This is a genomic window from Pseudarthrobacter sp. PvP090, from assembly GCF_040547365.1.
Classification (GTDB): Bacteria; Actinomycetota; Actinomycetes; order Actinomycetales; family Micrococcaceae; genus Arthrobacter.
The window spans coordinates 168,291-213,939 of the sequence record NZ_JBEPPO010000008.1 but is presented as its reverse complement, the minus strand read 5'-3'; the positions used below and the strand labels follow the sequence as shown (position 1 = coordinate 213,939).

Genomic DNA, 45,649 nt, shown 5'->3' with positions numbered 1-45,649 from the left:
GGTCAACTAAGCACCGGTCGACTAAGCACAGAGTATTCCAGCGGCAGCGCGGCGGGGGGGGGGGGGCCCCCCCCCCCCCCCCCCCCCCGGGGGGGCCCCCCCCCCCCCCCCCGGGGGGGCCCCCCCCCCCCGGGGGGGCGCCCCCCCCCCCCCGCCGTCGTTATTGCCTCAGGGAGGCGGTGGGACCTAGATGTTGAAGCCCAGCGCGCGCATCTGGTCGCGGCCGTCCTCGGTGATCCGTTCCGGACCCCACGGCGGCATCCATACCCAGTTGAGGCGCCATTCGTCGACGACCCCGTCCAGGGCCTTGCCGACCTGCTCCTCGATGACATCGGTGAGCGGGCAGGCGGCCGTGGTGAGCGTCATGTCGATGAGCAGGGCGCCGTCGTCGTCCGAGTACTTCAGGCCGTACAGCAGTCCCAGGTCAACGATGTTCACGCCCAGTTCAGGGTCGATCACGTCCTTGAGTGCTTCCTCGACATCCTCGAGGCCCGTGCGGGCCACATTGAGTTCGGTCATTGCCAAGTCCTAACTAGGCCTGTGCTGCGGCGGACGCGGCAGCGATGGTGGCTGCTCCGGCGCCGGTGGCGTAGCGGTCGTAGCCTTCTTCTTCCAGGCGGTCGGCGAGCTCCGGGCCGCCCTCTTCCACAACCTGGCCGTCAACGAACACGTGCACGAAGTCCGGCTTGATGTAGCGCAGGATCCGGGTGTAGTGCGTGATGAGCAGGGTGCCCATGTTGCCTTCCGAGTGGGCGCGGTTGACGCCCTCGGAGACAACCTTGAGCGCGTCGACGTCCAGGCCGGAGTCGGTCTCGTCCAGGATGGCGAACTTCGGCTTGAACAGCTCGAGCTGGAGGATCTCGACGCGCTTCTTCTCGCCGCCGGAGAAGCCCTCGTTGACGTTGCGCTGGGTGAAGTCGGCGTCGATGCGCAGCTGTGCCATGGCGGCCTTGACGTCCTTGGTCCAGGTCCGCAGCTTGGGTGCTTCGCCGTCGATGGCCGTCTTGGCGGTGCGCAGGAAGTTCGTCATGCTGACGCCGGGAACCTCGACGGGGTACTGCATGGCCAGGAACAGCCCGGCGCGGGCGCGCTCGTCGACGCTCATCGCGAGGACGTCTTCGCCGTCCAGCGTGATGGTGCCGGCGGTGACGTTGTAGCGCGGGTGCCCGGCGATGGTGGACGCCAGGGTGGACTTGCCGGAACCGTTCGGGCCCATGATGGCGTGGGTCTCGCCGGTCCGGATGGTCAGGCTGACGCCCTTCAGGATTTCCTTCGTGCCCTGCTCGGTGTCAATGCTGACGTGCAGGTCCTTGATTTCAAGAGTAGACATGTGCCTTGTTCTCCTCTGCACCGTGCCCTCCGGCACTGTGCGGTTTCTTGTCGATAAGTTCTGTTGTGCGGGTTTGCCGGCTGCGGGCAGCTAGCTGAAGGTCGGGGCCTCGGCGCCGTTCAGGACATTGGTGAAGTCCACGTAGACCTCGTCATCCAGGACGGTTACGGCAAAGACGGGAACCGGATCATAGGCCGGCAGCTGGAGCGGCTCGCCGCTGCGCAGATCGAACTGGGAGCCGTGGCCCCAGCACTCGATCTTGCAGCCTTCAACCTCACCTTCGGAGAGGGAGATGTCCGCGTGCGAGCAGGTGTCACCGATGGCGTGGATCTCGCCCATCGAGTCCTTCACGATCGCGACAGGGTAGTCGTCGACCAGGATCCGCAGCGCCTGCTTGAGGTGGATCTCACTGGCGTTGCAGACGAGCTCGCCTCTTGGCTGTTCAGTCATTGATGGGTTCCTGTGCTTCCGTGCTGGCTAGTGATTCGTGGCCGCGAGTTCGCGTTCGACGGCGTCCGTGAGGCGCTCCTCGATGGCGGGAACCTTGATCTGCTGGATGATCTCGTTCAGGAAGCCGCGGACCACCAGACGGCGGGCCACCTCTTCCGGAATGCCGCGGGCCATCAGGTAGAACAGGTGCTGGTCATCGAACCGTCCGGTGGCGCTGGCGTGGCCGGCGCCGGCGATCAGGCCGGTCTCGATTTCCAGGTTCGGCACGGAGTCGGCGCGGGCGCCGTCGGTGAGGACCAGGTTGCGGTTGGCCTCATAGGTGTCGGTGCCTTCTGCTTCCTTGCGGATCAGGACGTCACCCACCCAGACGGTGTGCGCGTTGCGGCCCTGCAGGGCGCCCTTGTACAGGACGTTGGACTTGCAGTTCGCGACGGCGTGGTCCACGAAGAGGCGCTGCTCCAGGTGCTGGCCGGCGTCGGCGAAGTACAGGCCGAACAGTTCCACTTCGGCGCCCGGGGCGGTGAAGCGGGCCGACGGGGTGACGCGCACGAGGTCGCCGCCGAGGCTGACGACGATGTGCTTGAACTTGGCGTCGCGGCCGAGCTTCGCCTGCTGGGAGGAGGCGTGCACGGCGTCGTCGTTCCATTCCTGGAGCGAGATGACGGTGAGCTGCGCGCCGTCCTCGACGAGGATTTCGATGTTTTCCGACACGACGGCGGTGCCCTGGTGGTCCAGGACCACGACGGACTTGGAGAACTTCTCCGCCACAATCACCACGTGCTGGGCGGAGGCCTCGGTGCCCTGGCCGGTCAGCAGGACGCTGACCTCGCCGTCGACCTGGACCTCGGCCGGGACCGTGATGACGGTGGCTTCGGTGAAGTTCTCCCAGGCGTTCGCGGAGACACGGTCCTCGGGAATCGCTGCGGAGCCGATCCGGCGGTCGTCGCGGCCGACGGTCTCAACGGTGACGCTGTCCGGGGCGGTGACGCTCACGGACGGCGCGGTCCCGTTCAGGACCTCGGTGTGCAGGCCGCGGAGGCGCTTGAGCGGGGTGAAGCGCCAGTCCTCCTCCATGCCGGTCAGCGGCTTGAAGTCCGCCAGCTTGTACGAGGTCAGGCGTCCGGCGCGTGAGCTGTCCGGAACGCCGACGCCGCCGCCGTGCGAGTGCCGCTTGACGGCTTCGCCCGCGAGCGGGGACTTGGACTCCGCGGCGTTCAGCGGTGACAGGCTTTCGCCTTCCTCGGTGAAACCGTTGATGAACGGCTTGGCTGAGGGCGCGCCAATGCGGGCCTTTTCAGTAGTGATGTCAGTCATTAACCGACCGATCCTTCCATCTGCAGTTCAATCAGGCGGTTCAGCTCAAGGGCGTATTCCATCGGCAGCTCACGGGCAATGGGCTCGATGAAGCCGCGGACGATCATCGCCATGGCCTCGTCTTCGCGCATGCCGCGGGACATCAGGTAGAACAGCTGCTCTTCGCTGACCCGCGAGACCGTGGCCTCGTGCCCCATCGTGACGTCATCCTCGCGGATGTCGATGTACGGGTACGTGTCCGAACGGCTGATGGTGTCCACCAGGAGCGCGTCACAGCGGACCGTGTTGGCCGAGTGCTTGGCGCCCTCGCGGACCTGGACCAGACCGCGGTACGCGGCGCGGCCGCCGCCGCGGGCCACGGACTTGGAGACAATCGAGCTCTTGGTGTTCGGCGCGATGTGGACCATCTTGGAGCCGGTGTCCTGGTGCTGGCCTTCGCCCGCGAACGCGATGGACAGGGTCTCGCCCTTGGCGCCCTCGCCGACGAGGTACACGGCCGGGTACTTCATGGTGACCTTGGAGCCGATGTTGCCATCGATCCACTCCATCGTGGCGCCCTCTTCGCAGATGGCGCGCTTGGTGACCAGGTTGTACACGTTCGTGGACCAGTTCTGGATGGTCGTGTAACGGACGCGGGCGCCCTTCTTCACGATGATTTCCACCACGGCGGAGTGCAGCGAATCCGAGGTGTAGATCGGCGCGGTGCAGCCTTCGATGTAGTGGACGTAGGAGTCCTCGTCCGCGATGATCAGCGTGCGCTCGAACTGGCCCATGTTTTCCGTGTTGATGCGGAAGTAGGCCTGCAGGGGGATGTCCACGTGGACGCCCTTGGGCACGTACACGAAGGAACCGCCGGACCAGACAGCCGTGTTCAGCGAAGCGAACTTGTTGTCGCCCACCGGGATGATGGTGCCGAAGTACTCCTGGAAGATCTCCGGGTGCTCGCGCAGCGCGGTGTCCGTGTCCAGGAAGATGACGCCCTGCTGTTCCAGGTCCTCACGGATCTGGTGGTAGACAACCTCGGACTCGTACTGCGCGGCGACACCGGAGACGAGGCGGCTGCGCTCGGCTTCCGGGATGCCCAGCTTCTCGTACGTGTTCCGGATGTCCTCTGGGAGGTCTTCCCAGGTTGCGGCCTGCTTTTCCGTGGACCGCACGAAGTACTTGATGTTGTCGAAGTCGATGCCGGAGAGGTCTGCACCCCAGGTCGGCATGGGCTTGCGGTCGAAGTACTTCAGACCCTTGAGGCGCAGGTCCAGCATCCACTCCGGCTCGCTCTTCTTGGCCGAAATGTCGCGGACGACGTCCTCGTTGATGCCGCGGCGGGCGTTGGCTCCGACGTCGTTCTTGTCGGACCAGCCGTACTCATAGGTTCCGATTCCGTGGAGCTCGGGATTCTTTTCCAGAATCTCCGAAATCACAGTGGATTCAGCAACCTTCTTCTCTGATAGTTGGTCCGTCATCACGGCCTTTCTTGCAGATGGTTGGATACTTCGTCCAGGCTGCCCGGGGTGGTGGCGGGGCTGTGCGCCCCCCTGGCCGCCGGACGGCCTGTAGGTATGTGGGTGGTGCAGACGTGCCCGCCGCGTGCCAGCGTGGAGAGCCGGCGGACGTCGACGCCGACCAGCCGGGAGAACACGTCGGTCTCGACGTCGCAGAACACCGGGAACTGCGCGGCCAGCTGCTGGATGGGGCAGTGTCCCTGGCAGAGCTGGACGCTGGAGAGCGCCGCCGGCAGGGGCGCCTTGGCCTCGATCGACGTCGTGGAGGCCACGAACCCGTCGCGGCTCAGCGCCTCGGACAGCGCCTGGGCCCGGGCGGTGATGTCCGGACCGGCGGCGTCGATTTCCGGGGCGTACCGGCGTTCCATCTCGCCGAAGCGTTCGACGGCGAACTGCCGCACGGCGTCGGGCCCGGCCATTTCGCCGAGGCGCTGCAGTGCCAGGGTGGCGATGTCCAGGTAGTCGTTGCCGAGCGTGGACTGGCCCTGGGAGCTGAGGACATAACGGCGGGCGGGGCGCCCTGCGCCGGCGCCGGCACGGGCTGCCCGCTTGACCTCAATTACGCCGTCGCGGGAGAGGTGGTCCAGATGCCGCCGGACGGCGGCGGGTGTGAACCCGAGCAGTTCGCCGAGTTCGGCGGCGCTGATGGGGCCGTGTTCCAGGACGGCGTTCAGCACGCGGTCACGGGTGCGCTCTTCGGCGTCGACCGCCGGGAAGGCGGTGGCCGCCTGGGCTGCCACTGACCCCGCCGCCAAGGATCCCGCTGTCCCGGCCGGGGCTGCCGACGCCGTGCGCAGGCGGCCGCGCACGGTAGGCGCGACAGACGTGGAGGGGCTCATGGAATACACAACACAATCATGTCGTAATTTAGTCCCCCAGGCCAGTAAGGCATGGCTATCCTCCGGCCACCGCCGTCCGGTACCCGACGTACTACATCCCGTAGAATGCTGTGGTGCGATCCCCCGAATCCCCCGTCCTGTCCATCAGCGGGCTAGTCAAGGATGTTGGGCCGCTGCCCACCCTCGACGGCAAAATGCTGCGCGTGGTCAGCGGCCTTTCCCTCGTCGCCGAACGCGGACAGGTCACGGCACTCCTCGGTGCCAACGGCGCGGGCAAGACCACCACCATCGAGTGCGCCCAGGGCCTGCAGAAACGCACCCACGGCAGCATCAGCCTCCTCGGTGAGGACCCGGACACCGCGGGGGCCCGACTGCGCGCCCGCGTCGGCGTGATGCTGCAGGACGGCGGGCTGCCGCCGTCGGCGCGTCCCATTCCCCTGCTTAAGCATATTGCCGGGATGTACCAGGACCCGTGGCCGGTGGGTGAGCTCATCGACCGCCTGGGCATCGACACCTTCAGCCGGACGTCCGTGCGGCGGCTCTCCGGCGGGCAGAAGCAGCGGCTCGCGCTCGCGGCCGCGCTCGTGGGCAACCCCGAGGTGCTCTTCCTCGACGAGCCGAGTGCCGGCCTGGACCCGCAGTCGCGCCAGCTCGTGTTCGAACTCATCTCCGAACTCCGCAACCGCGGGATGGGGATCATCCTGACCACCCACCTCATGGACGACGCCCAGCGCCTCGCCGATTACGTCTACATCATCGACGCCGGCCGCAACGTCGCCGAGGGGACGGTCGCGCAGCTCCTGCAGCACCCCCTCCCGCCGGAGGCCGGGGAGCAGCACATCCGCACCCTATTGTTCGAGACCGAGCCCGGGCTGGATTTCACCGGCGTGCTGCCCGACGGCGTCGACGTCACCGAGGCGCGGGCCGGCAGCTACGCCGCCACCGGCGCGCTGACCGCCGCGGACCTCGCCACGATCACGGCGTGGTGGGCCGCGCGGGGAATCATGCCCCGCTCGCTGAGCCTAGAGGCCCGCAGCCTTGAGGACGTCTTCCTCGACATCTCCGGAAGGGAGATCCGATGACCCGCCACAGTGCCGCACTGGGCGGCGCGCCGACGGCCAGCGCCGCCCCGGCCCGCCCCCTCGGCAGCGCACCGGCCCCGCTGCTGCGGCGCATCGCGCAGCAGGGCAGGTACGAAACGATCACGATGCTCCGGAACGGCGAACAGCTGATCCTGGCGGTCGTGCTGCCGCTGCTGGCCATGGTGGGCCTGACGGTCACGCCCCTGCTGGACGGGTTCGGCGCGAGCCGGATCAACGTTGCCGTGCCGGGGATCCTCGCGCTCTGCGCCATGTCCACGGCGTTCACCGGCCAGGGCATCTCCACCGGGTTTGACCGCCGCTACGGGGTCCTGCGGTTCCTCTCCACCACCCCCCTCGGGCGCACCGGGCTGATCGCCGGCAAGGTCCTCGCGGTCCTCGCCGTGCTGGCGCTGCAGGTGCTCGTGGTTACTGCCGTGGCCCTGCCGCTGGGCTGGCAGCCGGATCCGCTGGGCTGGGCTCCGGGGCTGGCGCTGCTGGTGCTCGGCGCGGCGGCCTTCACGGCGCTGGGCCTGCTCGTCGCCGGGACGGTCCGGCCGGAGGCGACCCTCGCGATCACCAACCTGCTGTGGATCCTGCTGGGTGCCCTCGGCGGGATCGTGATCCCGGCCGAGCGGCTGCCCGCGCTGCTGCAGTCGATCGTGCAGTTCCTCCCCTCCGGCGCCTTGGGACAGGCCATGAGGGAAGCTTTCCTGTCGGGCACGGTCAGCCCTGTCCCGGTACTTGTCCTGCTGCTCTGGACGGCGATCGCCGGCGGCGCAGCCACCCGTTGGTTCAAATGGAATTGAGAAAACTGTGAGCACGGCCTCCCGCCCTCCCCGGACCGCGTCCCGGAACATCGCCTGGCTGCCCGTCACCGTCAACACGACGGTGAAGCGGCTGGCGGTCCTGTCCCTGATCGGCCAGACGGTGCTGATCGTGACCGGCGGCGCGGTCCGCCTCACCGCCTCGGGCCTGGGCTGCCCCACCTGGCCGCGCTGTACGGACGCTTCGCTCGTGAACACCCCGGAAATGGGCATCCACGGCATCATCGAATTCGGCAACCGGCTCCTGACCTTCGCGCTGGCCGCCGTCGCCGTCGCCATGCTGGTGTACCTGTGGAACCTCCGCAAGGAACGCCGGGACCTCTTCCTGCTGGCCCTCGGCCTGCTCGCCAGCATTCCGGCGCAGGCCGTCATCGGCGGCATCACGGTGCTGACCCAGCTGAACCCGTGGGTCGTTGGCCTGCACTTCCTGGTCTCGATGGCCCTCGTGGTCGTCGCGACCCTGCTGGTCAACCGCGCCTACGGGCGGACGGGGAAATTCCGGGTGGCTGAACTGCCCGCCCTGCCGGGCGTCGCGCGTCCGCTCATGACCGCCGTCGCGCTGTTCTCCGCCGTGGCCGTCTGCCTGGGCGTTGTGGTCACCGGCGCCGGCCCGCACGCGGGTGACGCCGACGCCCCGCGCAACAACCTGGACTGGGACCTGTTCTCCCACATCCACGCGGTGCCGGCATACCTGGTGACCGCCGGGGTGCTGTTCGCGCTCTACCTCGTCATCCGCGACCGGATCCCGGGCCCGTTCCGCACCGCCGTCGTGATGCTCCTGGGCGTCACCGTGCTGCAGGCCGTCATCGGCTTCACGCAGTACTACAACGGCATCCCGGCGCTCCTGGTCGCGGCGCACATGCTCGGCGCCGCCCTGCTGATGAGCGCGGCCACCAACGCCGCCGACCTGGCCCGCAGCAGCCCGGTCAAGTAAGCCCGCCGCAACAACCGGTCGGATCAACCCGCCGCGCACGAAACAACGCGGGGTCACCTACCGCCCATCCGGACGCCCGGAATGGGCCGTAGGTGACCCCGCGTTGTGGTTGCGGAGGGGCGGGAGCTACCCGCCCATGATGGGGGAACCGACGAACGGGTCGACGGCGAGGGCGATGAAGAGCAGGGTCAGGTAGCTGATCGAGCCGTGGAAGACCTTCATGGCGCCCTTGTTGGACACGTCACCGGCCTGCGCCCGGTTGTACAGGGCGTGCGATTCGTAGAGGAACCAGGCACCGGCGAGTACCGCGGTGGCGGTGTACACCCAGCCGGCACCGCCGGCCGGGACCAGCAGCAGCGAGCACGCCACCATGGCCCACGCGTACAGCACCACCTGCACCGAGACGACCTTGGCCCCGGCGATCGCACCGAGCATCGGCACGTTGGCGTTGCGGTAGTCCTCGCCGTAGCGCATGGACAGCGGCCAGTAGTGCGGCGGCGTCCACAGGAAGATGACCATAAAGAGCACGACGGCGGGCCACTCGACCGTGTTGGTTACGGCGGCCCAGGCAATCAGCACCGGGAAGCAGCCGGCCGCCCCGCCCCAGACGATGTTCTGGGCCGTGCGGCGCTTGAGGATCATCGTGTAAATGACCACATAAAAGACGATCGCACCCAGCCCGAGCCAGGCGGCAAGCGGATTGGCGCCGAACCAGAGGATCGCGATCGCCGCCGCGCCGAGGAGCCAGGAGAAGACCAGCGCCTCGCGCGGGGTCACCTCGCCCGTGACGAGCGGCCGGTTCTCGGTGCGGTGCATGAGCTTGTCGATGTCGCGGTCGATGTAGCAGTTAAAGGCGCCGGCGCTGCCGGCGGCAAAGGCGCCGCCCACCAGGGTCGCCACGATCAGGCCAATCGAGGGGAAGCCGCGCTCCGCGTAGATCATGGTCGGCAGGGTGCTGACCAGCAGGAGCTCGATGACGCGGGGTTTCGTGAGCGCAAGATAGGCCTTGGCTTTGCGGGCGAAGCCGACTCTTCCGCGGATGGGCGAAGCGTTCAGCGGCGTTTCTGTTGTGCTCACGGTGGCAGTCACTCTGTTCTGTCTGGCTGTTCAGTCCGGCTGGTTCCGCAACGCGGGTTGCATATCGGAGGGGTCCTCGCGCAGCGCTCAGGCGTGTCCCCGCCCCCGTTGGTAGCCACGAACCATCATACCGTGCAGGCACAGCGTGACGGGTCCCGGGAACACCGCCGCGGAGACCCCGTGATTCGAACAGATTAACGCGGGCTCACAGCCGCCGCGGCCGCCGGTGATTCATATAAGCGACAAATCCGGTCCAATTGGTGAGATATACAGCACCCGGGCAGTGGAATAGGGCTAAGCTGTCTGCAGATCAGCGCGCACAGGAACGGCCAAAAGGCCTTAGCTATTGCCTCACGTACCTGCCTGCAGTTTTCCGCAGGCGTGCACCGGCACACGCCGCTGAATGATAGATCAACGTTTCGATGGTGAACGGCTGGTACGTACCGCAGCGGGCACCGAACTGTGCCCCGGACGGGACTGACCATACCACCCGCCATCAGCACAGAGAGGGGCCCGGTTTTCGTGCCACATTTGGAAGAGCAAGAACTGTCTTGGACCAGCTTGGACCAGCGCGCCGTGGACACCATTCGTGTCCTCGCCGCCGACGCGGTGGAGAAGGTCGGCAACGGCCACCCCGGCACCGCGATGAGCCTGGCTCCGGCCGCCTACCTTCTCTTCCAGAAGCTGATGCGGCACGACCCGAAGAACCCCGACTGGCTGGGACGCGACCGTTTCGTCCTCTCCCCCGGCCACACCTCCCTGACGCTGTACATCCAGCTCTTCCTTTCGGGCTACGGCCTGGAACTGAAGGACCTTGAGGCGCTGCGCACCTGGGGTTCGCTGACCCCGGGCCACCCGGAGTACAAGCACACCGCCGGCGTCGAGATCACCACCGGCCCGCTGGGCCAGGGCCTCGCCTCCGCCGTGGGCTTCGCCTACTCCCAGCGCCGCCAACGCGGGCTGTTCGACGCCGACGCCGCCCCGGGCACCAGCCCGTTCGACCACACCGTCTGGGTCATCGCCTCCGACGGCGACCTCCAGGAAGGTGTGACCTCCGAGGCCTCCTCGCTCGCCGGGCACCAGGAGCTCGGCAACCTCGTCGTGATTTACGACGAGAACCACATCTCCATCGAGGACGACACCGACATCGCCTTCACCGAGGATGTCCTGAAACGCTACGAGGCCTACGGCTGGCACACCCAGCGCGTGGACTGGACCCGGACCGGGGAATACAAGGAGGACGTGCAGGAACTGCACGCCGCGCTCCTCGCCGCCAAGGCCGAGACGGGCAAGCCGTCCATCATCTCGCTGCGCACCATCATCGGCTACCCGGCCCCCAAGAAGCAGAACACCGGCAAGATCCACGGCTCCGCCCTCGGCGCCGAGGAAGTCGCCGCACTGAAGAAGGTCCTCGGCTTCGACCCGGAACGCACTTTCCAGGTCGACGACGACGTCCTGGCCCACGCCCGTGAAGCCGTGGACCGCGGCGCAGCCGCCCGCAGCGAATGGCAGGCATCCTTTGAGGCCTGGCAGTCCGGCAACGCCGAGGCAGCCGCGCTGCTCGAACGCGTCGAGGCCCGCAAGCTTCCCGCCGAGCTCGATTCCGCACTCCCGGTCTTCGAAGCAGGCAAGGACGTCTCGACCCGCGCCGCGTCCGGCAAGGTCCTGAACGCGATCGGCCCCGTCATGCCGGAGCTGTGGGGCGGCTCTGCCGACCTCGCCGAATCCAACAACACCACGATCGAGGGCTCGCCGTCGTTCATCCCGGCCTCCCGCTCCACGGACGCCTGGAAGGGCAACCCCTACGGACGAGTGCTGCACTTCGGCATCCGCGAGCACGCCGCCGCGTCGATCGTGAACGGCATCAGCCTGCACGGCCGCACCCGCGCGTTCTCCGGCACGTTCCTGATCTTCAGCGACTACCAGCGCCCCGCGATCCGCCTCGGCGCCCTCATGGGGGTCCCGTCGCTGTATGTCTGGACGCACGACTCGATCGGCCTCGGCGAAGACGGACCGACCCACCAGCCGGTGGAACAGCTCGCCTCGCTCCGGGCCATCCCGGGCCTGGACGTCGTCCGGCCCGGCGACGCGAACGAGGTCGCAGCCGCCTGGAAGGTCATGCTCGAGAACCACGAGAACCCTGCCGGCATCGTGCTGACCCGCCAGAACATTCCCACCTATGCCCGCGGAACGTCCGACGCCGAGGGTGACACCTTCGGTTCCACCGCCGGCGTCGCCAAGGGCGGCTATGTCCTGGCGGAGGCCTCGGCCAACGGCCAGACCGCCGCAGCGCAGGTCATCCTGATCGGCACCGGCTCGGAAGTCCAGCTGGCCGTTCATGCCCGTGAAGCGCTCCAGGCCGAGGGCATCCCCACCCGCGTGGTGTCGATGCCGTGCGTGGAGTGGTTCAACAAGCAGGACGCCGCCTACCGCGAAGCGGTGCTCCCGGCTGCAGTCAAGGCACGCGTATCCGTCGAAGCCGGGCTCGCCCTGGGCTGGAAGGAATTCGTCGGCGACGCCGGCCGTTCCATCAGCCTCGAGCACTTCGGCGCCTCGGCGGACTACAAGCGCCTGTTCCAGGAATTTGGCATCACCGCGGAGGCCGTTGCCGCCGCAGCCAAGGAATCCCTCGCGGGCCTCCCGGCCTGACCCCAACTTCACGCATTCCGGGCCGCCGCCCCACCTGACGGCGGCGGCCCCAGACTTCAGGAGTTACACATGAGCACCACCCCCACCCAGCAGCTGTCCGACGCCGGCGTCTCCATCTGGCTTGATGACCTCTCCCGCGGCCGCCTCAACACCGGCACGCTGCGCAAGCTGATCGAAGAGAAGAACGTCGTCGGTGTCACCACCAACCCGTCGATTTTCCACGCGGCCATCACCACCGGCCACGACTACGACGACATCATCGCCGCCAAGGCCGCCGCCGGCGCCGGCGTCGAGGAGACCGTCTTCGCGATCACCACGTCCGACGTCGCCGACGCCTGCGACCTCTTCGCCCCGGTGGCCGCAGCCACGAAGGGCGTCGACGGCCGCGTCTCGATCGAGGTTGACCCCCGCCTCGCCTGGGACACCGCCGGCACCATCACCGAGGCCAAGGAACTCTTCGCCCAGGTCAACAAGGACAACGTCCTGATCAAGATCCCGGCGACCCTCGAGGGCCTGGAAGCCATCACGGCCACGCTCGGCGCCGGCATCAGCGTCAACGTCACGCTGATCTTCTCGCTGGAGCGCTACCGCGCCGTCATCAACGCGTTCCAGTCCGGCCTGGAGCAGGCCAAGGACAACGGCCACGACCTCTCCAAAATCCACTCGGTCGCGTCCTTCTTCGTCTCCCGCGTCGACGCCGAAATCGACAAGCGCCTCGACGCCGTCGGCACCGACGAGGCCCGCGCCCTCAAGGGCAAAGCCGGCCTGGCCAACGCCCGCCTGGCCTACCAGGTCTACGAGGAGCTCTTCTCCACCGAGCGCTGGGCCCTGCTGGCCGACGCCGGAGCCCTCCCGCAGCGCCCGCTGTGGGCATCCACCGGCGTCAAGGACCCGGCCTACCCGGACACTCTGTACGTCACGGAACTCGTCGCTCCCGGCGTCGTGAACACCATGCCGGAAAAGACCCTCGACGCCACGTTCGACCACGGCACTGTCACGGGCAACACGATCAGCCGCGGCTACGATGACGCCAACGCCACCCTGAACGCCCTGGACGCCCTCGGCATCTCCTACAACGAGGTCGTCGCGGTGCTCGAGTCCGAAGGCCTCGACAAGTTCGTGGCAAGCTGGAAGGAACTGCTGGCCGACGTCGAGGGCGCCCTCGCCGCTGCAGGGAAGGGCGCATAGTCCCCATGACTACTCTCAGCTACGACGCCACGGGCGCCGCCCGCCTGGCCCACGAACAGCACCTGCCCGCCCTGCTGGAAGACAAAGTCGCCACCCGGATCTTCGCCAAGGACCCCACCCTGTGGGGTCCCGACGCCGAAGCCGAGGCGTCCGTCCGGCTCGGCTGGGTCGAGGCGGCCACCGTCTCCCAGCACCTGGTGGCGGACATCCTGGCCCTCCGTGACGCCCTGCGCGCCGAAGGCGTCAGCCGGATTGTCCTCTGCGGCATGGGCGGATCCTCGCTGGCCCCCGAGGTCATCGCCGGAACCGCCGGCGTCGAGCTGACCGTGCTGGACAGCACCGATCCGGAACAGGTCGCCGCCGCACTTGCGGACCGGCTGGCCGAAACCGCGATTGTGGTGTCCTCCAAGTCCGGCTCCACCCTGGAGACGGATTCGCAGCGCCGGATCTTTGAGCACGCCTTCACCGAGGCCGGGCTCGACGCGAAGAGCCGGATCATCATCGTCACCGATCCGGGCTCGCCACTGGACAAGGCCTCCCGCGAGGCCGGCTACCGCGCCGTGTTCAACGCGGACCCCACCGTCGGCGGCCGCTACTCGGCGCTCACCGCGTTCGGGATGGTTCCGTGCGGACTGGCCGGCGTGGACATCCAGGCCTTCCTGGACGAGGCGGAGGAGGCCGCCGAGGTCCTCAACGAGGACGGCGAGGAGAACATCGGCCTCGCCCTCGGTGCGGCGCTGGGCGGCACCAACCCGCTGCGCGACAAGATCGTCATCGCCGAGGACGGTTCCGGGATCAAGGGCTTCGCGGACTGGGCTGAACAGCTCATCGCCGAATCCACGGGCAAGCTCGGCACCGGCGTGCTGCCGGTCGTCGCCGGGCCGTCCTCCCCGGAGGCCACCCTCGGCGCCCCCGACGTCCTGGTGGTCCGCCTCGTCGCCGCGGACGCCGACGTCGAACTGGGCGAGAACGAGGTCGCGATCGCCGGCGGCCTGCCCACCCAGATGATGACCTGGGAGTTCGCCACCGCCGTGGCCGGGCGGCTCCTCGGGATCAACCCCTATGACCAGCCCGACGTCGAGGCCGCCAAGGTGGCCGCCCGCGGCTTGCTGGACGCCCAGCCGGAACCGACACCGGCCAACTTCACCGACGGCGCCATTGAGGTCCGCGGCGGGGACTGGCTCGGCGGCGCAAGTACCGCGGCCGAAGCGGTCAGAGCCCTGCTCGGCGAGCTGGGCCCGGACAACTACCTGAGTGTCCAGGCCTACTTTGACCGGCTCGCCTACGCGCCCCTTGAGGGGGTCCGGGACCAGCTGGCAGCCGCCAGCGGCCGGCCCGTGACCTTCGGCTGGGGTCCGCGGTTCCTGCACTCCACCGGGCAGTTCCACAAGGGCGGCCCCGCGATCGGCGTCTTCCTGCAGGTGACGGCCGCGTCCGCCACTGACCTGGCCATCCCGGACCGTCCGTTCACCTTCGGCGAGCTGATTTCCGCGCAGGCCGCCGGCGATGCGCAGGTACTGTCCGAACACGGCCGCCCGGTCCTCCGCCTGCACCTCACGGACCGCGCCGCCGGTGTCCGCCAGCTGCAGGACCTCGTCTCCACGCTGGCCGGCCAGGCAGTCCCCTCCTCCGAAAGCTAAGGCACCCAAGCAACCATGCCAGACAAACACAACGGCGGCAGCAGATCCGCGACCCGTTCGGGAAGGCCTGCCGGCAACCCGCTCCGCGACCCGCGGGACCGCCGCCTGAACCGTATTGCCGGACCGTCGTCGCTGGTTCTGTTCGGGGTCACGGGGGACCTCGCGCGCAAGAAACTCATGCCGGCCGTCTACGACCTGGCCAACCGCGGACTCCTTCCGCCCAGCTTCGCCCTGGTGGGCTTCGCCCGGCGGAACTGGGAGAACGAGGACTTCGCGGCCGAGGTGAAGGACGCGGTGAAGGCCTATGCCCGCACCCCGTTCGACGAAACGGTGTGGACCCAGCTCTCCAAGGGCATCCGGTTCGTGCAGGGCGAGTTCGACGACGACGATGCCTTCAAGCGGCTCAGTGAAACCATCGATGAACTCGATGAGCAGCGGGGAACGCGCGGCAACCACGCGTTTTACCTCTCCATCCCGCCAAACGCCTTCGAGCTGGTCTGCCGGCAGCTGTCCAAGCACGGACTGGCCCAGGCCGAGGGTGACAAGTGGCGGCGCGTTGTGATCGAGAAGCCGTTCGGCCACGACCTTGAGTCGGCCCGCCAGCTCAACGACATCGTGGAGTCGGTCTTCCCGCCGGACGCGGTGTTCCGGATCGACCACTACCTGGGCAAGGAGACGGTGCAGAACATCCTGGCGCTGCGCTTCGCCAACCAGCTCTTCGAGCCGCTCTGGAACGCGAACTATGTGGACCACGTCCAGATCACCATGGCCGAGGACATCGGCACCGGCGGCCGGGCAGGCTACTACGACGGCGTCGGCGCGGCACGCGACGTCATCCAGAACCACCTGCTCCAGCTCCTGGCGCTGACCGCGATGGAGGAACCGATTTCCTTCAACGCCGACGACCTCCGCGCGGAGAAGGAAAAGGTCCTCGCCGCCGTCCGGCTCCCCGATGACCTCTCCACCCACTCGGCGCGCGGGCAGTTTACCGGCGGCTGGCAGGGCGGCGAGAAGGTCGTGGGATACCTGGAAGAGGACGGCATCCCAGCCGACTCCAAAACCGAGACGTTCGCCGCGATCCGGGTCGACATCAACACCCGCCGCTGGTCCGGGGTGCCGTTCTACCTGCGCGCCGGGAAGCGGCTGGGCCGCCGGGTGACCGAGATCGCCGTCGTGCTCAAACGCGCCCCCAACCTGCTCTTCACCGACCACGGCGAGGATGATTTCGGCCAGAATGCCGTCGTCATCCGGGTCCAGCCCGACGAGGGCGCCACCATCCGCTTCGGGTCCAAGGTCCCGGGCACGCAGATGGAGGTCCGCGACGTCACCATGGACTTCGGCTACGGCCACTCCTTCACGGAATCCAGCCCGGAGGCCTACGAACGGCTCATCCTCGACGTGCTGCTCGGCGAGCCGCCACTGTTCCCGCGCCACGCGGAAGTCGAACTGTCCTGGAAGATCCTGGACCCGTTCGAGGACTACTGGGCGAGCCTCGACGAACAGCCCGAACCCTACGGCCCCGGTAGCTGGGGCCCCGCCTCCGCCGACGAGCTCCTTGCCCGTGACGGACGAACCTGGAGAAGGCCATGATCGTAGATCTTCCCGACACCACCACCTCCAAGATTTCCAAGAAGATCATGGCGCTGCGCGAGCAGGGCGGCGTGATTGCCCTGGGCCGGGTGCTGACCCTCGTGGTTGTCACCAAGTCCGGGCTGGAAGAGGAGGCCATCGAGGCCGCCAATGAGGCCAGCCGGGAACATCCCTGCCGGATCATCGTCCTCGCCGACGCCGGGGCCGAGGCCCCGACCAGGCTCGATGCGCAGATCCGGGTGGGCGGCGACGCCGGAGCCTCCGAGGTCATCCTGCTCCGCGGCTACGGAGAGCTTGCCGAGGAAAGCGAATCCCTCGTCGCGGCCCTCCTGCTGCCCGATGCGCCGATCGTGGCGTGGTGGCCGCACGGCGCGCCGAAGAACGCCTGCGAGACGTCCATCGGCCGGATCGCGCACCGCCGGATCACGGACTCGGCCAACGAGTCCGATCCGCAGCGCGCCCTGGAAACCATCCGCCGCACTTACAAGGCAGGCGACACGGACCTTGCCTGGACCCGCCTGACCAACTGGCGGATCCAGCTCGCCGCGGTCCTGGACCAGGTGGACGGCTCCCCGGTGACGGCGGTCGCCGTCGAAGGCGCGTCGGACTCCCCCAGCACGATCCTGCTGGCTGCCTGGCTCACGCTGGCCCTGGACGCGCCGGTCACGATCGTCGCGGACCCCGCCGGCACCGGGATCCGGCGGGTGCGGCTCACACGCACCGCAGGCGACGTCCAGCTGTTCCGGCCAGGCCTCACGGTGGCGGAACTGAGCCAGCCCGGGCAGCCGGTGCAGCGCATCTCGCTGCCGCGCCGCAGCCTCAAGGACTGCCTGGCCGAAGAGCTCCGCCGCCTCGATCCGGACGAAGTGTTCGGCGAAGTGATTACTATTGGACTGCCACGTACCAATCTAAGGAGTGTCCGTCCCAGTGAGCGCTGACCCCAGAGTAAGCATCCATCCCGACTCGTCCGTCCTGATGGCCGCCATCGCGGCGCGCCTGATCACCAAGCTGGTCGACATCCAGGACAAACACGGCGAGGCGACGGTGGTGCTTACCGGCGGGTCGATGGGCATTGGTTCGCTGAAAGCCGTGGCCGAGTCGCCGGCGTCCCCCGCCGTCGACTGGTCCAAGGTCAATTTCTGGTGGGGCGACGAGCGCTTCGTCGCCGCCGACGACCCCGAACGCAACACCCGCCAGGCCCACGAGGCGCTGCTCTCGCGCATCGATGCGGATCCGGCCCGGATCCACGTGCCCGGCTCCACCGGCGACTTCGACACGCCCGAGGAGGCAGCCGCTGACTACGCCCGCCAGCTCAGCGAGGCGGCAGCCGCCGAACACGCCGCGGACATGTCCGATGACCGGCCGGAGCACCCGTCATCGCTCCCCCGCTTCGACATCGTCCTCCTTGGAGTGGGGCCCGACGCGCACGTCGCGTCACTGTTCCCGGAGCAGGCCGGCATCCGGGAGAAGGAACTCACCGTGGTGGGGGTCCGCAACTCCCCGAAGCCGCCGCCGCTGCGGGTTTCCCTGACGCTGCCCGCCATCAATACGGCCTCGGAAATCTGGATGGTCGTCGCCGGCGAGGACAAGGCCGGCGCCGTCGGGCTCGCCCTGGCGGGCGCCAACCCGGTGCAGGTTCCGGCGGCCGGCCCGCGGGGCCGGAACGAAACCCTCTGGCTGATCGACGAAAACGCGGCCTCCCGGGTTCCGGAACAGCTGGTCCGGAAGAGCTAGTCCGGCGGGCCGTTCCGGAGGCTGGTCCTCGGCGCTATCCCCCGGTCCTATCCCCCGGTCCTATCCCCCGGTCCTATCCCTCCGGGAGGATACCGCGGGCCCGCAGTCTCTCAAGCGCTCCGGCCAGCACGTCTTCGGCGTCCTGGCTGGAGCGCCGCTCTTTAACGTATTCCAGGTGGCTCTTGAAGCCTTCCACCGGAACTTCCTCGAGCGCGAACTGCGCCTCATCCCGGGTGGCCGTTCCGCCGCAGCGGCGGCAGTCCCAGACCCCGGGGATCTGGTCATCGGGCAGCTGGGCGAAGACCAAGGGGGTTTCGTGGCCCTTGGCGCAGCGGTAAGTCACGCGGATGCGGGGTGTGCGGGCGGCGGTGCCGTCGAGCGGTTCGTGGCGGGGCGAGGCCCCTTCGGTGGCTCCTACGCGGATGCCCCGGAATCCGGAGGCGGAATGCAGCATCGGGAACTCCTGGCTACTCGGGGACAGAATGCGCGTGCAGTCAGCCACAGTGTAGTTTGGAGTTCCCGATGCAGGGAGGGGCACAAGGACCCATATGAAGTTTTTAGGAAGGGACCTAGGAGTCGCCGCCGCTGAACCGCATGATCAGGCCGAGGCCGACGATCACCACGCCCCAGGTAATACCGAGGATGATCGTGAAGCGGTTCAGGTTCCGCTCGGCCACCCCGGAGGAGCTCAGGCCGGAGCTCATGCCGCCGCCGAACATGTCGGACAGACCGCCACCACGGCCCTTGTGGAGCAGGATGAGCAAGGTCAGCAGGAGGCTGGTGATACCCAGGAGGACCTGCAGAATGACATGAAGAACGTCCACGACGGCCTTTCAGAAGATTTGGATTGCGGGGGCCACGACAGTGTCCGGACTAATCCGTCAGCAGGTGACTCTCGAACCTGACAATATTAGCAAACTCAGCGGCGTCCAGGCTGGCACCACCGACCAGCAATCCGTCCACGTCGCGTTCCTTGAGGATCGAGGCCGCGTTGTTGGCCTTGACCGAGCCACCGTAGAGCAGCCGGGTCTTGGCGGCGACGTCCGCACCGAAGAGGGTGGCAAGCTCGGCACGGATGGCTGCGCACATTTCCTGGGCGTCGTCAGGCCCGGCAACTTCACCGGTGCCGATGGCCCAGACGGGCTCATAGGCGACGACGAGTTCGGCGGCCTGCTCGGGGGTGAGGCCCTCGACGCCGGCGCGGAGCTGCGCGAGCGTGTGGTCGACGTGTGTTCCGGCCTGCCGGATTTCCAGGCCTTCACCGACGCAGAGCACCGGGGTGATGCCGTGCCGGAAGGCTGCCTTGGTCTTGGCGTTCAGCACCTCGTCGGACTCGTGGTGGATGGTCCGGCGTTCGCTGTGGCCGACGAGGACGTAGCTGCAGCCGAGCTTCGCCAGGAACTGCCCGGAGATGTCGCCCGTGTAGGCGCCGGAGTCGGACGGGGAGAGGTCCTGGCCGCCGTAGACAATCTTGAGCTCGTCGCCCTGGACCAGGGTCTGGACGCCACGGAGGTCGGTGAACGGCGGGAAGACGGCGACCTCCACGCGGCTGTAGTCGTGCTTGGCGTCGGACAGGGTCCAGGCGAGTTTCTGCAGGAGGGTGATGCCCTGGACGTGGTCCATGTTCATCTTCCAGTTGCCCGCGATGAAGGGGGTGCGGTCGAAGGTGCCGTTGGTTGAAGTAGTCACGTGGTCTCCCAAAAGGTCGTAGCAGTGGAACAGCCGGCAGGGCGCCCCATCCTGGGAGGGGCGCCCTGCCGGCTGGCGGGTTTAGCGGTCCAGGACGCTCAGGCCGGGGAGTTCCTTGCCTTCAAGGTACTCGAGGCTGGCGCCGCCGCCGGTGGAGATGTGACCGAACTGGTCATCGGCGAATCCGAGGGTCCGGACCGCGGCGGCGGAATCGCCGCCACCGACCACGGTGAACGCCTCGGTCTCGGTCAGCGCCTGGGCGATGGCCCGGGTGCCCGCGGCGAAGGCCGCGAACTCGAACACGCCCATGGGGCCGTTCCAGAACACCGTCTTTGCGCCCTTGATCCGTTCGGCGAAGGCGGCCGCTGATTCCGGTCCGATGTCCAGGCCGATGCCCTGGGCGCCGAAGCTGCTGCCCTCAATCGCCTCGGCCCGCACAGTCTCGTGCTCGGCGTCGGCGGCAAACTTGCCGGCGACCACGACGTCGGTGGGAACCACGAATTCGGTGCCCGCGTCCGCGGCGCGCTTGAGGTAGTCCTGCACCACCGGGATCTGGTCCTCTTCCAGCAGGCTGCCGGCCACCTTGTGGCCCGCGGCGGCGAGGAAGGTGAACAGCATGCCGCCGCCAACCAGGACGGTGTCCGCCTTGCCGATGAGGTTGTCGATCACGGCGAGCTTGTCCGAGACCTTGGAACCGCCCAGCACGACGACGTAGGGACGCTGGGTGTCCGTGGTGAGCTTGCGCAGCACCTCGACCTCGGTGCGGACCAGGTCGCCCTGGTAGGACGGCAGGCGGGTGGCGACGTCGTACACGCTGGCGTGTTTGCGGTGCACGGCACCGAAGGCATCGTCCACGAACGCGCCGTTGGACCCGGTGAGGGCCACGAGCTCGTCCGCGAACGCACCGCGCTCGGCGTCGTCCTTCGACGTCTCACGGGCGTCAAAGCGCACGTTTTCGAGGATGAGGGCTTCGCCGTCCTGCAGCGCCGCGGCGGATGCCTTGGCGGAGTCGCCGACGGTGTCGTCCGCGAGGGAGACCTTGAAGGCGGCGAGCTCGGCCAAGCGCGCCGCAGCGGGCTTGAGCGAGTACTTGTCCTCGGGTGCGCCCTTGGGGCGGCCAAGGTGTGCTGTGACCAGCACGCGGGCACCGGCGTCCGTGAGCTTCGCCAGCACTGGCAGGGAGGCCTTGATACGGCCGTCGTCAGTCACTGTAGAGCCGTCGAGCGGCACGTTCAGGTCACTTCTGACCAGAACGTACCGCCCGCGGACACCATCAGCGATCAGTTCGTTGAGGGTGTGGAATGTCATGAGTCTTACCCTAGCCCAGCTTGGCTGCGACGAGCTCCGTGAGGTCCACGAGGCGGTTGGAGTAGCCCCATTCGTTGTCATACCAGGAAACAACCTTGACCTGGTTGCCGATCACCTTGGTGAGGCCGGAGTCGAAAATGGAGGACGCCGGGTCGCCGACGATGTCCGAGGAGACGATCGGCTCGTCGGTGTAGGTCAGCAAGCCCTTGAGCTCCGGGGTCTCGGAGGCGGCCTTGAGGGCCGCGTTGACTTCCTCGACGGTGGTTTCGCGGGAGACGGTGACGGTCAGGTCGGTGGCGGAGCCGGTGGGAACGGGTACGCGGATGGCGTAGCCGTCGAGCTTGCCCTTGAGTTCCGGCAGGACCAGGCCGATGGCCTTGGCCGCACCCGTGGAGGTGGGGACCATGTTGATGGCGGCGGCGCGGGCGCGGCGGAGGTCCTTGTGCGGGCCGTCCTGCAGGTTCTGGTCCGCGGTGTAGGCGTGGATCGTGGTCATCAGGCCGCGCTCGATGCCGAAGACGTCGTTGACCACCTTGGCCAGCGGGCCCAGGCAGTTGGTGGTGCAGGAAGCGTTGGAGATGATGTGGTGCGCGGCCGGGTCGTAGAGGCCGTCGTTGACGCCCATCACGATCGTGATGTCCTCGTCCGAGGCGGGGGCCGAAATGAGGACCTTCTTGGCGCCGGCATCGATGTGCTTCTGCGCGTCGGCGGCCTTGGTGAAGAACCCGGTGGATTCGATCACGATGTCGACGCCGAGCTCGCCCCAGGGCAGCTTGGCCGGGTCACGCTCGGCGAGGACCTTGACGGTCTTGCCGTCGACGACGATGTTGCCGTCCTTGACCTCGATCGTCTCCTGCAGGCGCCCGCCCACGGAGTCGTACTTGAAGAGGTGGGCCAGTGCTTCCGGGCTGGTGAGGTCGTTGACTGCCACGATCTCAAGGTCTGCCCCCTGGGCAAGTGCGGCGCGGAAGTAGTTGCGGCCAATACGGCCGAAGCCGTTAATACCAATACGGGTGGTCACGTTTTCAGTCTCCTTGGTGCTTTTGCAAGCACGACTAGTTGAGAAGGCGCTCAAGCCAACTAACAGATCCCGCACGCCATTGGGCAGAGATGATTAACAGATCGGAGGGCGACCAGCCTCATTGCTGAAGGCTAACCGCCTTCCGTGACCTATCTTACGTTTAAGTTGGCCTGCCCCCGCAAGTGCGGGGGCAGACCGTCCACGATTTGAGCCGGACGGCCCGAATTGTGAACTTTGTTACAGCCGCGTGAACTGCATCACACGGAAATGGCCTCTGTGGTGCTAGAGGGTGATGAGGCCGGTGGCGTTCTTGCGGGCGGCGTCAAAGCGCTTGGCGACGTCGGCCCAGTTCACGATGTTCCAGAATGCTTTGACGTAATCGGCCTTGACGTTGACGTAGTCCAGGTAGAAGGCGTGCTCCCACATGTCCAGCATCAGCAGCGGGGTGGTGCCGAGCGCGACGTTGCCCTGCTGATCGTAGAGCTGCTCGATGACGAGGTTGCCGCCGATGGGCTCGTAGGCCAGGAAGCCCCAGCCGGATCCCTGCAGGCCCAGCGCCGCGGCGCTGAACTGGGCGCGGAACGCGTCGAAGGAGCCGAACGCGTCGTCGATGGCCGCTGCCAGCTCACCTTCGGGCTTGTCGCCGCCGTCCGGGGACAGGTTGTTCCAGAACACCGAGTGGTTGATGTGCCCGCCGGTGTGGAACGCGAGGTCCTTGGAGAGGCGGTTGATGTTGGCGAAGTCGCCCTTTTCGCGTGCCTCGGCCAGCTGGGCGAGGGCGTTGTTGGCGCCGGCCACGTAGGCGGCGTGGTGCTTGCTGTGGTGCAGCTCCATGATCCGCGCGGAAATGTGGGGCTCCAGCGCTGCGTAGTCGTAGCTGAGTTCGGGCAGTACGTACTCGGTCACAAAATCCTCCAATGTCGTGGACTGGTTGTCCGTTGGGTAACTCTCGGATTGTGCATCCGGATGTTGTGGCACCCGGAAGTCTCTGGATCGGAATCCAGTGGGCATAGCCTCCGGTCCCCCTGAGGTATTCCCGCCGTCCCGATCTGATTCTGCAGATGTTCGCGCGGAGAGGCTACTCGTCCAGCATTTCCGCCGTCACATTGGCTTCCGTGCCGGGGATGCCGAGGTCCTGGGCCCGTTTGTCCGCCATGGCCAGCAGGCGGCGGATCCGCCCGGCGATGGCGTCCTTGGTCATGACGGGGTCCGCGAGGCGGCCGAGTTCGTCCAGGCTGGCCTGTTTGTGCGCCACACGGAGTTCGCCGGCGTACTTCAGGTGGTCCGGGACGTCGTCGCCGAGGATCTCCAGGGCACGGTCCACGCGGGCGCCAGCGGCGACCGCAGCCTGCGCCGAACGCCGCAGGTTGGCGTCGTCGAAGTTGGCCAGCCGGTTGGCGGTGGCCCGGACTTCCTTGCGCATCCGCCGTTCCTCCCACACCATAAGCGCATCGTGGGCGCCCATCCGGGTCAGCAGCGCGGCGATCGTGTCGCCGTCGCGGATCACCACGCGGTCCACTCCCCTGACCTCGCGGGCCTTGGCCTGGATGCCGAGCCGGCGGGCCGCGCCCACGAGGGCGAGGGCCGACTCGGGGCCGGGGCAGGTGACCTCCATGGCGGAGGACCGGCCGGGCTCGGTGAGGGAACCGTGGGCCAGGAAGGCGCCGCGCCAGACCGCCTCGGCGTCGGCCGCGGACCCGTTCACCACCACTGAGGGCAGGCCGCGGACCGGGCGGCCCCGGGCGTCCAGCAGGCCGGTCTGGCGGGCGAGGGCCTCGCCGTCGCGCACCACCCGGACGACGTAGCGGCTGCCGCGGCGCAGTCCGCCGCCGGAGACGACGATGATCTCGCTCTGGTGCCCATAAACCTCGGCGATGGCGGCGCGCAGCCGCCGCGCGGTCGAGGCGAGGTCGACTTCGGCCTCGATCACGATCCGGCCAGAGATGATGTGGAGTCCGCCGGCGAAGCGAAGCATGGCGGACACTTCAGCCTTGCGGACCGAGGACTTCTTTATGTCCAGCCGGGAAAGTTCTTCCTTGACTGATGCTGTCAGTGCCATGGCACCTTTCCTACCTGTTCCCGAAAATGTCGTGGTACGCCGTTGCCAGACGCAGCGGGTCGTGGATCGGCCGGCGGCTCGACGCCCCCACTTTACCCAACACCACCTCGGCCCCGAGCATCCCGGCCGCGCGTTCGAAGTCGGCGCGGTCCGTCACGGAGGCCGGATCGGCCAGGACGACGTCGATCGTGAAGTCCGGGGCGTACTCCCGGAGCACCCGCAAATGGTCCGCGGCGGACATGCCGAGGGTTTCCTTGGTGTCCGTGGCAAGGTTCATGGTGAGGCACCGGCGGGCGGCCGTGTTGCAGAGCGCCTCACGCATTTCCGGCAGCAGCAGGTGCGGCAGCACGGAGGTGTACCAGGAGCCGGGGCCCAGGATGACCCAGTCGGCCAGTTCGATCGCGGTGAGCGCCTCGATGCAGGCGGGGGCGTTTTCGGGCAGCAGCCGGACGCGTTCCAGCGAGCCGGCGACGGCGCATTTTGCCTGTCCCGTCAGGGTCTGCAGCGCCTGGCTGCCGTCCGGCGCGGTGACCCGGACCTGGCCCTCGATGGTCAAGGGGACGCTGGACATCGGCAGGACCTCCCCGCGGGCACCGAGCAGCGCGCCGGCCCACTTGAGGCCCGCGACGGTGTCGCCCAGGAGCTCCCACAGGGTCACGATCAGCAGGTTGCCCATGGCGTGTTCGTCGAGGGAACCGCCGCGGCCCTTGCCGGGCGCGAAGCGGTGCTGCATGACGTCGCGCCAGGTGCGGCCCCAATCGGTGTCGTCACAGAGCGCGGACAGCGCCATCCGAAGGTCGCCGGGCGGAAGGACGCCGTACTCCTCACGCAGCCTGCCGGAGGACCCGCCGTCGTCCGCGACGGTGACGACGGCGGTCAGCTCGGACGTGAGCAGACGCAGGGCCGACAGCGAGGCGGCGAGGCCGTGGCCGCCGCCGAGCGCCACGACGGAGGGACCTTTGTCCTGCTGGCTGGCGAAGGCGGCGCTGGCCGGAGGGACGAGCGGCAGGGGTCCGGTGAGCAGCGCCATTACTCGCGGCCCAGGTCCCGGTGGGTGGTGGTAACAGTGACCCTCGGGTACTGCGCGAGCCTGCGGGACAGCTCGACGGCGACGGCCACGGAGCGGTGTTTGCCGCCGGTGCAGCCGACGGCAATGGTGGCATAGTGCTTGTTTTCGCGCCGGTAGCCGTCGAGGACCGGCTCAAGGGCCAGCACGTAGCGTTCTACGAAGTTGGCGACACCCTGCGCCTCCAGCACGTAGTCGCTGACGTCCTGGTCCAGCCCGGTGTGCGGGCGCAGCGCCGGGACCCAGTGCGGGTTGGGGATGAAGCGGGCGTCGGCGACGAAGTTGGCGTCGACGGGGAGCCCGTACTTGAACCCGAAGCTCATCACGTTAAGTCGGAGGGCCACGGGGCCGGTTTCGCTGAACAGCTCGGTGATCGCGGTGGCGAGGCCGTGGACATTCAGGGTGGAGGTGTCCAGCACGATGTCGGCGGAGGTGCGGAGTTCGTGCAGCAGTTCGCGTTCGGCGGCGATGCCGTCCAGGATCCTGCCGCCGCCCTGCAGCGGGTGGGGGCGCCGGCCCTGTTCGAAGCGGCGGACGAGGACGTCGTCGTTCGCGTCGAGGAACAGCACCCGGAAGCCGACGCCGCTGGCTTCCAGGTTGCGCAGGGCGGTGCGGATGTCAGCGAACAGCTCCTTGCTGCGGACGTCCATCACCACCGCGAGCTTCGAAATGGAACCGGGCGCGTGGGACACGATTTCCGCGAGGGTGCCGAGCATCTGCGGGGGGAGGTTTTCCACGACATACCAGCCGTGGTCCTCCAGCGCGTCCGATGCAGTGCTTCGGCCGGCTCCCGACATGCCCGTCACCACGAGCAGTTCGGCCTCGACGGGTTTGACCGGCGTCATGCCGTCCGGCTCCGTCCCGGATCCTGCCGTCGACTCTGCCATCAGTGAAGCCCCGTTCTGCTGTGCTGTTGTTCGATCTGTGCCGGATGCGGCCCGCGGTGAGGTGAATCGCCGCGCACCGTTTCCCAAGTCCTTACCCTAGCTAAGTTTGCCGGGGCTAGCTAAGTCTCGAGGATTTCGCCGGTGGTCATGTTGATGGCGGGGACGGTGGCGGTGTCGCCGTCGTCGTCGGTGAAGTGCCGGACGATCGCCGCAGCCAGCGACGGCCCGATCCCCTTGGCGCCGGTGAGCTCCTCGAAGCTGGCCGTCCTGATGCTCTTGACCGAGCCGAACTGGGCGAGGAGGGCCTTGCGCTTGGATTCCCCGAGGCCGGGCACGCCGTCGAGCGCCGAGACGGTCATCGCCTTGCCGCGCTTCTGCCGGTGGAAGGAGATCGCGAAGCGGTGGGCCTCGTCGCGGACGCGCTGCAGCAGGTACAGCCCGGCGGAGGCGCGCGGCAGGATCACCGGGAAGTCGCTGTCCGGCAGCCAGACTTCCTCGAGCCGTTTGGCGAGCCCGACGACGTAGACATCGTCGATGCCCAGTTCGGCCAGGGCGCGGGCGGCCGCGTTGACCTGCGGCTTGCCGCCGTCGACCACCACGAGGTTGGGCGGGTAGGCGAATTTGGTCCGGGGCGCTGGGGTCGTGGTGTCGGCGACGGCCACCGCGGAGGAACCCGCGACGGCGGCGTCCGCCGCGGCGTTGAGCATGGCCTGATGGCCCGGCTGCCGGGCGGCGTCGGCCTGCGCCGTCTTCTCCTGGAGGTAGTTGCGGAACCGCCGGGTCAGCACGTCATGCATGGCCGCGGTGTCGTCCGTCGCGGCGGCGCCGGTGACGGAGAACTTCCGGTACTCGGACTTCTTCGGCAGCCCGTCCTCGACCACCACCATCGAACCGACCACGTTGGTGCCCTGGACGTGTGAGATGTCGAAGCATTCGATCCGCATCAGCGCGACCGGCAGCTCGAGGGCCTCCTGCAGTTCCTGCAGCGCCTGGGACCGCATGGTCAGATCGCCGGCGCGGCGGGATTTGTGCAGCTTGAGGGCATGCACGGCGTTATCCCGTACGGTGGACAGCAGGGCGGCCTTGTCGCCGCGCTGCGGCACGCGGACATCGACCCTCGCCCCGCGCAGCCCGCTGAGCCACTGCGCCAGTTCCGCCGCGTTGCTGGGCTCCGCCGGGACGAGGACCTCGCGGGGCAGCCTGCCCTGGAGTCCGGCTTCCTCGCCGTACACCTGCTGGAGCAGATGCTCGACGAGGTCCGGGGTGGTGGAGTCCTCGACCTTTTCAACGACCCAGCCCCGCTGGCCGCGGATCCGGCCGCCGCGGACGTGGAAGACCTGCACGGCGGCTTCGAGTTCATCCTCGTGCAGGGCGAAGACGTCGGCGTCGGTGCCCTCGGCGAGGACGACGGCGTTGCGTTCGAACACCTTCTTGAGCGCGACGATGTCGTCGCGGATCCGCGCCGCCCGCTCGTAGTCCAGCTCCGCAACGGCGGCGGCCATGTCCTTTTCCAGCCGCGTGACGAACGGCTTGGCCTCGCCGCCCATGAAGGTGCAGAAATCCTCGGCCAGGGCGCGGTGGTCCTCGGCGGAGATGCGGCCGACGCAGGGGGCCGCGCACTTGTCGATGTAGCCGAGCAGGCAGGGCCGGCCGCTGGCTTCGGCACGTTTCAGGACGCCGGCGCTGCAGCTGCGGACGGGAAACACCCGCAGCAGGGTGTCCATGGTGTCGCGGATGGCACCGGCGGTGTAGGGGCCGAAGTAGCGGGTGCCTTTGCGGCGTTCGCCGCGCAGGACCTGGACCCGGGGGTACTTCTCCCCCATGGAGACGGCCAGGTAGGGGTAGCTTTTGTCGTCCCGGAACATCACGTTGAAACGGGGCTTGAATTCCTTGATCCACGTGTATTCGAGCTGCAGGGATTCGAGCTCGCTGCCGACGACGGTCCACTCGACGCTGCTGGCCGCATGGACCATCGCGTACGTTTTGGGGAGCAGCCCGGCCGGGTTGGCGAAGTAGGAGTTCAGCCGTGAACGGAGGTTCTTGGCCTTGCCGACATAGATGACCCGGCCGTGCGGGTCGCGGAAGCGGTACACGCCCGGATTGGTCGGAATCTCACCCGTCTGGGGTCGGTAACTCGCTGGATCTGCCACGGTTCAAGTCTACTGAGCCTGCAGCCATTCCCAGGACGGCCGGGGGCCGGGGCGAGGATGATCTGGCGCGTTTGAGTCCCTCCGGTGGTGGCGAACGGCGGCGCGGCTGCCGTCGTCCCGACCACTGAAGCACTTCCGGCGTCCGGCGGAACAGGACATGATGTTGGTCTATTGGGCGGCCTCAAGTGCAGCGGATCATGCATCCGATCCGATTCCGCAGGGTCCCCCTTTTTTGTCGGTGCTCGATGATTTGATGGGTTCATGGAAAGCACGGACTGGAGTGCGGAGGGCCGGAAGGCGCTGGCGGCTGTTGCGGCGTTGACTGCGGCGCTGGATTCCTTCGCCGGGGGCGCCGCTGGCCGCATCGATCCGTCCGTTGCTGATAACGCTGATCCGTCCGGGTCTGGCCCCAGTGGTCCGTCCGGGGCCGGCCCGTTGAGGGACGATCCGTTGCGGGCTTTAGCGGATGAGTGCCTGGACGGCCTGTCCGACATGGCCCAGGTGGAGGCGCGGTTTGCTGCGTTGAAGGTGCTGCTGGCGGCGGCCTATGTGCGGGCCACCCACGCCCTGGCCGCGCCGCCGGTGGCCCTGCAGGACGCCAGGTGCCAGGAGATGGCGGTGACTGCTGAGGTCGCGTGTGTCCTGACGGTGGGAGCGGGGACCGCCGGGGCGTTTCTGGGCGACTGCCTGGCCCTGACGAACCGTTTGCCGCTGACCCTGGCTGCGCTGGGTGCCGGGACGATCTCCTGGGCCCACGCCCGGGCCATGGTGGATGAAACCGCGAACCTGGACCCGGCCGGGGCGGCCGCGCTGGAGGCGCACTTCCTGGACCCGGACGCCCCCAACCCCGCCCGCGGGTGTCCGGCCGGGGACCTGGTGCCGTACCGGTTCCGCGCCAAGGCCCGCACGTGGCGGGAGCGCCACCACCCGGACAGCATCGAGAAACGCCACGCCAGAAGCGCGAAGGACCGGCGGGTCGAGTTCCGCCCGGACTCTGACGGGATGGCCTGGTTCTCCGCCTACCTGCCGGCCGATACCGCCGTGGGGATCTGGGACCGGACCACCGCTGCCGTCCGGGCCCTGCAGGGCCCGGACGAGGCACGCACCCTGACCCAGCTCCGCGCCGACATCGCCGCCACCTTGCTCCTCAACACGGGTACCGACGCCGGCACCGACGGCAACGGTCTTGCCGGGGATGTGCCGGTCCCGCGGGCACAGGTCATCATCACCGTCCCGGTCCTGTCCCTCCTCGGCGCCACGGACGAACCGGCGATGCTCGACGGATATGGTCCGATCCCGCCCTCCATGGCCCGCCGGCTGGTCGCCGACGGCGCCGGCTCGTTCCACCGGGTCCTGGTCGACCCGCGGGACGGTGCGCCGCTGGAAATCGGCCGGGCCAGTTACCGCCTCACGAAGACCATGCGCCAATGGCTCCGGCTCCGCGACGGCAGATGCCCCTTCCCCGGGTGCAACAACCCGTCCCTGGACAACGACGCCGACCACCTCCTGGCCTGGGCCGACGGAGGCACCACCGGCATCACCAACCTCGGACAGCCATGCCGCAAACACCACCGCCTCAAACACGCCTCAGCCTGGACACCGAGCGGGGCCGGCAAAGACACACCGCCAGGCTGGACCTCACCCTCAGGCCGGTACTATCCCAGCGAGCAGCAGGACTGGGAACCACCCCACTGGCCACCCGGCGTGCTGGAAACGTCCGCGGACCCGAACGGAGACGCGGAAAAGGATCCAGAACAGGAACAGGAACTGCCCGAGGACCCCTTCCTGGACTGGGACCCGCTCACGGCCGGCCACCCCTTCCGTGCAGCCGGCACAGACAACCTGGTCAGCTATGGGCCGCTCGGCGAATCCGCCCTGGAAGCCTTCCTTGCCCAACACGCTTGACCACGGATCGCGCGCGTTCGGGCGAGGCACTATGCCGTCTCCCCCGAGGACCCAGGCGACGTGGCTAGTCGATGGCCTTGCTCTGGTTGTAGCTCGTGGAGCGTTCCTGGCCGCTGAGTTCCGCGATCGCGTCCATGATGCGGTCGGTGGCCTGCCGGCGGGCGGGCAAGGAGTGGTCCGGTCCGGTCTTGTCGAAGTACAGCGGCGCGCCGACTCTCATGGTGAAGTGCTGCGGCTTGACCGACTTGCTGTCCGCGGGCTGGAGGTGCTCGGTGCCGATGAGTCCGACCGGGATCACCGGGGCGCCCGTGGTCAGGGCCAGCCAGCCGACGCCGGTGCGGCCCCGGTAGAGGATGCCGTCGCGGGATCGCGTTCCCTCCGGGTAGATGCCTACACCTTTGCCGGAGTCAAGGATTTCCAGCAGCGTTTTCAGCGCCTGAACGCTGGCGGCCTGTTCGCCGCGTTCCACCGGGATGGAGCCGACAGCCTCGAAGAAGGACTTCATCACCTTGCCCTTGACCCCGCCGGTGGTGAAATATTCAGCCTTGGCGAAGAAGGCCACGGGGCGGGGCATGAGCGCCTGGACGATCACGCTGTCCAGGAAGGACAGGTGGTTGGGGGCCACGATAAACGGGCCCTCCTGGGGCACGTTTTCGAGTCCGATGACCGTGGGCCGGCAGGTCGAGGTGACCAGACCACGCGTGGTCCAGCGGATTGCATCAAACATTGCCATCGGTGTGCACCTCGTCTACGGCGGCGGTCATCGGGTCATGGGTCACTGCGTTCGGGTTCCCGGCGGTGGCCCGCCCCGGATCCCGCCGGGCAATGGTCTCGTGAAGGGCCGCACTGCTGTGCACGATCTCCACCGCGCCGGCCGCGTCCAGTTCGCCGTCCGGAGCGAAGCCCCAGCCTACGCCGATGCAGTCGATTCCGTTGGCAGCCGCTCCGGCGACGTCCTGCGCACGGTCCCCCACCATCACCGCATGTCGGATGTCCACGCCGTGGTGGCTGGAGAGGTCTGCCAGCGCCGCGGCCACGATCGCCGCCTTCCCGGACGGCACACCGGCTGCCGCCGCCTCATCGGCGGCCGAGCCACGGATCGTATGGAACAGGGCGGCGATACCGTGGTGCTCCAGGACAATACGGGCGATGCCTTCGGGTTTCTGGGTGGCGACGGCGATGGGCCGGCCTGCTTCGACGAAGGATTCCAGCAACGCCCGGATCCCCGGGTACAGCACGCTTTGGCCGATGCCGGTGGCACGGTAGTGCGCACGGTAGATGCGGATGGCGTCGTCGAGCCGGTCGGCGGGGACCCCGGCGATGTCCGTGAGGGAATGGCTGAGTTTCGGGCCGATCATGGCATCCATCAGGGCCTTGTCGGGAACGCCGAGTCCAAGCTCGGTGAGGGCCGCTGCGATTCCGTCCGTTATCCCCCCGGCCGGATCGACAAGAGTGCCGTCCAGGTCGAAGATTACGGGCACTGTTGTTTGCGTCACCGGCCTAGTTTCTCACGTGAGTACGGATGCCAGAAACTCGCATGCCCCAGTGGGAATGTATCGGTGACGAGGGGCCGGTGCCTGCGCGGCAGCTGCGCGGAGGCACCGGCGCCCGGCCCGGCTCAGGCCAGGATTTCGGCGAGGAAGGCCGCCGTGTGGCTTTCCGTGGACTTGGCCACCTGTTCCGGGGTTCCGGAGGCGACAATGCGGCCGCCGCCGGAGCCGCCGTCTGGGCCCAGGTCCACGATCCAGTCCGCGCTCTTGATGACGTCAAGATTGTGTTCGATCGTGATGACCGTGTTGCCCTTTTCCACGAGGCCCTGGAGGACAAGGAGCAGCTTCCGGATGTCCTCGAAGTGCAGGCCCGTGGTGGGTTCGTCCAGCACGTAGACGCTGCGCCCGTTGGAGCGCTTCTGCAGTTCCGCGGCGAGCTTGACGCGCTGCGCCTCGCCGCCGGAGAGCGTCGTGGCGGGCTGGCCCAGCCGGACGTAGCCGAGTCCGACGTCGACGAGGGTCCGGAGGTGCCGGGCGATCGGCGAGAAGGCGGCGAAGAACTCCGCGCCTTCCTCGATCGGCATGTTCAGGACATCGGCGATTGTCTTGCCCTTGTAGTGGACTTCCAGGGTTTCGCGGTTGTACCGGGCGCCGTGGCACACCTCGCAGGGCACGTAGACGTCCGGCAGGAAGTTCATTTCGATCTTCAGTGTGCCGTCGCCGGAGCACGCCTCGCAGCGGCCGCCCTTGACGTTGAAGGAGAAACGGCCCGGCAGGTAGCCGCGGACCTTGGCCTCGGTGGTGTCGGCGAAGAGCTTGCGGATGTTGTCAAAGACACCGGTGTAGGTCGCCGGGTTGGACCGCGGGGTGCGGCCGATCGGGCTCTGGTCGACGTGGACCACCTTGTCGAGGTGCTCGAGGCCCTGGATCGACTTGTGCCGTCCCGCCACCTGCTTGGCGCCGTTGAGCTTGTTGGCCAGGACCTTGTAGAGGATCTCGTTGACCAGAGTGGACTTGCCGGAGCCGCTGACGCCGGTCACTGCGGTGAACAGGCCCAGCGGGAAGGCGGCATCCACGTTCAGGAGGTTGTTCTCCTTGGCGCCGATGACCTTGAGTTCGCGCTTCTTGTCGTACTTGCGGCGCTTCTTGGGGATCTCAATCCGTTTCCGGCCAGAGAGGTAGTCGCCGGTGAGCGATTCGGTGTTCTCGAGCAGCTCCTTGTAGGAGCCGGAGTGCACCACCATGCCGCCGTGTTCGCCGGCCCCCGGCCCGATGTCGACCACCCAGTCGGCCTCCTGGATGGTGTCCTCGTCGTGCTCCACCACAATCAGGGTGTTCCCGAGGTCCCGCAACCGGGTGAGGGTCTCGATCAGGCGGCGGTTGTCCCGCTGGTGCAGGCCGATGGACGGCTCGTCCAGGACGTACAGCACGCCCACGAGGCCTGAGCCGATCTGGGTGGCCAGCCGGATGCGCTGGGCTTCTCCGCCGGAGAGGGTGCCGGAGGGGCGTTCCAGGTTCAGGTACTCCAGGCCGACGTCGAGCAGGAAGGTCAGGCGGGCCTGGATCTCCTTGAGCACCTGGTTCGCGATCTGGGCTTCGCGGCCGGTGAGGACGAGGTTGTCCAGGAAGTGGGCGCATTCGCGCATCGGCAGGGCGGCGACGGCGGCAATGGACTTGCCGTTGATCAGCACCGAGAGCGACGCCGGGTTCAGGCGCGCGCCGTTGCAGGCCGGGCACGGGATCTGCCGCATGTATTCCTCGTAGCGGTCGCGAGCCGAGTCCGAGTCCGTTTCGAGGTGTTTGCGGTGGACGTACTGGATGACGCCCTCGAAGCCGGTACTGTATTTGCGTTCCCGGCCGAAGCGGTTGCGGTACTGCACCACGACTTTGTGGTCCTTGCCGTGCAGCACGGTCTGGCGGGCGTCCTCGGAGAGCTTGTCCCACGGGGTGGTCATGGAGAAGCCGAGTTCCTTGGCGAGGCCGCCGAGCAGGCGGTTCCAGTACTCGGTCGTGGCGGTGCCGAGGGACCACGGCGCGATGGCTCCCTCCGCGAGTGACAGTTCCCCGTTCGGGATGATGAGTTCCTCATCGACTTCCAGCTTCGTGCCGATGCCGCTGCAGGCCGAGCAGGCGCCGAAGGGGTTGTTGAAGGAGAAGGAGCGCGGTTCGATCTCGTCGATCGCGAGGGGGTGCTCGTTGGGGCAGGCGAGGTGCTCGGAGAACGCCCTGATCCGCTCCGGGTCGTCGGCGTCGAGGTCGACGAATTCGGCGAGGATCCGTCCCTCGGCCAGGCCGAGGGCGGTTTCCACCGAGTCGGTGAGGCGCTGGCTGATGCCTTCCTTGACCACAAGGCGGTCAACCACTACCTCGATGGTGTGCTTGAACTGCTTGCCCAGTTTGGGGGGATCGCTGAGCTGGATCAGCTTGTCATCGACGCGTGCCCGCGAGTAGCCCTTGGCGGTGAGTTCCTTGAACAGTTCGACGAATTCGCCCTTGCGGCCGCGGACCACGGGTGCCAGGACCTGGAAGCGGGTGCCTTCCGGCAGTTCCAGCAGCTGGTCGACGATCTGCTGCGGGGTCTGCTTCGCGACGGGCTCCCCGCAGATGGGGCAGTGCGGGCGGCCGACACGTGCCCACAGCAGGCGCATGTAGTCGTAGATCTCGGTGATGGTGCCCACGGTGGAGCGGGGGTTCTTGCTGGTGGACTTCTGGTCGATGGACACCGCGGGCGACAGGCCCTCGATGAAGTCGACGTCGGGCTTGTCCACCTGGCCCAGGAACTGCCGGGCGTAGGCGGACAGGGACTCGACGTACCGGCGCTGGCCCTCGGCGAAGATCGTGTCGAAGGCCAGGGATGACTTTCCCGAGCCGGAGAGCCCGGTGAAAACGATCATGGAGTCGCGGGGCAGGTCGAGGTCCACGTTGCGCAGGTTGTGCTCGCGCGCACCCTTGACAACGAGCCGGGACATGTCCGGACGTTTCACCGCGGGACGGGATTCCTCCGCGCGGCCCGGTTTTACCGGACTCATCGGAACGGAGGGTGGGGAATCAACGGCTGGATCTTCAGCTACGGCTTTAGGCACGCTACCAATGCTAATCGAAAACTTCTTCGAATTTCCATTCCCGGCTGTGCCGCCAGCGGGCATGGGCGCCCGATGTGTTAAGGGGCCGCCATCGGGGCGCTACTCGCGGTCGTAGGCGGCGGCGAGCAGTTGCACGGCCTCGGCGAAGCTCGCGCCCTGGGCCTTTGCGGCGGCGGCGAACTCGGCGGCGGCGGCGGAGAGGGAGCTCCAGGCCTCGTCCCGGGCGCAGACCACCGTCCCGTTCCGCCCCCGGGTCAGCACAACGCCGGCCGCCTCCAGTTCCTTGTAGGCGCGGGCCACGGTATGCGGCGCGACTCCCAGTTCGCCGGCCAGGCTCCGGACGGCAGGAAGCCTGGTCCCGGGCGCCAAGGTGCCGTTGTCCGCCCGTTCAATGATGTTGAGCCGGAGCTGTTCGAACAGCGGGACGGAACTGCCGGGATTTGGCCGCCAGGCACCGGGAAAAGGCGTGATGGACGTTTCGGTGGGGCTCACTGTCCGGGCTCCGGGGTGTGCCCGCGGTGTTCGCGGCGGGCGAACTGCGCCTCGTACAGTTTCAGGTACAACCCGCCCCTGGTCATGAGTTGCCGGTGCGTGCCCTGTTCAACGATCCGTCCTTGGTCCATGACGAGAATTAGATCAGCGTCCCGGACGGTGGACAAGCGGTGGGCGATCACGAAGCTTGTGCGTCCCTGCCGGAGCCGCCGCATGGCCTGCCGGATCTGCGCCTCGGTGCGGCTGTCCACCGAGCTGGTGGCCTCGTCGAGGACTAGGATACTGCGCCCGGCCAGTTGTGCCCTGGCGATCGAGATGAGCTGGCGCTGGCCGCGGCTCAGCGAGTCGCCGTCGTTGCCGAGCATCGTGGCGTAGCCGCCTGGCAGGGCGCGGACGAACTGGTCCACGTGGCTGGCCTGCGCAGCGGCCACGATTTCGGCGTCGCTGGCGCCGGGGCGGCCGTACTCGATGTTGTCCCTGATGGTGCCGGTGAACAGCCAGCTGTCCTGCAGCACTGTGCCGAAGTTGGCCCGCAGCTGATCCCGCGGCAGCGCCGCGATATCCGCCCCGTTGACCGTGATCCGGCCGGAATGCAGTTCATAGAAACGCATCAGGAGGTTCACCACGGTGGTCTTGCCGGCGCCGGTGTGCCCCACGATCGCCACGGTCTGCCCGGGCTCCACGGCAAAGGACAGGTCCCGGACCACGGGCGAGCCGGGCCGGTAGCCGAAGGTGACACGCTCGAACGTGACCCGGCCCGCGGACGCGGACACTGGAAGTCCGGCGCCGGCCCGCCCGGCCACGGCGGAAGCCACGGCGGAGGTCCCTGCCGAAGCACCCGCCGCCGGCCCCTCCCCAGGACCCGGGGAAGGTTCCGGCGGGATCTCCGGAGCGTCGAGGAGCTCAAAGACCCGCCCGGCCGACACGAGGCAGGACTGCACAAGGGTCAGCATGCCGCCGATCTGCCCCATCGGCTGGCTGAAGAGCCTGCTGAACTGGAAGAAGGCCTGGAGGCCTCCGATGGTCAGGGCACCGGACAGGACCTGGAGTGCGCCGACGACGGCGACCGCGACGTAGTTGAGGTTGGACACCAGGACCATGAGGGGCTGCACGGCGCCGGACACGTACTGGGCACGCGCACTGGCGCGGCACAGCTTGTCGTTGCCGTCCTTGAAACTGGCCGCGACTGACTCCTGCTGCCCGAAGGCCTTGATGACCTCGTGGCCGGTGAAGAACTCCTCCAGCTGAGCGTGCAGCTCGCCCGTGCTCCCCCACTGCTCGGTGAAATGCGCCTGGGATTTCCGGGCCACCAGGACGGTGATGAGGGTGGACACCGGGACGGAGACCAGCGCGATCACGGCCAGGACCGGGGAGAGCCACAGCATCATGGCCAGGGCCCCGGAGAGCATCAGCAGCGACAGGATCAGCTGGTTGAGCAGCTGGTTGAGGGCCTGGGCGATGTTGTCGACGTCGTTCGTGGCGCGGCTCAGGACGTCCCCGCGGTGTTGATCGTCGAAATGGCTGGACGGCAGGACGTGCAGTTTCTCCTCGACGGAGGCCCGCAGCCCGTATCCCAGGCGCTGCACCGCCACGGCCGTCAGGGCTCCCTGGATCCAGCTGAAGACGGAGGCCGCCAGATACATGACGGACACCGCCGCCAGCAGGGCACCAAGTTTTTCCTGGTCGAACGGCCCGCCGACGAAGCCCGCAACGACGACGTCGGTGGCGTCACCGAGGATTTTCGGCGCCGCCACGTTGAGCACCACAAAGGCGCAGGTGGCGGCGATGACACCGGCCATCCGCCACTTGGATGGGCGCAGCAGCCCGAGCAGCCGTCCGGCGGTGCGCCAGCGGAACCGGCCGCGGTTCCCGGCGTTCTCGAGGGACACCACCGGGAGGGATTCGTTGCGGCCGCCGGAGGGCGAGTCCACCAGGGGCTGGTCCCGGGAGTCACGGGCCGTGGGCGCGTCGGTCCCGGCGTCGAGCACCGGCTCACGGGTCACAGGGTTTCCTCCAGCACCAGTTGCGACGCTGCGATCTCCTGGTAGCTCTGCGACGACTGCAGCAGCTGGCTATGTGTTCCCTGCGCCACGACCCGGCCGTCCTCGAGCACCAGGATCAGCCCGGCGTCCACGATTGTGGCCACTCGCTCGGCGACGATCAGGACGGTGGCCGTGCGCAGCAGCGGCGCCATCGCCTCGCGGAGCCGGTAGTCGGTGCCGTAGTCCAGCGCCGAGAAGCTGTCGTCGAACAGGTAGACGGGAGCCTTGCGGAGCAGCGCGCGCGCTATGCACAGGCGCTGCCGCTGACCGCCGGAGAAATTGGTGCCGCCCTGGCTCACCGGTGATTCCAGTCCGTTCGGCAGATTCCGGACAAACTCCCCCGCCTGCGCGGCGTCCAGTGCCTGCCAGAGCTCCGCGTCCGACGCCGCCGGCGCCGCCATCCTCAGGTTCGCGGCGAGTGTTCCGGAGAACAGATAGGAATGCTGGGGCACGACGGCGATCAGGTTCCGCAGCGCCGCCAGGGGCAGCCCTCGCACGTTGCATCCGCCGATGCTGATCTCCCCGCCGGTGGCCTCCAGGAACCTGGGCAGCAGGTTCAACAGGGTGGTCTTGCCGCTGCCGGTGGCGCCGATCACCGCCGTCACGGCCCCGGGAGCGGCCGTGAAGCTGACGCCGTCGAGCACCGGGGCCTCGGCGCCCGGGTACGCGAAGGACACGTTGCGGAACTCCACGGCGTTGCCCCCGGGCGCCGCTCCGCCGGGACCGTCGGTGATCGCCGGCGCCGTGTCCAGGACCGCCTGGATTCGTTCCGCGCAGGCTGCCGCGCGGGGTGCCGTCATGAAGACGTACATCGCCATCATGATCGCGATCAGGATTTGCAGGATGTAGGCGATGAACGCCGTCAGCGCGCCCAGCCGCATGTCGCTGGACTGGATCCGGTGCCCGCCGAACCAGACCACACCGACCGATGACAGATTGACCACGAACATGATCAGCGGCATCATTCCTGCGACCAGCAGCGCGGAACGCAGGTTGTTCCGGGTCAGGTCCCGGTTGGCCCCGTCGAACCGCCGGATCTCGTGCCCCTGGCGGACAAAGCCCCGGATGACGTTGGCGCCGATGATCTGCTCACGCAGGATCCGGCTGATCCGGTCGATGAGTTCCTGGCCCTGCCGGTAGAGCGGGACCAGACGGCGCACGATCAGGACCATGATGACCGTGAGCACCGGGATGACCGCGACGACGATGCCGGACAAGGCGATGTCCTGGTGCACGGCCAGCACGATGCCGCCGATGAAGATCGCGGGCGCTGCGACCAGCATCGTGAACACGAGGACCAGAAGGGTCTGGATCTGCGCGACGTCGTTCGTGGCCCTCGTGACCAGGCTGGCGGCGCCGAACGCGCCGACTTCCTGGGAGGACATGGACTGCACCTTGGCAAACAGTTCTTCGCGCAGTTTCCGGCCGAGCTCCATCGCCACGACGGCGCCCAGATAGCCGGCGGCGATGGCCGCCGCCACCTGCACGGAGGCGATGGCGGCCATCCAGGAACCCAGGCTCAGGATCTCCGGGACGTTGCCGCCAACGATCCCGTCGTCAATGATGGCCGCATTCAGGGTGGGGAGGAGGAGGTTCGCGGTCGTCTGCACGAGCTGCAGAACCACGATGGCCAGCACGGTCCCTTTGTGGGCGGCCAACAGCCGGCCCATCAGACCAATCAGCACCGAACCTCCATCGCTAGAGCAGGGCACGGATCGGGATAGACCAAAGCAGCCGCCCCCACGCTGCCCCGACATTGTAAGCACTGTCACACAGTGCTCTGTTGTCATACGCTGTCCGGCCTGTCGGCCGGTCCGGAACCGCGACTGGGGTCAGCCCCGCTTGCGGGCCACGGCGAAGGTCCGCCGGAACGGAAACACGGTGCCGTGCGGCCCGGCCGGGTAGGCCTCCGCCAGCAGCGCCGAGTATTCGGCTTCAAACTCACGGGCGTCTGCGGCGGACAGTGCCGCCAGCACGGGCCGGAGTCCGGTGCCGCGGACCCACTCCAGGACGGGGTTCGCACCGGGGAGGAGCTGGAAGTACGTCGTCTCCCACGCGTCCGCGTCGCAGCCGGCGTCGAGCATGATGGCCAGGTAGTCGTCCGCCTCGCCCACAACGTCATCGTGGCGCAGCACACCGGCGAGCCGTCCCGCCCATGCAGCGGACTCGGCGAGCCCCCGCATCAGCGTGTGCGAGGGCGAATTGAAGTTGCCGGGGACCTGCAGGGCGAACCATGCGCCTGGCGGGAGCGCCGCGAGCCAGCGGGCCAGCATGTCCCGGTGGCCCGGGACCCACTGCAGCGCGGCGTTGGTGACGACGACGTCCGTGTCCGCGGCGGGCATCCAGCCGGCGATATCCGCCTTGCCGAAGGAGAGATTGGGCAGCCGATCCGCATGGCCGATGGACTGGGCCAGCATTTCCGCCGAGGAGTCCAGTCCCGTGACCGCGGCCTGGGGCCAGCGCTCAGCGAGGGTGGCCGTCAGGTTCCCGGGTCCGCAGCCGAGGTCGACGACGGAACGGGGCGCGTCCGCATGGATCCGGGCCGTCAGGTCAAAGTACGGCCTGTCCCGGTAGTCCCCGAACTGCACGTACTTGGCGGGATCCCATTTCACTGCTTTCCTCCAGTCACCGGCAAACGATGCGACGTCCGAAGCCTAACCCCGGCAGGAACGGCAGCCTAGGAGGCGCGCGACCCTGGCACCCCGGCCCAGGGAGTAGTCGCGGGGCACGGCGTTCCCCGGCAGGGCGTAGCGCCGCGGCTCCGGCTACTAAGCTGGTGAGCAATGAAACTTGTTGATCAGCTCCCCGCCCCGGCCGCCCGAGTCCCCGGCCGGGCCGGCCTGGACCCGGACGAGCTCTACACCCGCTTTGTCGAATGGACGGAAACCCGCGGGCTGGCCCTGTACACCGCCCAGGACGAGGCCGTCATGGAGCTTGGCGCGGGCGCCAATGTCATCCTGGCGACCCCCACCGGATCGGGGAAGTCCCTCGTCGCGATCGCGGTGCACTTCCAGGCCATGGCCCGCGGACAGCGCAGTTACTACACGGCACCGATCAAGGCCCTCGTCTCGGAGAAGTTCTTCGCCCTGTGCGAGATTTTCGGCGCCGAGAACGTGGGTATGATCACCGGCGACTCCGGCGTCAACCAGGACGCCCCGATCATCTGCTGCACGGCGGAAATCCTGGCCAACATCGCCCTCCGTGAAGGCGCCGCCGCCGACCTTGGCGCCGTCATCATGGACGAATTCCACTTCTACTCCGACCCGCAGCGCGGCTGGGCCTGGCAGGTCCCGCTGCTGGAACTCCCCCAGGCGCAGTTCCTGCTGATGTCCGCGACACTCGGCGACGTGAGCCGCTTCGAGGCCGGCATCACCGAGCTGACTGGTCGCCCGACGACGACCGTCAGTTCGGTAGAGCGGCCCATCCCGCTGCACTACTACTACGAGCAGACGCCGGTGCATGAGACGCTCGAGGAACTCCTCGCCACGAAGCAGGTGCCCGTCTATGTGGTGCACTTCAGCCAGGTGGAGGCGATCGACCGGGCACAGAACCTGATGAGCATCAACGTCTGCACACGCGAGGAGAAGGACAAGATCGCCGAGCTGATCGCCGGTTTCCGCTTCGCGGCCGGTTTCGGCAAGACGCTCAACCGGCTGGTCCGGCACGGCATCGGCGTCCACCACGCCGGCATGCTGCCCAAATACCGCCGGCTCGTGGAGCAGCTCGCCCAGGCCGGGCTGCTCAAAGTCATCTGCGGCACGGACACCCTGGGCGTGGGCATCAACGTCCCCATCCGCACCGTGCTGCTCACGGCGCTGAGCAAGTACGACGGCGTCCGCACCCGGCTGCTGAATTCCCGCGAGTTCCACCAGATCGCCGGCCGGGCCGGCCGGGCCGGCTACGACACCGCCGGGACCGTCGTCGTGCAGGCCCCGGAACATGTCACGGAGAACGTCAAGGCGATGGCCAAGGCCACGGCGAAGTTCGGCGACGACCAGAAGAAGCTCCGCCAGGTGGTCAAGAAGAAGCCGCCCGAGGGCTTCGTGTCCTGGGGCGAACCGACCTATAAGCGCCTCGTGGAGTCCGTCCCGGACCCGCTGACGTCGAGCTTCAGCGTGACCCACGCGATGCTGATGAACCTGATGGAACGGCCGGGCGATCCGTTCAAGGCCGCCCGCCGCCTGCTGACCGAAAACCATGAGCCGCGTTCTTCCCAGCTGCAGCTCATGAAGAAGGCCCTCGGTATCTACCGGGAGCTCCTGGCGGCCGGGGTCGTGGAGCGGATCCCACTGCAGGAGCAGGGCACGGACGGCCGCACGGTCCGCCTGACGGTCCACCTGCAGGCCAACTTCGCCCTGAACCAGCCGCTGTCCCCCTTCGCCCTCGCGGCGCTGGAGCTGCTGGATCCGGAGTCGCCGTCGTATGCCCTCGACGTTGTGTCCGTGATCGAGTCCACGCTGGAGAAGCCCCGGCAGATCCTGTCCGCGCAACTGAAAAAGGCGCGCGGCGAGGCGATCGCGGCAATGAAGGCCGACGGCATCGACTATGACCAGCGCATGGCCATGCTCGAGGAGGTCAGCTACCCGCAGCCCCTCGCGGAGCTCCTCGGCGAGGCGTTCGATGTCTACCGCCGGGCCGCCCCGTGGATCGGCGACTTCGAACTCGCACCCAAGTCCATCGTCCGGGACATGTACGAACGGGCGATGAACTTCGGCGAGTTCGTCCAGTTCTACGGGCTGGCCCGTTCCGAGGGCATTGTGCTGCGCTACCTTGCGGACGGCTTCAAGGCGCTGCGGCAGACCGTCCCGCAGGATGCCCTCCGCGAGGACCTTGAGGACCTCATCGCGTGGCTCGGCGAGCTGGTCCGCCAGGTCGACTCCAGCCTGCTCGATGAGTGGGAGGAGCTGACCTCGGGCAAGGCACCGACGCCGCACGACGCTCCCCCGCCGCCGCCGCCGTCGCTGACCTCCAACGTCCGCGCCTTCCGTGTCATGGTCCGCAATGAGATGTTCCGCCGGGTGGAGCTCTTCGCGGACGAGGACGCCACCGCCCTCGGCGAACTCGACGCCGGTACCGGCTGGGACGCTGAACGCTGGGAGGACGTGCTGGATGACTACTTCGACGAACACGACGACATCGGCACCGGCCCGGACGCCCGCGGCCCGGGCCTGCTGATCATCACCGAGGAACCGGGCCGGTGGAAAGTCCGGCAGATCTTCGAGGACCCGGCCGGGAACCATGACTGGGGCATCTCCGCGGAGGTGGACCTCGCGGCGTCGGACGAGACCGGAACCGCCGTCGTGCGTGTCACGGACGTGAACCGGCTCTGACGGTCCGCGGACCGGGACCACATCAGCGGGCCGGCGCTAGTAAACTCGGGGGATGAGTGTAATCCGGCCCGCGACGGCGAACGATGTCCCCGAAATCCTGCAGATGATCCATGACCTGGCCATCTACGAGAAGGAACCGGACGCCGTCCGGAACACCCCGGAGATGCTCACCGAGGTCCTCTTCGGCGAGCACCCGCGGGTGTTCGCCGCGATGGCCGAGAACGAGGCCGGCGAGGTCCGGGGCTTCGCCCTCTGGTTCCTGAACTACTCGACCTGGGAAGGCGTCCACGGCATCTACCTCGAGGACCTGTACGTGCGGCCCGAGGCCAGGGGTGAAGGCCACGGCAAGGCGCTCCTCCAGCATCTCGCCGCGACCGCCGTCGACCGCGGCTATGCCCGCGTCGAGTGGAGCGTCCTGGACTGGAACGAGCCCTCCATCAATTTCTACAAGAAGCTGGGGGCCGCGCCGATGGAGGAATGGTCCACCTTCCGGCTGACCGGCGGGGCGCTGGAAGCCTTCGGGACCGCGCACAAAGTCCACGCCGGTGGCTGACCTGCCCGTGACAGACGTTCCCTTCGCGGGAGCCGCTGCCGGTGTGCTGGAGGCCGCACCGCAGGCTGTCCCGCACACCATCAAGGCACGGCACGAATACCGCGGGATGCGCACCGCGGAGCACTACTTCGAAGTGCCCCTGGACCACTTCGCCGGCGGCACACCCGCCGGCGAGACCATCACGGTCTTTGCCCGCGAGTACGTCTCCGCGGACCACAGCGAGGACGAGGCCGCCGCGCTGCCGTGGCTGCTGTACCTTCAGGGCGGGCCGGGCGGGCGCGGCAACCGCCTCCCGGCGCTCGGCGGGTGGAGCAAGGCCGCAGCCAAGGATTTCCGTATCCTGATGCTGGACCAGCGCGGGACCGGCCTGTCCTCCGCGGTCGACCGCAACACCCTGCCGCTGCGCGGGAACGACGCCGACCAGGCGGACTACCTCGCGCACTTCCGGGCGGACTCGATCGTCGCCGACGCCGAGGCCATCCGGCTGGCGCTGGGCTCCGGGCCGTGGACGGTCTACGGGCAGAGCTACGGCGGCTTTTGTGCCCTCAGCTATCTCTCCTTCGCCCCGGAGGGCCTGCGGGAGGCCCTCATCACCGGCGGCCTCGCGCCCCTCTCCGGCCCCGCGGACCGGGTCTACCAGGCCACGTTCCAGCGTGTGGCGGCCCGCAACGCCGAATACTTCGGACGGTACCCCGAGGACCGCGCAGCGGTCACCGAGATTGCCCGGCACCTTCGCGAGACCGAGGAATTCCTGCCCGACGGCGAACGGCTCACCGTGGAACGTTTCCAGATGGTGGGTTCCTACCTGGGCGGGAACACCCGGGTGGATGCCCTGCACCACCTGCTGGAGGATGCCTTCGCCGGCACGCCCGGCGGGGACCGACTCTCGGATGCGTTCCTCGGCCAGGTCCACGGGCTCGTGTCCCGCTCCGCCAACCCCTTGTACGCGCTGATGCACGAATCCATCTACGGCCAGGGCGAGTCCACGGACTGGGCTGCCTGGCGGGTGCTGCAGGACTTCCCGGAGTTCTCCCCGGAGGCCCCCGAGCCGCTGCTCACCGGGGAAATGGTCTACCCCTGGTACTTCGAGCAGGACCCCGCCCTCCGGCCGCTGCGGGACGTTGCCCGGCGCCTCGCCGAAAAGAACGACTGGCCGCCGCTCTACGATCCGGAACGGCTCGCGCTCAACACTGTGCCGGTGGCTGCCGCCGTCTACACCGACGACATCTACGTCGACCGCGGACTGTCGCTTGAGACGGCCGCCGCTGTCCGGGGCCTGCAGGTCTGGGAGTCCGGCGACTTCCACCATGACGGCATCGCGGACGACGGCGAGGGCATCTTCGCCCGGCTCCTTGGCCTTACCCGGTCCGTCCGGGACTGACCCCGGCCGGTCCCTCCCGGACTGAACAGGGCCGGTCCCTCCCGGCCGGTCCCTTCGGCGCCCGGGCGGCGCCTAGGCGGGCGCCTGCACGGTCCGGTCCCGGGCGGCAGTGCGGAGGGCGACGGCGAACACCGCCGCGGCGACAGCGGCTGCCAGCAGGTTGAGGCCCTGGTAGCCGACGCCGCTCATCACCAGGCCGGAGAACCCTGCGCCGACGGCGCCGGCTACCCCCATCATGGTGTCCGAGACGCCCTGGACGAGGACACGGTCGTCGGCGCCGACGCTTTCGGCGAGCAGGGTGGAGCCGGCGATCGTGGCCGCGGACCAGCCCAGCCCGAGCAGCACCAGGCCAACCGTCACCAGGGCCGGCGCAGCCTGGCCGAATCCTGCCACGAGCACCGAGAGCAGGATCAGCCCGTGGCCCAGCAGGATGACCGGAAGCCGCCCGGCCTTGTCGGTCAGCCAGCCCATCACCGGCGAGAGCGCGTACATCCCGGCAATGTGCAGCGAGATGGTGAACCCGATCAGGACCAGCACGTCAGTGCTGGCTGCGTGGGCGTGGCCGGCCGGCATGCCCGCCAGGGGGCCCTCGGTCAGCAGCTGCAGGTGCAGGGGCGTCATCGACATCACGGCCGCCATGCAGCCGTGTGCGGCAATGATCGCGAGGAGGGCCAGTGCGGCCCGCGGCGACGCCCGGATGGCGCGCATGCCGTGACGGAGGCCGTGCCGCCGTCGTGATCCCGTGGTGCCGCCGGCGGGGCCGCCGCCGGCGGCGGAGCCGTTGCCGCTGGCGGGGCCGTTTCCGGCGGCCAGCAGCCCGCCGGCACGGAGGCGGGCCGCCAGCAGCAGCGGATCCGGCCGCAGGCCGATGAGCAGCAGCAGCGCGGCCAGCGCCAGCCCCACCGTCGAGAACACGAAGGGTCCGGCCAGTGCCGGAAGCCCGAGCGCCTCCCCCACCAGGGCGCCGGGACGGATCAGGTTGGGCCCGGCGACGGCGACGGCGCCGATGGTCACGGCCCACACCACGATCGCCAGGGACC

At 68.2% G+C, this 45,649-nt stretch carries 38 protein-coding genes (1 of these 38 running past the window's edge); 13 read left to right on the top strand and 25 right to left on the bottom strand.

All coding sequences use genetic code 11. The features are described from left to right. Nucleotides 1-186 precede the first annotated feature (186 nt). The 6 genes from ABIC21_RS11785 to ABIC21_RS11760 form a co-directional block, all read right to left on the bottom strand. Nucleotides 187-519, bottom strand: coding sequence for a metal-sulfur cluster assembly factor (locus ABIC21_RS11785; protein ID WP_056434018.1), 333 nt, complete (start codon nt 517-519; stop codon nt 187-189). Nucleotides 520-532: 13 nt separating this feature from the next. After that, nucleotides 533-1,330, bottom strand: coding sequence for a Fe-S cluster assembly ATPase SufC (gene sufC / locus ABIC21_RS11780; RefSeq protein ID WP_354350581.1), 798 nt, complete (start codon nt 1,328-1,330; stop codon nt 533-535). Between the two features lie 90 nt (nt 1,331-1,420). Further along, nucleotides 1,421-1,780: a non-heme iron oxygenase ferredoxin subunit gene (locus ABIC21_RS11775; protein WP_354350580.1), complete on the bottom strand. Its 360-nt coding sequence runs from the start codon at nt 1,778-1,780 to the stop codon at nt 1,421-1,423. Nucleotides 1,781-1,807: 27 nt separating this feature from the next. Continuing rightward, entirely contained in the window at nt 1,808-3,094 is a 1,287-nt protein-coding gene (gene sufD / locus ABIC21_RS11770; RefSeq protein ID WP_354350579.1) for a Fe-S cluster assembly protein SufD, read from the bottom strand. Further along, entirely contained in the window at nt 3,094-4,557 is a 1,464-nt protein-coding gene (gene sufB, locus ABIC21_RS11765) for a Fe-S cluster assembly protein SufB (RefSeq protein ID WP_354350578.1), read from the bottom strand. Before sufB ends, sufD begins: the two co-directional genes overlap by 1 nt. Beyond that, nucleotides 4,557-5,435 (bottom strand): helix-turn-helix transcriptional regulator, encoded by an 879-nt coding sequence (locus ABIC21_RS11760; RefSeq protein ID WP_354350592.1) that lies wholly within the window; start codon nt 5,433-5,435, stop codon nt 4,557-4,559. The genes sufB and ABIC21_RS11760 overlap by 1 nt, the downstream gene beginning before the upstream one ends. 113 nt (nt 5,436-5,548) lie before the next feature. Between ABIC21_RS11760 and ABIC21_RS11755 the strand changes: the two genes are divergently transcribed. Genes ABIC21_RS11755 through ABIC21_RS11745 form a run of 3 tightly spaced genes read left to right on the top strand, consistent with a single transcriptional unit; the run spans nt 5,549 to nt 8,275 of the window. Next, entirely contained in the window at nt 5,549-6,517 is a 969-nt protein-coding gene (locus ABIC21_RS11755; protein ID WP_354350577.1) for an ABC transporter ATP-binding protein, read from the top strand. Further along, nucleotides 6,514-7,323 carry an ABC transporter permease gene (locus tag ABIC21_RS11750; RefSeq protein WP_354350576.1) on the top strand — a complete coding sequence of 270 codons (810 nt, stop codon included), beginning with the start codon at nt 6,514-6,516 and terminating at the stop codon, nt 7,321-7,323. The genes ABIC21_RS11755 and ABIC21_RS11750 overlap by 4 nt, the downstream gene beginning before the upstream one ends. Nucleotides 7,324-7,330: 7 nt before the next feature. After that, complete coding sequence (locus tag ABIC21_RS11745) at nt 7,331-8,275, top strand: COX15/CtaA family protein (protein WP_354350575.1); 945 nt, start codon at nt 7,331-7,333, stop codon at nt 8,273-8,275. A gap of 126 nt (nt 8,276-8,401) precedes the next feature. On the opposite strand, the gene ABIC21_RS11740 is transcribed toward ABIC21_RS11745, so the two are convergent. Further along, a complete protein-coding gene (locus tag ABIC21_RS11740) occupies nt 8,402-9,364 on the bottom strand; it encodes a heme o synthase (RefSeq protein WP_354350574.1) in 963 nt (320 codons plus the stop codon). Nucleotides 9,365-9,883: 519 nt separating this feature from the next. Between ABIC21_RS11740 and tkt the strand changes: the two genes are divergently transcribed. The 6 genes from tkt to pgl all read left to right on the top strand — a co-directional run bounded on the left by tkt (nt 9,884) and on the right by pgl (nt 18,153). Beyond that, a complete protein-coding gene (gene tkt, locus ABIC21_RS11735) occupies nt 9,884-12,001 on the top strand; it encodes a transketolase (protein WP_354350591.1) in 2,118 nt (705 codons plus the stop codon). Between the two features lie 69 nt (nt 12,002-12,070). After that, nucleotides 12,071-13,189 carry a transaldolase gene (gene tal / locus ABIC21_RS11730; protein WP_354350573.1) on the top strand — a complete coding sequence of 373 codons (1,119 nt, stop codon included), beginning with the start codon at nt 12,071-12,073 and terminating at the stop codon, nt 13,187-13,189. 5 nt (nt 13,190-13,194) lie between these two features. Next, entirely contained in the window at nt 13,195-14,829 is a 1,635-nt protein-coding gene (locus ABIC21_RS11725; protein ID WP_354350572.1) for a phosphoglucose isomerase-related protein, read from the top strand. Between the two features lie 15 nt (nt 14,830-14,844). Further along, on the top strand, nt 14,845-16,419 hold the full coding sequence (gene zwf / locus ABIC21_RS11720) for a glucose-6-phosphate dehydrogenase (RefSeq protein ID WP_354350571.1): 1,575 nt from the start codon (nt 14,845-14,847) through the stop codon (nt 16,417-16,419). Further along, entirely contained in the window at nt 16,416-17,357 is a 942-nt protein-coding gene (locus ABIC21_RS11715) for a glucose-6-phosphate dehydrogenase assembly protein OpcA (RefSeq protein WP_354350570.1), read from the top strand. Before zwf ends, ABIC21_RS11715 begins: the two co-directional genes overlap by 4 nt. Continuing rightward, nucleotides 17,347-18,153 (top strand): 6-phosphogluconolactonase, encoded by an 807-nt coding sequence (gene pgl / locus ABIC21_RS11710; RefSeq protein ID WP_354350569.1) that lies wholly within the window; start codon nt 17,347-17,349, stop codon nt 18,151-18,153. The genes ABIC21_RS11715 and pgl overlap by 11 nt, the downstream gene beginning before the upstream one ends. A gap of 73 nt (nt 18,154-18,226) precedes the next feature. Here pgl and ABIC21_RS11705 read toward each other — a convergent pair whose 3' ends face one another. The 10 genes from ABIC21_RS11705 to uvrC form a co-directional block, all read right to left on the bottom strand. Next, a complete protein-coding gene (locus ABIC21_RS11705; RefSeq protein WP_354350568.1) occupies nt 18,227-18,607 on the bottom strand; it encodes an RNA polymerase-binding protein RbpA in 381 nt (126 codons plus the stop codon). 115 nt (nt 18,608-18,722) lie between these two features. After that, nucleotides 18,723-18,977 (bottom strand): preprotein translocase subunit SecG, encoded by a 255-nt coding sequence (gene secG / locus ABIC21_RS11700; RefSeq protein ID WP_354350567.1) that lies wholly within the window; start codon nt 18,975-18,977, stop codon nt 18,723-18,725. Between the two features lie 49 nt (nt 18,978-19,026). Next, nucleotides 19,027-19,842 carry a triose-phosphate isomerase gene (gene tpiA, locus ABIC21_RS11695; protein WP_354350566.1) on the bottom strand — a complete coding sequence of 272 codons (816 nt, stop codon included), beginning with the start codon at nt 19,840-19,842 and terminating at the stop codon, nt 19,027-19,029. Nucleotides 19,843-19,923: 81 nt separating this feature from the next. Beyond that, complete coding sequence (locus ABIC21_RS11690; RefSeq protein WP_354350565.1) at nt 19,924-21,150, bottom strand: phosphoglycerate kinase; 1,227 nt, start codon at nt 21,148-21,150, stop codon at nt 19,924-19,926. 10 nt (nt 21,151-21,160) lie between these two features. Beyond that, complete coding sequence (gap, locus tag ABIC21_RS11685; RefSeq protein ID WP_354350564.1) at nt 21,161-22,171, bottom strand: type I glyceraldehyde-3-phosphate dehydrogenase; 1,011 nt, start codon at nt 22,169-22,171, stop codon at nt 21,161-21,163. A gap of 282 nt (nt 22,172-22,453) precedes the next feature. Beyond that, complete coding sequence (locus ABIC21_RS11680; protein ID WP_354186470.1) at nt 22,454-23,077, bottom strand: superoxide dismutase; 624 nt, start codon at nt 23,075-23,077, stop codon at nt 22,454-22,456. Nucleotides 23,078-23,249: 172 nt separating this feature from the next. Then, on the bottom strand, nt 23,250-24,230 hold the full coding sequence (whiA, locus tag ABIC21_RS11675; RefSeq protein WP_354350563.1) for a DNA-binding protein WhiA: 981 nt from the start codon (nt 24,228-24,230) through the stop codon (nt 23,250-23,252). A 10-nt stretch (nt 24,231-24,240) separates the two neighbouring features. Beyond that, entirely contained in the window at nt 24,241-25,260 is a 1,020-nt protein-coding gene (locus ABIC21_RS11670; protein WP_354350562.1) for a gluconeogenesis factor YvcK family protein, read from the bottom strand. Beyond that, a complete protein-coding gene (gene rapZ, locus ABIC21_RS11665) occupies nt 25,260-26,183 on the bottom strand; it encodes an RNase adapter RapZ (RefSeq protein WP_354350561.1) in 924 nt (307 codons plus the stop codon). Before rapZ ends, ABIC21_RS11670 begins: the two co-directional genes overlap by 1 nt. 119 nt (nt 26,184-26,302) lie before the next feature. Continuing rightward, complete coding sequence (uvrC, locus tag ABIC21_RS11660; protein WP_354350560.1) at nt 26,303-28,333, bottom strand: excinuclease ABC subunit UvrC; 2,031 nt, start codon at nt 28,331-28,333, stop codon at nt 26,303-26,305. 261 nt (nt 28,334-28,594) lie between these two features. On the opposite strand from uvrC, the gene ABIC21_RS11655 reads away from it, so the two are divergent. Further along, complete coding sequence (locus tag ABIC21_RS11655) at nt 28,595-30,238, top strand: HNH endonuclease signature motif containing protein (RefSeq protein WP_354350559.1); 1,644 nt, start codon at nt 28,595-28,597, stop codon at nt 30,236-30,238. Between the two features lie 64 nt (nt 30,239-30,302). Here the strand turns inward: ABIC21_RS11655 and ABIC21_RS11650 are convergent, their stop codons facing one another. From ABIC21_RS11650 to ABIC21_RS11620, 7 genes are all read right to left on the bottom strand, one after another. After that, on the bottom strand, nt 30,303-30,971 hold the full coding sequence (locus tag ABIC21_RS11650; RefSeq protein WP_354350558.1) for a lysophospholipid acyltransferase family protein: 669 nt from the start codon (nt 30,969-30,971) through the stop codon (nt 30,303-30,305). Beyond that, nucleotides 30,958-31,734, bottom strand: a complete 777-nt coding sequence (locus ABIC21_RS11645) for an HAD hydrolase-like protein (protein WP_354350557.1) — start codon at nt 31,732-31,734, stop codon at nt 30,958-30,960. The genes ABIC21_RS11650 and ABIC21_RS11645 overlap by 14 nt, the downstream gene beginning before the upstream one ends. 122 nt (nt 31,735-31,856) lie before the next feature. Then, a complete protein-coding gene (gene uvrA / locus ABIC21_RS11640; RefSeq protein ID WP_354350556.1) occupies nt 31,857-34,811 on the bottom strand; it encodes an excinuclease ABC subunit UvrA in 2,955 nt (984 codons plus the stop codon). Between the two features lie 99 nt (nt 34,812-34,910). Then, complete coding sequence (locus ABIC21_RS11635; protein ID WP_502935990.1) at nt 34,911-35,282, bottom strand: GntR family transcriptional regulator; 372 nt, start codon at nt 35,280-35,282, stop codon at nt 34,911-34,913. Between the two features lie 17 nt (nt 35,283-35,299). After that, nucleotides 35,300-37,102 (bottom strand): ABC transporter ATP-binding protein, encoded by a 1,803-nt coding sequence (locus ABIC21_RS11630; protein WP_354350590.1) that lies wholly within the window; start codon nt 37,100-37,102, stop codon nt 35,300-35,302. A gap of 200 nt (nt 37,103-37,302) precedes the next feature. After that, the gene (locus tag ABIC21_RS11625) at nt 37,303-39,015 is read right to left on the bottom strand and encodes an ABC transporter ATP-binding protein (protein WP_354350589.1); all 1,713 of its coding nucleotides are present in this window, start codon (nt 39,013-39,015) and stop codon (nt 37,303-37,305) included. 162 nt (nt 39,016-39,177) lie between these two features. Continuing rightward, a complete protein-coding gene (locus ABIC21_RS11620) occupies nt 39,178-39,957 on the bottom strand; it encodes a trans-aconitate 2-methyltransferase (protein WP_354350554.1) in 780 nt (259 codons plus the stop codon). Nucleotides 39,958-40,128: 171 nt separating this feature from the next. On the opposite strand from ABIC21_RS11620, the gene ABIC21_RS11615 reads away from it, so the two are divergent. The 3 genes from ABIC21_RS11615 to ABIC21_RS11605 all read left to right on the top strand — a co-directional run bounded on the left by ABIC21_RS11615 (nt 40,129) and on the right by ABIC21_RS11605 (nt 44,609). Further along, nucleotides 40,129-42,675 (top strand): DEAD/DEAH box helicase, encoded by a 2,547-nt coding sequence (locus tag ABIC21_RS11615; RefSeq protein WP_354350553.1) that lies wholly within the window; start codon nt 40,129-40,131, stop codon nt 42,673-42,675. A gap of 52 nt (nt 42,676-42,727) precedes the next feature. Then, the gene (locus ABIC21_RS11610) at nt 42,728-43,228 is read left to right on the top strand and encodes a GNAT family N-acetyltransferase (RefSeq protein WP_354350552.1); all 501 of its coding nucleotides are present in this window, start codon (nt 42,728-42,730) and stop codon (nt 43,226-43,228) included. 106 nt (nt 43,229-43,334) lie between these two features. Next, complete coding sequence (locus ABIC21_RS11605) at nt 43,335-44,609, top strand: alpha/beta fold hydrolase (protein ID WP_354350588.1); 1,275 nt, start codon at nt 43,335-43,337, stop codon at nt 44,607-44,609. Nucleotides 44,610-44,681: 72 nt separating this feature from the next. On the opposite strand, the gene ABIC21_RS11600 is transcribed toward ABIC21_RS11605, so the two are convergent. Further along, nucleotides 44,682-45,649: the 3' portion of an MFS transporter gene (locus tag ABIC21_RS11600; RefSeq protein WP_354350551.1), read on the bottom strand. Its footprint extends 442 nt past the window's final position; the window shows 968 of its 1,410 coding nt (coding positions 443-1,410); its start codon lies off the right edge, out of view; the stop codon is at nt 44,682-44,684.

What these genes read in the sequence shown, in the direction of transcription:
- ABIC21_RS11785 (WP_056434018.1), bottom strand. Translation starts at nt 519, where the DNA reads ATGACCGAACTCAATGTGGCCCGCACGGGCCTCGAGGATGTCGAGGAA.
- sufC (WP_354350581.1), bottom strand. Translation starts at nt 1,330, where the DNA reads ATGTCTACTCTTGAAATCAAGGACCTGCACGTCAGCATTGACACCGAG.
- ABIC21_RS11775 (WP_354350580.1), bottom strand. Translation starts at nt 1,780, where the DNA reads ATGACTGAACAGCCAAGAGGCGAGCTCGTCTGCAACGCCAGTGAGATC.
- sufD (WP_354350579.1), bottom strand. Translation starts at nt 3,094, where the DNA reads ATGACTGACATCACTACTGAAAAGGCCCGCATTGGCGCGCCCTCAGCC.
- sufB (WP_354350578.1), bottom strand. Translation starts at nt 4,557, where the DNA reads ATGACGGACCAACTATCAGAGAAGAAGGTTGCTGAATCCACTGTGATT.
- ABIC21_RS11760 (WP_354350592.1), bottom strand. Translation starts at nt 5,435, where the DNA reads ATGAGCCCCTCCACGTCTGTCGCGCCTACCGTGCGCGGCCGCCTGCGC.
- ABIC21_RS11750 (WP_354350576.1), top strand. Translation starts at nt 6,514, where the DNA reads ATGACCCGCCACAGTGCCGCACTGGGCGGCGCGCCGACGGCCAGCGCC.
- tal (WP_354350573.1), top strand. Translation starts at nt 12,071, where the DNA reads ATGAGCACCACCCCCACCCAGCAGCTGTCCGACGCCGGCGTCTCCATC.
- ABIC21_RS11725 (WP_354350572.1), top strand. Translation starts at nt 13,195, where the DNA reads ATGACTACTCTCAGCTACGACGCCACGGGCGCCGCCCGCCTGGCCCAC.
- zwf (WP_354350571.1), top strand. Translation starts at nt 14,845, where the DNA reads ATGCCAGACAAACACAACGGCGGCAGCAGATCCGCGACCCGTTCGGGA.
- ABIC21_RS11715 (WP_354350570.1), top strand. Translation starts at nt 16,416, where the DNA reads ATGATCGTAGATCTTCCCGACACCACCACCTCCAAGATTTCCAAGAAG.
- ABIC21_RS11705 (WP_354350568.1), bottom strand. Translation starts at nt 18,607, where the DNA reads ATGCTGCATTCCGCCTCCGGATTCCGGGGCATCCGCGTAGGAGCCACC.
- ABIC21_RS11690 (WP_354350565.1), bottom strand. Translation starts at nt 21,150, where the DNA reads ATGACATTCCACACCCTCAACGAACTGATCGCTGATGGTGTCCGCGGG.
- whiA (WP_354350563.1), bottom strand. Translation starts at nt 24,230, where the DNA reads ATGGCACTGACAGCATCAGTCAAGGAAGAACTTTCCCGGCTGGACATA.
- ABIC21_RS11670 (WP_354350562.1), bottom strand. Translation starts at nt 25,260, where the DNA reads ATGGCGCTGCTCACCGGACCCCTGCCGCTCGTCCCTCCGGCCAGCGCC.
- rapZ (WP_354350561.1), bottom strand. Translation starts at nt 26,183, where the DNA reads ATGGCAGAGTCGACGGCAGGATCCGGGACGGAGCCGGACGGCATGACG.
- ABIC21_RS11655 (WP_354350559.1), top strand. Translation starts at nt 28,595, where the DNA reads ATGGAAAGCACGGACTGGAGTGCGGAGGGCCGGAAGGCGCTGGCGGCT.
- ABIC21_RS11650 (WP_354350558.1), bottom strand. Translation starts at nt 30,971, where the DNA reads ATGGCAATGTTTGATGCAATCCGCTGGACCACGCGTGGTCTGGTCACC.
- ABIC21_RS11630 (WP_354350590.1), bottom strand. Translation starts at nt 37,102, where the DNA reads ATGGCCGGTGTCATCGCCGCCACCTGCGCCTTTGTGGTGCTCAACGTG.
- ABIC21_RS11625 (WP_354350589.1), bottom strand. Translation starts at nt 39,015, where the DNA reads ATGGGCCGGCTGTTGGCCGCCCACAAAGGGACCGTGCTGGCCATCGTG.
- ABIC21_RS11615 (WP_354350553.1), top strand. Translation starts at nt 40,129, where the DNA reads ATGAAACTTGTTGATCAGCTCCCCGCCCCGGCCGCCCGAGTCCCCGGC.
- ABIC21_RS11610 (WP_354350552.1), top strand. Translation starts at nt 42,728, where the DNA reads ATGAGTGTAATCCGGCCCGCGACGGCGAACGATGTCCCCGAAATCCTG.
- ABIC21_RS11605 (WP_354350588.1), top strand. Translation starts at nt 43,335, where the DNA reads ATGCGCACCGCGGAGCACTACTTCGAAGTGCCCCTGGACCACTTCGCC.